Origin of the sequence: Streptomyces anulatus, assembly GCF_000721175.1 — a bacterium.
GTDB lineage: Bacteria > Actinomycetota > Actinomycetes > Streptomycetales > Streptomycetaceae > Streptomyces > Streptomyces anulatus_C.
On sequence record NZ_JOEZ01000002.1, the window covers coordinates 1 to 57,671 of the forward strand.

The window sequence follows — 57,671 nt, forward strand, 5'->3', positions numbered from 1 at the left end:
CCACTTGGCGACGCCGCCACCAGTCCCGAGCCCAAGCCAGCCACTATCGGCGACAGGTCGCCCAGGCATGAAGATCACGATCTACGACTGGAGTACTAGGGGGACGATGCGAGCAGGCGGCACCCCCTGGCGAACCCATGAGTTCTTGGGTGCGAAGTACGCCCCGTCTGCACCTGTGTGCGTGGTACGACCAATGAGCTTGACCCGCCCCCCGAACTGTTCCGTGGAGGAGTCGTGGAGCGACGTCATCAGAGCATGTGAGTTACCTCCCTGGAGCGACCAGGGGAATTCGCGGAAACGAGCTCTTACCGAATCCACGACCGACACCCAGTCCGACTCACTCCCCGGCGTCCCAACTTGCTTCACGATCGCCTGCCATACCAGCCCCCGCGCCGCATCCTCCGGCTGGCTGGGCTCCCCCCGCACCCCCAACACGGCCCGAACCCTATCCGCCTGCAACTGGTTCTGGTTCCGCCCCGCCAAAATGACGGTCGGCGTCCCATGCCCCGGAATGAACGCCCCCGACGTGTCGATCACATGCGTCAGGTCGACCTTCGGGAAGAACTCCTCGATCAGCTTCTTCCCGAACTCCCGCTTCATGAAGGAGTTCGCGGTGATCTGCCCCGTGAAGCCGCCGGTGCGCTCGCCGCCCCCGGCCCGTACCGCCAGCTCGAAGATCCGCTGCGCGAACGGCACCGACAACGCGTACTGCCGGTAGCAAGCGCTGTACGCGGCCTTGTAGTTGGCGTTCTCCTGCTTGTCCTTCACCGTGATGTACGGCGGGTTCGCCACCACCACGTGATACGTGCCGCGCCCCAGCAGGTCCACGTCCCGTGCGTACTCCCCGGCGTCCTCCGTGCGGTAGTAGAACGCCTCCTGCTCCCCCATGAACGTGTCGAGGGTCTCCGTCACGCCCTCCGCGCCCCGCCCGTGCAGCAGCGAGTCCCCCACCGCCACCCGGATCGGCATGTCCGGCGCGCCCCGCAGCTCCCGGACCCCGCACTCCTTCAGTGCCGCGACCAGCAGGCGGAAGCGGGCGATGGAGGCGGCGAAGGGGTTCTTGTCCGCGCCGTGGACCGACTCCAGGGCGCGGCGGATCAGGACCCAGTCCTGCGTGCCCGGCTCCAGCTCCCGCCACTTCTCCAGCACCCGCTTGAACATGCCGAGCAGGAAGTGGCCCGAGCCGCACGCCGGGTCGATGCAGCGCAGGCCCCGCACCCGGCCGTCCGGGTCCTCCTCGCCGTCCCAGCCGGCCGGCTTGTGCTTCCACACCGGGTCGAGGCCGAACTCCTCGATGGCCGGGTCCAGCGTCAGGTCGAGGATGAACTCCTCGACGAAGACGGGGGTCTGGAGCAGGGCGTAGGTCTTGCGGGCGTGTTCGGAGAGGTCCTGGTAGAGGTCGCCGAGGAAACGGGTGTCCAGCTCGGGGTCGGTGAAGTCGTGGCGGACCTCGCCGTCGGCGCCGCGCTCGCGCCAGAACGCCAGCAGCCGGGTCGCCGCCTCGTAGGACGGTGTCACCTCCCACAGCGGGTTGTGGCCGCGCTCGAAGAGGCCGGCCGCGGTCCGGTGCGCACCGGCGAGGGCGTCGAAGGACTCCGTCAGCCAGTCGCGGTCGTTCAGCTCCGGGCTGCGGCGGAAGAAGTCGTCGTGCCGGTCCTGCGCCTCGGCCAGCCGGTCGCCGGGGCCGGAGAGCCACGCGTCGGGGATCAGCCCGTTGTCCTCGCTGAAGCGGACGAAGACGCAGAGCAGGGCGGCGTGGTCAAGCGACGCGGCCCCCGTACGGTCTTCCTCGGACGACACCGGCGGAACCTCTCCATCCCCTGCGAGCTCTGCCGCGGCTTCGCGGCGTACGCGTACTCGGAGTGCGCGTCTCTCCATCCTGCCAGCTCAGAATCGCCGTGCCGCAGCGTTCGGCCTGATCGGCCACCTGCTCCATGAACCAGCCCGTGATCGCGTAGGGATGACGTGTTCGTCAGAGCGCTGCGGTCTGAGCGACATCCGAGGGGCCGGGTGGGCCGCGGCCGCCCCGGGACGCGGCCCGCGACGTGGTACGTACACCTGGCGGGCGTTGCCGGCCGTGGTCTCCGCGCCCAGTGGTGCCTCAGGTCCCCAGTGAGTGAGGGGTTTCGGCCATGACGAGCACAGAGAACAGCTCTGCCGGCTCCGTACTGGCCAAGGCGCCGGGGGCTTGCCATACTCGCCCCACCGACAGGCCGCCGCCACGTCTTGGGCGGGTCCTCACCGGGGGGGGGAGGTCATCCGGTGTTCTTCCACGCTGCCGACCAGCCCGAGCCGCCGGGTATCGAGGACCTCGCCAATCTGGCCCTCCAGATGAGCCTGGGTATCGTTGCCGTCGTCACGCTGCTCATCGGCGTGGTCGCCGCCTTCGGTATCCGTGAGGTCAGGGACGTCCGGAGACTGACCGCTCAGGTCCGCCAGGAGCTGGAACAGTCCGAGAACACCCGCGCGGCGCTCGAGCGCCGCCTGACCGACTTCGAGGCGGACTTCGAGTCGGTGGTGCTCGCCGCTCACCTGTTCCACGAAGGCGAGAACGCCTATCGTGCCGCCGACTACGACCGGTCCATCTCCTACTACGAGCAGGCCCTCACCCTGCAGCCGGAGAACAGCAAGATACACATCCGGCTGGCACGGGCTCTGATCAACAAAGGTCTGAACAGCCGGGCGGAACGAAGCCTGCGTGCCGCTCTGAGGAAGGACGAAGAGAACTCCGACGCCTGGCGGGCGCTCTCCACGGTCAAACGCTACGTGGACATCGACGAGGCCATCCGTCTCATGGAGAAGGCGCTGGAGTGCGACGGCACCTCGCTCGACAACTGGAACTACCTCGGACTGCTCCTTCGGGACGCCGAGCGGTTCGAGGAGTCGCTCAACGCACACGAGCAGGCGTCCCGCCTGTCACCCACGGACGGCATCACCTGCTTCTACAAGGCCCTGATCACGCTCCGTCTCGGCCAGGTGGATTCGGCGAACCATGAGTTCTACCAAGCCCAGCTCCACGCGGAGGCGGCGCGGCGGGTGAACCGGATCAAGCCGATCTGGGCCCATGTGATCCGGTGGTCCTATCTGCACAGCCTCGACGACCGGGCGCACGAGGAGGAGGCGGTGCGACTCGCGGGCACGCTGGCGGATCTCTGCCACGAGCGCCGGAACAGCCTGGCGGTCATCGGTCACATGCTCTTCCATCTCCGGAGCCGGTCCGTCGACCACCGCACCGATGCCTCGATACAGCAGTTCCCCCCGGAGCACGTGGCCGAGGTGATCGGCACGGGCTGACCCGTGAGGGCAGCGGACGACGGAGAGCGGAAGGTGCACGTGCAACTCTCGAAAAGCATCAGAATCGAATTCGCGGGCATGCCCAAGAGCGGGAAAACCACCGTCATGGACGTGATTTCCCACTATCTGCGCAGAGTGGGACTGCCCGTGGCAGAATTTCACGGCGGCGGACGGTACGCCCCCATCGGCAAGAGCGACCTGGGCCGCCTCAACCTCTACCTGGCGTGCGAGGCCGTCAGATACTGCGCCTCCACCCACGCGGAAGGCTCGGCACCTCGCATCCACCTGCTCGACCGGGGACCGGTCGACAGGACACTGTTCACCCGAACACTTCTGTCGATGGGCAGAGTCACCCCGGCGCACGCCGAGACCATCGAGCGGCTCGTCGACATACCCGAACTGCGGGACGAGATAGCGGTGTGTTTCGTGTTCACCACGAGTCCCGGAGTGAGTCTGGCCCGGGAAGCCGCCAACAAGCTGACGGCGGACCAGGGCAGGGTCATGAGTGACACCTTCCTGGCCGGCCTGCGCGGCACGGCTCTGCGGTTCACCGAGGAGCACGACCGCACGAACTGCGCACAGCGGGTGGTGGCCGTGGACACGGAGGCGATGAACGGCAGGGTCACGGAGACGGCGCGTCAGGTGCTCGGGCCCATCACAACGCTGCTCCGGGAGCAGGGAATCCACCTCCCCCCACCTGCGGACGACGGAGGCAGACCATGAAGGCCGAGGCGGCCCTCGTCACGCCCGGCGATCTCGCGTCCCCCATACTGCGCTCCGGGTCGGGACGGCTGGTGCTGGTCAAAGGGGTGTTCGACCTGACCCACTACGGCCACGTCCGGTCGCTGAAGGCAGCGAGGGAGCTCGGTGACTCACTCGCGGTCGCGTTGGCGGGAGACCGTTCGGTGACGCGCAGGAAGGGCACCGGGCGGCCCGTACTCAACATCACCGAGCGAGTGGGGATCATCGCCGCGCTGCGTGTCGTCGACTATGTGACCGTCTACGACGACGTGTCACCCTTCGACCTGTTGGCCACGGTGCGCCCGGATCATTTCTGCGCCACACATTTCACCTTCCTCACCCCGCGCGAGCGGGACGATCTGCAGGCGCTCGGCGTGGAACTCACCCTGCTGCCGCGGCCCCCTGAGAGGTCGACGAGCGACATCATCGGCGACATACTCCAGGCGTACCCGGGCGGGCAGGCACAGGAAGGTCGCAGCAGATGAAGGTAGGCGTCAATTTCCCCGTCACCGGGGCGGCACGGAAGGCCTGCGACGAGTTCAACGCCGGGCTCCTTGCACTGACCGGCAGCAGGGTGTCCTTCGGCATGGACGGCAACTCCTCCCCGCACGTGACGATCGCCATGGGAACGCTGCGCGGCAGCGGAGACCTGGAGGCGCTGATCGCCGCGGTCGGCCGGGCGGTGTCGGGGTTCCCCGGTGGCGGCGGCCCACCGGTCATGGCCTTCGGACCGGTCTACCGGGAGGATCTCACCGGCCACTACGTCTTCGCCGATGTGGCGTTCCCGGAGCAGGTCCGGCAGTGGCGGACGAAGACGCAGAACGACCTGGAGACCTTCTTCGTCGAACCCGCCCGCACCACCGACGTCCCCCACCTGACACTGGGGCACGTCTCGGACGGCGTGGAGAAGGTCGATGCCTTCATCAACGCCGGACGCGTCGCGATCCCGGAATGCGGCCTGCTCTCCGTCGACATCTCCATGAGCGGCCCGAAGGGCATCAAGCAGTCCGTTCTGAAAAACCTGAGCCTTGCCCTCTGAGCTCGCCGGCCTCCTGGACGGCTTACGCCGGGAGAACGGCACCCCCGAGTCCTGCGCGAGGCGGGTGGCCGGAATAGCACGGTCACTGCCCCCGGAGCCGAGGCGCCTCGTCGACGGATGCAACGACTCCATCGCGCTCCTGCACGCGGGCCAGAAGCGGGGTGACGGCGCACCCTATGTCATCCACCCCCGCAGAGTCGCCGTCATCGCCACAGCCCTGCGTCACCGCGAGGACCTGGCGGACCTTCTTCTCGTCGCGCTGCTCCACGACGTGGTGGAGGACTGCGGCGTCACGCCCGAAGAGATCCGCGCCCGTTACGGCCCCCGTGTCTCCCGGGCTGTGAAGCTGCTGACCGCGCCGGGCCACCCCGGGGAGACGTCCGAGGAGCAGAAACTGCGCAAGGAGAACAAGGCCCGGAAAGTCGAGGCGGAAGGGGGCCTGGCGCTGACGGTCCACATGTCGGACATCCTCGACAACGTCGTCTCCTGGCGCAGGCTTGTGCCGGCATCCCCCGCATGGAACAAACTGCCGCGATGGCTCCGGCAGGCCGACGACTGGTACATCCCCCTGGCCGAGAGGCATTTCCCGGCTGCGGCCGCCGAGCTGCGCCGGGAGGTGGACTTTGAACGGGGCCGAGGGATCGTCGACGACCACGGACACCGGTCATGAGGTGCGGCGCTCGGGCAGCTTCCTGGTGCTGGGGGAATCCACGGGACCCGGGCCCCGGATCCTGCGCTTCGAGGGGCGTTCGTGGTTCCGTTTCATGGACCGCCTCTATTCACCCACCCCGGTGCACCGGCTGTCCCCGGACGAAGTACGGGAACTGTGCGAGCTCAGGCTGGCGCGCGCCGGCTCGCTCATCGACGAGCGGCTGTACGCGAAGGTCGTCTCGGACCTGACCGTCACGGCCGCCGCCCGCACCAGCACCCCAAGGACGATCCTCGACCTCGGCACCGGTGACGGACGTGCGGTCCCCTTCTACCGTTCGGTCTTCGCGGACAGCCGCATCTACGGATGCGACATGAGCGCGGCGTCCCTGAGGCGGCACGACAGCGGCGCGCCGGTCGTCCAGATATCGGGCAATGGGCCCCTGCCCTTCGCCGACCGGACCATCGACCTCGCCCTCGCCTCGTTCGTCTTCCACTTCTCCGTCCCCGTGCCGCTGCTCGCGGAGGTGCCGCGGATACTTCGCGTCGGCGGTGTTCTGGTCGCCACCGTCTACGGCCCGCAGGCCTCCTCGCTCGCACGGCTCCTGCGGGCCGCACGCATGGAGTTGGTCGGCATGCGGCAGGTGAGGGACGTACCCGGGCACTTCGTGTTCACGGCGCAGCCGGCCAATCCTGAGGCCAGGAGCGTCAGGGCAGCCTGAGGCTGTCGCGGAGGGCTTTCACGTGGGCCTGGATGTTGCGTTCGACGGCCGGTTCGACGGTCGTGCCGGTCCTGCGCCTCGGCCAGCCGGTCGCCGGGGCCGGAGAGCCACGCGTCGGGGATCAGCCCGTTGTCCTCGCTGAAGCGGACGAAGACGCAGCTTCTGCAGGTCCTTCAGCAGGGCGGCGTGATCAAGCGACGCGGCCCCCCGTACGGTCTTCCTCGGACGACACCGGTGGAACCTCTCCATCCCCGAAAAGCCCGCCGCTTCTTCACGGCGTACGCACACACGGAGTATGCGTTTCCCTGTCCTGCCAGCTATGGGAAGAGCACCGGGAGCCCACAGTCGGCAGCGCAATCCGGCGGCCACCGACGGTCCGCCCAGGTCCTGGTCCACGCAGCCACCAGACCAGTCGCCCCTCATCTCCCATGCCGAGGGCGCCCGTCGGCCCACAGTGCTTGCATCCCAGGCAGTCGGTCACGAGAAACACGTGGTCCAGCCGGTCAGGCCATCAGCCCGGTGCACTCCAGTCGCCCCGAAACATCCCACGTCGGACAGCAAAGTCCTGCTGGAGTACGAGGAACCACGAAGCACCTGCCACGGCCGAGCTGCTGGTGCGACACCTGCCTGGAGCCGCCTGGCTCCGCAGTGTCCGCCTGGGCGGCGGCAAGAAGAGTCGTCTGTCATCTCCAACCGAGTCCCACCGTTCGCCGCCCAGCCCCGGTTCACACCTTGATGATCTCCACGGCGGAGCCGCAGAGGAGTGTCAGGTCCTCGGGATCGGAGGTGAGCACAGTGACCGGCTGGGGCGAGATTCGGGCGATCACGGCAAAGGCTGCGTCGATGGCGTACTTGTGGCCGTGGAGGTGGTGGGTACGGAGCAGGCCGGCGGCCTGGCCCGTGATGTCCTTGGTGACGTCGCGGATGTCGATGCGGGAGAGGACCCACTTGATGCGCGCCGGGTGGATACGCTCGTAGTCGGCCTCCAGGGTGGTCATGGCGCTTGTGGTTACGCGCACGCCCTCTTCCGATGCCGCCTGGACCAATGCCATGACGGTGCGGTCCTTGCGGTAGAGCTTCGAGAGGCCTTCACTGTCGAGCAGCAGGGTTCCGGTCATCAGGCCGCGACTCCGCCGGCCTGCCGGTGATCATGGCGCAGTAGCGCGCGGGCGGCCTCGATCTCCTCCCGCGTGAGCTCGTCGTTGTCGGTTTCGAAGTCTTCGACGATCTCCCGGAGTTTGTCCATGGCGACCCGTTGTTCGAGGGCTTCGGCGACGTAGGCGGAGAAGCTGCCGGGCCCGACGTGAGCGCGCACAGCCTCAGCCAGGTCCTCAGGAAGACTGATCGAGTACTTCTTGCTACTACTCATGCCCTCCATCCTACCTTGAGTAGCAAGAACGGCACCCCCGAGTCCTGCGCGAGGCGGTGGCCGGAAACTCCTGCGGGCCGCACGCATGGAGCTGGTCGGCATGCGGCAGGTGAGGGACGTACCCGGGCACTTCGTGTTCACGGCGCAGCCGGCCAATCCTGAGGCCAGGAGCGTCAGGGCAGCCTGAGTCCGTCGCGGAGGGCTTTCACGTGGGCCTGGATGTTGCGTTCGACGGCCGGTTCGACGGGGGCCGCGGTTGCCTGTCGAGGCGCTTGGCGGCAAGGTCGGCAGAGGCCGTCGGGGAGGGCTTCGGGCGGTCCCGGGGCGCCGCATTCGGTGCACTCCACCAGCAGACGGCGGCCTGGAGTACCGGGCGCGGTCGGGGCCGGGGCCGTGGGCAGGTGGGGCGGGAGTTTGTCGTTGAGGCGGCGGCGTACGAGGCCGGCCGGGGAGTCGACCCGGGCGGGGAGACCGGCGGTCAGGGCGTGGGTGAGGTAGGCGGCGTCCACGCCCCGCGCGAACCATTCGGCGGCCAGTGCCTCCAGTGCCTGGCAGTCCGCTGCGGAGAGGGCGAGGCGGGGCTCGGTCCTGCCGAGCCGGGCCAGGGCGACGTAGGCGGGAGAGGGGCCGTCCGGGGCGGGGTCCGGGGTCCGCTGCTGCGGTACGCAGGGGACGGGTGAAGGGGCGGCCGCTCCGGCCGGTGCGGGGGATGTGCCTGCGGGGGCGGCCGCTTCGGCCGGTGTGCACGGGACCCGGTCCGGCGTGGGCGGCGTCGCTGCCGCTTCCTGGGGGACCCGGTCGCTCTCGGTCGCGAGGTGGGTGGTCCACCATTCGTTGTCGCGTGCCGTGCGGGACCAGAACGTGCGGGTGACCCAGCGGTTCTGGTTGTCGACCTCGATGCGGCACAGCACGCGACGCAGGTGCCCGGCCACCGCCAGGGCGTTGAGGGCCGTGCCGACGGCCATCTGCCCGTACAGCGGGAGGCTCCTGGCCAGCGACTTGATGTCCATGGCCGCACCCTCGGGCAGCCGGTCGACGTATCCGGCGATGTACCGCTCGCGCTCGGGCAGGAGCAGGAAGTCGTCCTGGCGGGGCGGGCGCTGGTCCGGGGCGGAGTTCTTGCCGTAGCCGCGATGGGCCTGGGGCGCGGATGCGGGCGCGTGCAGGGCGACGCTAGTGTTCTCGGTAGCCACGAGATCGGTTCCTTTGACTTCGATCTTGGGGTGAGACCCCGGCCGGTGCTATCAACACCGCGTCGGGGTCGCTCAGTTCCCGCACCGTAAGCAGTCGCGACGCTCCGCCGCAAATCGATCACGATTAGTCATACTTGCTGGCCGTGACGGGGAGGGAAGGTGGGGGAGGTTTTCCCCAACCTTCTTTTACCTACCTGTACAAGAAGGCGCTCGGGTCCCGGAACCCGTGTCCCGACTCCCGGATCCCGAAGCTCAAGCACCGGGCCCGGCGCCCTCCTCGTACCCCCGGACGAGTGAACCGGCCGAGCCCGGAACCCGGCCCCCGGACCCCGGAACCCGAAGCGCGGGACCCGAAGCTCAGGACCCGGGGGCCGGGGCCCGCAGCTCCCTCAGCGACACCCCGTCCAGCACCGCCCACTTCTCGTCCTCCGGGACGGTGACCGCCGTCGCGGCCCTCGATGCTCACGTTCCCCGATCGGGTGGGCACCTGCGGCCGGCTCCAAGGGTACGGGTACGTACCCGTACCCTTGGAGGATGGGAAGGAGCACGATGATGTCCGATGCCAATGTCCGTATCTCTGAAGAGGCCAAGAACCGGCTCGCCGCGATAGCGGCTGCGGAGGGCCTGTCGCTGCGCGCCTATCTGGCGCGTCTGGCCGAGACGCTGCTGACCCCGGCGGAGCGTGCCGAGCGGGCCGAGAAAGCTCGGGCGGCGTTGAAGGACTGGAGCGGCTATGCCCCGACCCCCTCGGAACAGGATGACCTGGACCTCGAGCTCGACCGTCGTCTGGCACGGGTGACCGGCCGGTGAGCGATGCCATGCACATCGTTCTGGACGACACGGCGATGGCTGCGGCCGGGCAGGGCAACGTCCTGGCCTCCCGACTCATTCACCGGGCTCACGCGGAGCCGGGCTGGTTCCTGTACGTCCCGGCGTGTGCACTCGTCGAAGCCGACCGTGCGCGGCCCGGCACGGCCGAGCACCTCGCGTCCCTGCCCGGCATCACCGTCCTGGATCTGGACCTTGCCGCGGCGCTGGCCGTAGCGCGGCAGGAGAGCTGGGCTGCCGCCCACAGCCAATACGCGGCGCAGCCGACCCCGGACCGCCCCGACGGGGCGATCATCGCGACCACTGCGCCAGGCCGGTGGGCCGGAGAGCCGGTCCGCGTCCTGGATCTCACGTCCTGAGCGTGCGCCGGAAGGAGTGCGGCCCCGCCGGAACTGGCGGGGCCGTCGTGCGTCACGGGGCACACGGGTCTCAGGCCCCGGGGGCCGGGGCCCGCAGCTCCCTCAGCGACAGCCCGTCCAGCACCGCCCACTCGCTCACCCGGTCCACGACATCCACCGTCCGGCCGTCCAGCGCCGGGGTCGCCTGCGGGTCCTCCGCCGGGACGAGCAGCCACAGGCCGTGCGGGGCATCCGCCGGACGGCGGGCGGCCTCCTGCAACGTGACCAGCAGCTCCCGGCCTCCGGCCTCCCAGTAGCGTGCGGCCAGTCCGGCCCGGTGGGCCAGGAGGACGGCGCGCGGCCCCGACTGCCCGGCGAGGGCGGTGACGCGGGTAGCGACGCGTTCGGCGGCGAGACGCGTGTAGGAAGCGAGCGCCGCCCCGATGACGCCGGAGACCGCGAACGTGGCGTCGGCCTTCAACAGGGCCTGCCACCGCACCCCCTGCTCCTCGGCCAGCTCCCGCATCGCGGCGAGGAACAGCTCGTCGAGCGCGACCGGTACGACGTCGTACCGGGAGGCCAGCCTCGCCTCCACACCCGGCAGTTCCGCGCCCCTGAGGGTCAGCGCGAGGAAACCGCCCCGCCGGCGGGACGTCTCCAGACGCGCGGCGAGCACCGTGCGCGGGTCGCGGCCCTGCGCCACATCACTCTGCGCGGCGGCGATCAGCGTGCCCGTGCTGGTGAGCGCGGACACCGACACCTCGTGGCGGCTCCCGGGCACCAGCTGGACGCGCGGCAGGAAACGCTTGCGCTCCTGGTCGTATCCGAGCGGGAAACCGGCCTCGGCAAGGGCCTCCTCCAACTCGACATAAGTGGTGTCGGCCAGAACCGCCAGACCCGGGAAACGGGCACGGACCCGGGCCACCAGGTCCGCGGCACTGATACCGACATGGGCGCGCACCCCTGCCGGAGCCTGCGAGATGCGCAGGGCACGGGGAAGGTCCAGGTCCAGCGGGAACAGTTCGAGACGCGGGGAGAAGGCGACTCCCTGCGCCAGGGCGGCGGCGAGCGCCACCAGCCGGGTGTCGGCCAGCGGCGTTATCCCCTCGGGCGGGCTCACCGCACGCAGCTCACGCAGCACGGTCGCCCGCCCTGGCAGCGGATCGCGGGCCGCCACCACGGTCGCGGTCTCACCGAGACGGGCCGCGTACTCCGCCAGCTCCACAGGCGTCGGGTCGTCGGCGCCCGGCTGGTCCTCCAGGGCCACGACGACCCGCCCGGACCGCCGCAGGACGGTGAGCCGGGCCGGGGCCTCGGCGGCGGTGCCGGCGTCCTCGGCGCGCTTGCGGGCCTCCGTCTCGGCAGCCGCCCGCACCACGGCGAGTGCCATGCCCAGGGTGTCGGCGGGGCCGGCGTCACCCGCGCCGTGCCGGGCGCGCAGCTCGGTGGCCAGCTCCTCGGCCGTCATGACCCTGCCCTGCTCGGACAGGATGGTCACCAGCTCGTCGCGGATCCGGCGCAGCCATGGCAGGTCCGCCCACTGCTCGACCGCCGCGAGCTGGTGCTGCGAGACGGTGGGCTGGCTGATGCCCAGCGCCTTCGCGATGGCGGGCTGGGCGGGCCAGGGCTCCAGCCGTTCGGCGCCCGGGAGTTGCAGGGTGGTGCGTACGACGTCGGGGCGCGGCTTGGTACGCCGGTTGCCCTCCGCCGGAGTGAGCCGGGCGGCCAGGGTGTCCACCGACTCCAGCGCCTCTTCGGGAGCGTCCGCCGCGACGGTCGCCCTGGCCCTGGAAGCGGGCTTCTTCCGCAGGTCGTGCGTCCACTGGCGGTGGCGCCGGTTGAGCTCCTTGCGGATCACGTTGCCGGCGCCCCGGGCGCGGGAGATCGTGTGGGGCGGGATGTCCAGCAGGGCCCTCACGGTCGCCGCACCCAGACCCGCGGCGACGGAGACGGCCCGCGGCGACAGCCCGGCGGCCTCCAGCGGCGTGGTCAGACCGGCGGCCGCGGCGGCCTGCTCGCGAGCGTCCTCGACGGCCTCCGCGGTCAGGCCCACCGTGGCCTGCGTGGTGGCCGGGCGCGCCGAGTCCGCCGTACGGAACAGCTGCCGCCACGCCTCCGCCGTCTGGCGCAGGCTGTCGTACCGCTGGTCGACGTCCCGGTGCAGGGCGCGCTCGAAGAAGCGGGTGAGCCCCTCGCTGAGCGCCGGGTCGAACAGTTCGCGGGCGACGTACAGCTCAGCGTCCGTCACGGTGAGCGGGTCGCTCTGGCCGTCACCCCACACCGGCCGTTCACCAGAAGCCATCTCATGGAGCGTCACGGCGGCTGCGTACCACTCGGCGTGATCGTCGTAGCGGGCGCGGCGGCTGCCACCGAGGAACGGGTCGAGATAACCGCGGGTGCCCGCGTGGATGTCCTGGTCGGGGGCTTCGGCCAGGGAGAAGTCGAACAGCATCAGCTGCCAGGAACCGTCGTTGCGCTTGAACAGGCCCAAGTTGTCCGGCTTGATGTCCCGGTGGCGCACCCCCCGGGCGGCCAGACTGTCGAGGGCGTCGAAGAGGTCGTTGCCGAACCGCTCCAACTGGTCGTACCCCAGCGCGCCCTGACCCCGCAGGCGCGACCCGAGACTGACCGGGTCCCGGTCGGCGGGCGAGCGGAACCCGCCCGCGTACTCGATCTCCAGCACCGTGCGGCCCGCCAGCTCACGTGGTTCCGCGAGCAGCTTCGCGATGCGGCCCCCGCCGACCTCCTTGAGCGCCGCGGCCTCCGCGTACAGCCGGGCGTCCTTCTCACGGTCCAGGGCGACCTTGAAGACACGGGGAGAATCCGGCTCCGCCGTTCCGTCGTCCGCCGTGCGTCGCACCAGCAGAGCGCGGGCGGTGGCCCCCGTGCCCAGGACCCGGGTGACCGTCCAGGTGTCGTCCAGGGGCTGGCCCGGCAACACGGTCAGCGGGTCCGCGACCGCGCCGCCCGGCTGCTCGGCCGGTGCGGCATCGGCCTCCGCGGCGTCCAGGAGACGCAGGAAGTCGTCCGGAGAGGCCAGCCGCTCCTGCAGATCGGCGGCGGTGGCCTGGAAGACCACCGCGTCCAGCGCCGCGGAGATGCCGTCGGCGACCGCGTACGGGTGGAGACCGCCCTCGGCGGCCAGCCGGTCCACCAGAGCGCTGCGGCGGTCGGCGGGCGGACGGCCCGTGAGGAGCAGATACGCGAGGCTCCCCACACCGAAGACATCGAGATCGACCGGGTCGGCGAACTCCTGGTCGGTCTCCGGGGCGAGATACACCTGGGCGATGTCCGCGATCAGCCCCGCGTCCAGAGGGGTGTCCCCGAGGGAACGGTGCAACGAGGTCTCGAAGTCACGGGCGGCGGTCTGCCAGTCCGCGATACGGAGCACGGGATCCCGGCCGTCCTCACGTGCCGAGACGTACACCGAACGCGCGGACAGAGCACGGTGGTAGAGGGACCGGTTATGGGCGTAGCGCACCGCCTCGGCGAGCTGCCGCACCAGGTCCAGGCGCACCACCGGGGTGAGCCGGTCACCGTACGCGTCCAGATAGGCGTCCAGGCGCAGATCCGGCTCGCGGTGCCGGAACAGGATCGCCGGGCCGCCCTGGTGCTCCCGGATCTGCACCGCCTGCACGATGCCGCGGTGGTTGACGCCCTGCAGCACCTGGTACTCGCGGCGGGCCGCCCGGTCCACCCTGCGCCGCTGCTGCTCGGACGACGCCTCGCCGGCCAGATAGATGCGTACGCGGCCGCTCTCCTGGGCCAGGCCGTCGTCGCGTACGGCGAGCCGGTCCTCCCAGCCGGGCCCGGCGTCCAGGGCCCGCGGCTCCATCCGCCAGCCGTCACCGAAACGCAGATGAGCCGTCGAGTGGCTGATGCCGATGCGCTTCATCAGCTCTTCGAGCAGCCGGCTGGTCTGCGGGGTGACCCGCCAACTCTCCCGCTCCGGTGGCAGACCCAGCAGATCGTCCCAGATCCTCGGCAGCCCGCCGGCGCCGTCGTTGCGTCCGAAGACAGCAGTGCGCTGGAACTCGTCGAGCTCACTCACCAGGTCCGGGTCGTGCAGGAAGACCGCCGGCTTGATGTAGGGAATCCGCCTCGGGTCCTCCTTCATGGCCCGGGCGGCGCGCTCGAGACGGCCCTTGAGCTCCTTGGCCTTGAGATCGGTGAGATGCAGCGGGTTCTTCAGGGTCCGCACCCGGTCCGCGTGGAACTGCCAGGTGTCCCCGTGGTTCACCACCCGCCCCGGGTGGCCCTTCAGCTCCAGCAGATACAGACCGCCCGGCACGGCGATCAGCAGGTCGCTCTCGTTGACCCGGCCGGAGTCACCGGTGAACTGGAACGTCGCCCACGCCCGGTACGGCTCGGCCCGGGGCATCAACTGCCGCACATGGTCCAGCCCTTCCTGCTCCCACCGGAATCCCGAACGGCGTGGCTGGTACCAGTGCTCACGGCGCGGAGGAGGACCGGGCTTCGGGGCGGACGGCCGCTCGGCTGGCGTCACCGGAAGCCTCCTGGATCTGGTCGGCGCGGGCAGGACAGGAGCAGTGCGAGAAGGGCACGGTCGTCGATGGTGCGTGCCTGTCGGGGTACCCCCGCCACCACACGACCGCCACACCTGCCCTGGTCAGCACCCGGGGCATCTTAGTCGCCGGCCATCTCTCCCGAGCGACTGTTCGTCCTGCGCGGCTTGACAGGCGGCAAGGGCAGCATCCGGCGGAGAAACAACGAAATCCCGCCCGATCAATGTGATCGGACGGGATTCGTGAACCGCTTACGGGCTGGCCCGTGAACGGCATTTGTTGTTGTGGACCTGTGGGGATTTGAACCCCAGACCCCCTCGATGCGAACGAGGTGCGCTACCAGACTGCGCCACAGGCCCTTGCAACGAGTGAAACTCTAGCACCCCCACAGGGGTGCTTGGAAATCCGTTCCTCCGCTGGTCAACGGTGTCGGGTCTCCAGGCCCTCGATGGCTCACTCATTGGCCGCACGCGGCCGGTCCTCGTCGTCGTACTGGTCGAAGAGCGGGGTCCGGCCCCGGTCGCGGTTGCGGCGGGACTGGTGCGTGCGCTGGCGCGGGGCCGGGTCGACCGCGGGGGTCGTCGGGTGCGAGGTGCCCGTCTGGGTGGGCTCGGCGGTGCTGGAGCGGGCCGCGCTCCAGGTCTCCGGGTCGTTGACCTCCACACCGCCCGTGGCCCGGGGGGCGACGGGCGCGGTGACGTAGGTGGGCAGCGGTACGGGGACGGGCTCCCAGCTGTCGCCCTGGACGCCGCCGCGTTCGCGCTGCTGGTCCACCCACTCCGCGTGGTCCGTCTGCTCGACGAGGGCGCGCCGGCCGGCCTCCTGGGGGGAGACCGTGGGCGTGGGCTCCGGCTCCGGGTGGTGGGCTTCGGAGTCGTCGTCGGGCTCGGCGGGGGCGGGGGCGGCGGGCTGGTGCCTGCGGGGGCGGTTCTCGCGCAGCCGCTGCGCCGCGGCCTCGGCCCGGCGGCGGTCCATCGTGAAGGCGAACCGCCGGCGTTCCTGGGCGCGCAGATGCACGATGTACGTGCTCAGCAGCACGGCCGGCACGGCGGGCGCCCACAGGAAGCCGAGGCCGCCGACCGCGGCGACGACCGCGCCGAGGGTGAAGGCCAGGAAGAGGACGACCGTGGTCCGCCTGCGCCGCGCCAGGACCTGGGAACGCTGGGCCCGCCGGGCCCGCTCGGCGTCGGCACCGCCGGAGCGGGGGTGCCGCTGGGTGGGGGGCACGTGTTCCGCGGGGCGCTCTCCGGACCGGCGTTCGTGCGGCTGACGGTCCGGCGGCTGATGCCCCGACCGACGGTCGTGCTCCGGGCGGTCGGAGGCGTGGTGGCCCGGGGCGCGCTCGCGCGCGTGCGCCGGGTCGCTCAGCCTGGCTTCCGTGTGCGCCGGAGGCGCGGCGAAGGCCCGGACGTCCACGGATTCCATACGGTCCGTTTCCCGGTCCGGGTCGACCTCGGGCCCCGCCTCCTCGGCGATGCGCTCCCGCAACTCCTTGGCGTACCGGCGCTCCATCGCCGCCCGTCCGGACAGCAGCCGGATGGCGGTGCTGAAGCGTTCCGTCGGACGGGCCTCGTTGAGCTCGTCCTGCCTGCGGAGCCACATCGGCACCAAGTAGGCGGCCCAGGCCCCGACGATGACTGCGTAGATGAGGCCGCTGCTGCTCACGCTCACACCGTAGAGGGGTTTGCACGGAAGGATCCGCCAATTGGCCCGGTGTGTCGCACGATCCGGCTGATATCACGGACTTTTTTTGCGATTGTTCGGATCAACAGCCGCCGATAGCCCGACCCATTGCGGTCGCCGGCGATCAAATTCGAACACTTATTTTATTTCGCCGGAGGGGGGTCGGAGCTCCGGGGCGTCGCGGGGCGCGACCGGCGCCAGCGCCGGAGCATCCCCTCGGGCACTTCCTCGGCGGTGAGGGCGAAGATCAGGTGGTCGCGCCAGGCGCCGTCGATGTGGAGATAGCGCGGGCGCACGCCCTCCGAACGGAACCCGAGTTTCTCCACCACCCTGCGGCTGGGCGCGTTCTCCGGGCGAATACAGACCTCGACGCGGTGCAGGCCCACCGTCCGGAAGCAGTGGTCCACGGCGAGTGCCACGGCCGTCGGCATGACCCCGCGCCCGGCGACGCCCTGGTCGACCCAGTAGCCGATGTGGCCGGAGCACATCGAGCCCCAGGTGATCCCCGCGACCGTGAGCTGGCCGACCAGCCTGCCCTCGTACTCGATGGCGAACGGCAGCATCCGCCCCGCGTTCGCCTCGGCGCGAAGGTGACGGACCATCTGCCGGTACGTGGGGCGCTGCGCCATCGGACCGCCGGGGGCGGGCGGTGGGACGGTGGCCTCCCAGGGGCGCAGCCATTCGCGGTTGCGCCGGTTGACCTCGCGCCACATCCGGTGGTCACGCATCTTCATCGGGCGCAGGACGATCTCGCCGTCGGTCAGCGTCACCGGCCAGGTCGCGATGTTCAGCTCGGGCTCCCCGGTCGGGGGTGGTCGCCGCCGCGGAGCTGGTCGACGGCGTGCACCAGGAGCCGGCCGAGGACCGCGAGCCCGTCCTTCACCCCTCCGGTGGAGCCGGGGAGGTTGACGATCAGGGTGCGGGAGGCCACGCCCGCGAGGCCCCGGGAGAGGGCGGCCGTCGGGACCTTGGCGAGGCCCTCGGCCCGGATCGCCTCCGGGATGCCGGGGATCTCGTGGTCGAGGACGCGGCGGGTGGCCTCCGGGGTGGCGTCGGTGGGCGAGATGCCCGTACCGCCGGTGGTGACGATCACGTCGTACCCGACGGCGACGCCCGCGCGCAGGGCCGCCTCGACCGGATCGCCGTCGGGGACGACCTGCGGGCCGTCGACCGTGAAGCCGAGGCCGGCCAGCGCTTCGGCGATCAGCGGGCCGCCCCTGTCCGCGTACACCCCGGCGGACGCCCGGTTGGAGGCGGTGACGACGAGGGCGCGGTACGGGAAGGGGGGCGGGGCGCCGGTGGGCCCGGGCGGCTGCTGACCATGGCCGGGGGTTCCGGGCTCGGATGCCCGCCCCTCGTGGCCGGACGCGTCCGGCTCGGGCGGCGTCACGTGTCCGTTCCCTCCGGCGCGGTGCGCCGGTAGTCGCCGGACTTGCCGCCCGACTTCGCCTCGACCCGTACGTCGGTGATGACCGCGCTCTTGTCGACCGCCTTGATCATGTCGACGACGGTCAGGGCCGCCACCGACACCGCGGTCAGGGCCTCCATCTCGACGCCGGTGCGGTCCGTCGTCTTCACGGTGGCCGTGATCTCCACCGCGTCGTCGGCCACGCTCAGGTCGACCGACACACCGGAGACGGCCAGCGGATGGCAGAGCGGGATCAGCTCCGGGGTGCGCTTGGCCCCCATGATCCCGGCGATCCGGGCGGTGGCGAGGGCATCGCCCTTGGGGACTCCCCCGCCACGCAGCAGCTCGATCACGCGCGGCGAGACGAGCACCCGGCCGCCGGCGCGGGCGACGCGGGTGGTGACGTCCTTCTCCGACACGTCGACCATGCGGGCCGCGCCCGCCTCGTCGATGTGCGTCAGCCTGTTCTGCGTACTCAACTCACTCCGCCTAGCGGTAGGGCCGCCGATGGGCCTCGGGAAACCGGAGGGGGTCCCCCGGAAGGCACGGCGGCAGATACCGTACCGCCACCGGGCGGCGGTCAGCCGAGCAGGATCACGTCCGTCTCCGTGCCGGGCTCGACCGATGTGACGTCCTCGGGCACCACGATCAGCGCGTCCGCCTGCGCGAGCGCGGCGATCAGATGCGATCCGGAACCGCCGACCGGAGTGACCGTGCCCGCCTCCGCGTCGTAGCGGCCGCGCAGGAACTGGCGGCGGCCGGCCGGCGAGGTGAGCGCCGTGTCCGCACTCAGCTCGGCGCGGGCCGTGGGGCGGTGCACGTCGGTGAGGCCCATCAGGGCACGGATGGCGGGGCGGACGAACAACTCGAAGGAGACGTAGGCGGAGACCGGGTTGCCCGGCAGGGCCAGCAGCGGGGTGTGGTCGGGGCCGATGGAGCCGAATCCCTGGGGCTTGCCCGGCTGCATGGCGAGCTTGCGGAACTCGATCCCGCTGCCCGGCTCGTCCTCGTCGCCGACGGAGGACAGCGCCTCCTTGACGACGTCGTACGCGCCGACGCTGACGCCGCCCGTGGTCACGACGATGTCCGCGCGGATCAACTGGTCCTCGATCGTGGCGCGCAGCGTCTCCGCGTCGTCGGCGACCGCGCCGACCCGGTAGGCGATGGCTCCGGCGTCCCGGGCGGCGGCCGTCAGCGCGAAGCTGTTGGAGTCGTAGATCTGGCCGCCCGTCAGCGTCTCGCCGGGCTGGACCAGTTCGCTGCCGGTGGACAGGACGACCACGCGGGGGCGGGGCCGTACGACCACGGTCGAGCAGCCGATCGCCGCGAGCAGCCCGATCTGCGGCGGTCCGACGACCGACCCGGCGGCCAGGGCCAGATCGCCCGGCTTGACGTCGCTGCCGCGCTCGCGCACATGGGCGCCGGCCACGACGGGCCGGTGCACCCTGACCTCGCCGGTGGCACCCTCGGGCGCGTCGCTGTGGGCACGCATGGCGGCGGCCGGGCCCTCGCCCGTACCGCCGTCCGTCCACTCGACCGGGACCACGGCCTCCGCCCCGGCGGGCAGCGGTGCGCCCGTCATGATGCGGGCGGCCTGTCCCGGTCCCACGACCTGGTCGTCGGCGAGCCCCGCACTGCCCGCGGCGACGTCGCCGATGACGGTGAGGACCGCGGGGAACTCCTCGCCGGCGCCCTCGACATCGGCGATCCGGACCGCGTATCCGTCCATGGAGCTGTTGTCGAACGGCGGCAGGGCCACCTCCACGAAGACGTCCTTGACGAGGACGCAGCCCTGGGCGTCCGGCAGCTGCAGCTCGATGGGCTCCAACGGCCGCACCGCGGCGAGGATGTCGTCCAGGTGCTCGTCCACCGACCAGATCGTGCTGCTCACGGGGTTACATCTCCTCAGCGACGTACTTGCGCAGCCAGGTCCGGAACTCCGGCCCCAGGTCTTCACGTTCGCACGCCAGTCTGACAATGGCGCGCAGGTAGTCGCTGCGGTCGCCGGTGTCATAGCGGCGGCCCTTGAAGACGACGCCGTGGACGGGGCCGCCGATCTTCTCGTCCGCGGCGAGCAGCTGGAGCGCGTCGGTGAGCTGGATCTCGCCGCCGCGGCCCGGCTCGGTGTGTCGCAGTATGTCGAAGACCGCGGGGTCCAGGACGTACCGGCCGATGATGGCGAGGTTGCTGGGTGCGTCGGCCGGGTCCGGCTTCTCGACCAGGTCGGTGATGCGGACCACGTCGCCGTCGACGGTGGCGTCCGCGGCGGCGCAGCCGTAGAGGTGGACCTGCGAGGGGTCGACCTCCATCAGCGCGATGACGCTGCCGCCCTCACGCTCCTGGACCTCGACCATCCGGGCCAGCAGCGCGTCGCGCGGGTCGATCAGATCGTCGCCGAGGAGCACCGCGAAGGGCTGGTCGCCCACGTGCGGGGCGGCGCACAGGACGGCGTGTCCGAGGCCGCGGGGGTCGCCCTGGCGCACGTAGTGCATGGTGGCGAGGTCGCTGGACTCCTGGACCTTGGCGAGGCGTTCGGCGTCGCCCTTGCGGGTGAGCGCGGACTCCAGCTCGTAGTTGCGGTCGAAGTGGTCCTCAAGGGGACGCTTGTTACGGCCGGTGATCATCAGCACGTCGGAGAGGCCCGCTGCCACGGCCTCCTCGACGACATACTGGATGGCCGGCTTGTCGACGACAGGCAGCATCTCCTTCGGAGTGGCCTTCGTGGCGGGCAGGAACCGGGTGCCGAGACCTGCTGCCGGGATGACGGCCTTGCTGATCCTGGAGGGCGACTGAGTCATGTGCAGACCTTAACGGCTGCACACGGACGGAAGCTGATATTCCGGTTAACTTCGTCCTTAAATATGCCCATACGAGAATCGTGCGAGTCACCCTTGAACACCGACAAGTCCGAAATGGCGTCCGCGAAGAGCTCCCTGCGGCGCGAACTGCTCGCCGCGCGGGCCCTCCTGACGAAGGAGGACGCCGTGCGGGCCGCCACGGTTCTCGCCGAGGCCGCCCTGCACCTGCCCGAACTGGCGGACGCCCGTACGGTCGCCGCGTACGTCTCCGTGGGGCGTGAACCGGGCACCCGAGCCCTCCTGGAAGCACTGCGCGGGCGCGGCGTACGGGTGCTGCTGCCGGTACTCCTGACCGACAACGACCTGGACTGGGCGGTCTACGAGGGCCCGGAGCACCTGCTGCCGGCCGGGCGGGGGCTCCTTGAGCCGGACGGCCCACCCCTCGGCCCCGCCGCCGTCCTGGACGCCGACACGGTGCTGCTGCCCGGCCTGGCGGTGGACGGGGCCGGGATGCGGCTGGGGCGGGGCGGCGGCAGCTACGACCGGGTACTGGCCCGGCTGACGGCCGCCGGGGCGCATCCGTCGCTCGTCGTGCTCCTGTACGACGACGAGGTGGTCGCGCGGGTCCCCTCGGAACCGCACGACCACCCCGTGGACGCCGTGGTCACGCCGGCCGGAGCGCGGCGCTTCGTGAGCTCTCCGTAGCCCTACGGTTTCAGCGTCAGCGTGTCGACGGTGGAGGCGTCGACCGCGTCCTTCCCGAAGGACCAGTCGAGCAGTTCACCGTCCACCCACTTGCCGGTCTGGTCGGTGTAGTGCGCGTTGAACGCGTGCCCGGAGGCCCCGCTGAGGTTGATCCAGCGGGACTTGTCCCAGTCCCCCACGTTGACGACCATGCGCATCGACGGCACCCAGACGACCTCGTAGCCGCTCGCCGCGTTCCAGCCGGTGGCGTTGACCGCCGCCTCGCCGCCGCCGAGGTTCCAGGGGCCGCGGTTGAGCGCCCGCTGGAGCAGGCCGGGGCCTTCGGTGCCGAGCGTCTGGTTCTTCAGCGTCAGCCGGTGCAGCCGGCCCCAGCTCCAGGTGGAGATGTTCTTGCCGAGCTTGGCGGTCAGCTCCCAGCGCGCGTCCTCCATCGCCCGGGCGAAGAGGTCGTCCCGGCTCTCCAGGGCGTCCTCGCGGCCGCGGGCGGGGGCCTTCCACCACTCGTTGTCCTGGTCGTCCACGATGTCGCGGACCACCTGGAACCAGCGGTCGCCACCGTCCGGCTGCGCGGTGTCGCCGTCGCGCTGACCGCACTCGCGGACGAGCTTCTTCTGCTGGTCGACGGGGCCGCTGTTCTTGGCCGGCCGTACGTTGATGCAGTCGCCCTCGACCCGCATCTCCTTGGGCAGCTTGTTGCCGAAGGCGAGCTTCAGGATGTTGCGCCAGACTCCGTTGAAGTACGCGGCGGCGGCCGAGTCGGGTTCCTGGGTGTAGTCCCAGCCCTCCAGCAGCTTCTGGGCCTCGCGGACGCTCGGGTCGGAGATGTTGATCTTCTTCAGCTCGGGCACCAGCAGCGCGGCGATCTCGCTGAAGTTGTCCATCTGCATCTTCTGCATGTCATCGGTCGAGACCTTCTCGCCACCCTTGATCTTCTGGGCGAGGAGGTCGTTGATCCGCTGGCTGCGGGCGCCGTAGCCCCAGTCCTTGGTCAGGAGGTGGGGGTACTTCTTCTCGTCGATGACGGCCTGGTTGGCGGTGACGATGTAGCCGCGGTCCGGGTTGTACTCGTAGGGCAGCTCATCGAAGGGGATGTAGCCCTTCCACGCGTACTTCGGGTCCCAGCCCGGGGCGGGCGCCGTTCCGTCGTAGCCCTCGGAGCGGACCGGGATCTTGCCGGGTGCCTGGTAGCCGATGTTGCCCTTTGTGTCGGCGTAGATGAGGTTCTGCGAGGGGACCTCGAAGTTCTCGGCGGCCGCCCGGAAGGTGGTGAAGTCCTTGGCCCGGTTGAGGGCGAAGACGGCGTCCATGGACTTGCCGGGCTCCAGCGCGGTCCACTTCAGCGCCACCGCGTAGCCGTCGGCCCGGTCGGGCGCGGCGTTGCTGACGGGGGCCTTCTGGCCGACCTTGTCCAGCTCCTTGCTGCGGTCGGAGACCAGGGGCCCGTTGTTCGTCTCGCGGACGGTGATCGTCCGGTCCTTGCCGCCGGCGACCTTGATGGTCTCCTCACGGGTCTTGAAGGACTTGGTTCCACCGTCGTACAGGTAGCCGTCGCCGGAGACCTTCTCCAGGAAGAGGTCGGTGACGTCGGCGCCCAGGTTGGTGAGGCCCCAGGCGATGTCCTGGTTGTGGCCGATGATCACACCGGGCATGCCGGCGAACGTGTAGCCGGCCGTGTCGTACTGGCAGGTCTTGGAGAGCTCCCGGCAGTGCAGGCCCATCTGGTACCAGAGGGAGGGCAGCATCGGCGCGAGGTGCGGGTCGTTCGCGAGCAGCGCCTTGCCGGACGTCGTGTGCTTGCCGTCGACGACCCAGGAGTTCGACCCGATGCCGTTGCCGTTCGGGCCGAGCAGCGCCGGGATCTCGTCGAGGGTGTCGGAGAGCGCGGAGAGCTGGGTGTTCAGGCCCTCGGTGGCGCCCTCGGGGGTCGGGGAGCCGACGTTGTCCGACGGGGTCGCCTCGGGGTCGAACTTCCCGGTGACCGGGGAGATCGCGCCCTGCTCGACGATCGGCCTGTGCTGCTTGTACGGGTAGCCGGGGTACAGGTCCCCGATCTGGTCCTGGTCGAGGCGGCTGGTCAGCAGCGACCGGTCGATCTCGTCCTGCATGTTGCCGCGCAGGTCCCAGGCCATCGCCTTCAGCCAGGCCACCGAGTCGACCGGGGTCCACTCGCCGGGCTTGTAGTCGTTGGTCAGCCCCAGCGCCGCGTACTCGACCGAGATGTCCCGGCCTTCCTTGCCCTTCAGATACGCGTTGACGCCCTCCGCGTACGACTGGAGGTTCTTCTTGGTGCCCTCGTCGAGGACCTCGTCGTACTCCTTCTGCGCCACCTGCCGCCAGCCGAGCGTGCGCAGGAAGGAATCGGTCTCCACCTGCCCGGAACCGAACATCTCGGAGAGCCGGCCGGACGTCATGTGCCGCCGGACGTCCATCTCCCAGAAGCGGTCCTGGGCCTGGACGAAGCCCTGGGCGCGGAAGAGGTCGGCGTCGGAGTCCGCGTAGATCTGCGGAATTCCGTAGGAGTCACGTTTGACCTCGACGTCGCCGGCAAGGCCGTCGAGAGTCATCGACCCGGTGGTCTGCGGGTACGAGGCCCGCACGGTGGACACGGACCAGTACGCCCCGTACCCGACACCCGCGACGAGCGCCAGCACAAGCACGAACACGATCAGGCGGGCGCGTCGCCCCTTCTTCCTCCCGGGCTTCTTCGCGTCGGAAGGGCCGGAAGAGGCGGTTGTGTTGGCGGGCATCGCTGTCCTTCGAGGGGCAGGGTGGTCCTGGGAGTGCAGGAGCAACCATAGGCGCAGCGGAGAAGCCACTCGGACGCGGTATAGGGATGCAGCCATTTGCGTCTTCCTCGTACGAACATTCGAGGCCGTCAAGGAATCGTTAACGATTAGGTAAGGTAACGAAGTAACTGGCTGCCGGAGGACGATCCGGCAGGCGCACGCAGGGAAGGAACGGACCCTGACTGTCCACGCGCTCAACGAACTCCTGCTCGTCTGCTCGCTCGTCCTGCTCGTCGCCGTGGTGGCGGTACGGATCTCCTCGCGCAGCGGGCTCCCCAGCCTGCTCCTGTATCTCGGCATCGGGATCACTCTGGGCCAGGACGGCATCTTCGACGTCGAGTTCGACAACGCCGAGCTGACGCAGGTGATCGGCTACGCCGCCCTCGTCGTCATCCTGGCCGAGGGCGGACTCGGGGCGAAGTGGAAAGAGGTCCGCCCGGTCCTGCCCGCGGCCGCGGTGATCTCGACCGTCGGCGTCGGCATCAGCGTGGGCGTCACCGCCTCGGCCGCGCACTATCTCGTCGGCCTCGACTGGCGCCAGGCGCTCATCATCGGAGCGGTCGTCTCCTCGACCGACGCGGCGGCCGTCTTCTCCGTCCTGCGCAGAGTGCCTCTGCCGCCCCGGATCACCGGCGTCCTGGAGGCCGAGTCCGGCTTCAACGACGCTCCCGTCGTCATCATGGTCGTCGCGCTCTCCGCGGTCGGCCCGGTCGAGCACTGGTACCTCCTGGTCGCCGAGATCGCCATGGAGCTGGCCATCGGGGCCGCGATCGGCATCGCGGTGGGCTGGCTGGGGTCCCTGGGGCTGCGGCACGTGGCGCTGCCCGCCTCCGGCCTCTACCCGATCGCCGTGATGGCCATCGCCGTCTCCGCGTACGCGGCGGGCGCCCTGGCCCACGGCAGCGGGTTCCTCGCCGTCTACCTGGCCGCGATGATCCTCGGCAACTCCAAGCTGCCGCACTGGCCCGCCACCCGGGGCTTCGCGGACGGGCTCGGCTGGCTGGCCCAGATCGGCATGTTCGTGCTGCTCGGCCTGCTGGTCTCCCCGCACGACCTGGTGGACGACTTCTGGCCCGCCGTCGTCGTGGGCCTGGTGCTGACCACAGTGGCGCGACCACTGTCGGTCTTCCTGAGCCTCGCCCCGTTCCGGATGCCGGCCCGCGAGAAGGTCCTCATGTCCTGGGCCGGACTGCGTGGTGCGGTGCCCATCGTCCTGGCGACCATTCCGATGGTGTCCGGGGTGGCGGGCAGTACGAGAATCTTCAACATCGTCTTCGTCCTGGTCATCGTCTACACCCTGATCCAGGGCCCGACGCTGCCCTGGGTCGCGAACAAGCTGAACATCGCCGACGACCCGGCCGAGGCCGACGACCTGGGCGTCGAGTCGGCCCCGCTGGAGCGGCTGCGCGGGCACCTGCTGTCGGTCGCCATCCCCGCGAAGTCGAGAATGCACGGCGTGGAGGTCGGCGAGCTCCGGCTCCCGGCCGGCGCCGCGGTCACGCTGGTGGTCCGGGAGGACAAAAGCTTCGTGCCGTCCCCGGCGACGGTGCTGCGGCGCGGGGACGAGCTGCTCGTGGTGGCCACCGATCCGGTGCGCGACCGGGCGGAGGAACGGCTGCGGGCGGTCGGCGAGGGCGGCAAGCTGGCCGGCTGGCTGGGCACGGGCGGGCCGCCCGCCGCCGGCACGCCCGGCGCGGTGGGCCCCCATGGCGGGTCCGCCATCCCTCAGGCGATGAAGCTGGCCAAGAAGCTCGGCGGTGCCGGTGCCGGTGCCGGTGCCGGTGCCAACGGAAGCGGCGCGAAGACCCGCCCTTGAGTCCTGCGGCGGCTGGAGCCCTTGAGCACCCTCCGTGCTCTCTCAAGGCGAAAACACAGGTGACCAGCGAAGAATGCGTCGCAGATCACAGGCCGACGTGGAAGTCATAGGTGCAATCACAGGCACACAGGGCTTCTTACCTGTAGCATGAAGGCAAACCTGATCGACCAACTCTGTCTGAAGCAGAGCTGGCGCGACCGTATGGCGGTCGTGGTGTCTCTTCGCCCGGCGTTTCTTCGCCGCTTGCAGCGAGTCGCCCGGCATCTACCGCAGTTCCGCGCAAGAGGACAGCTCTCGGCCGCTTCCGTCCGGCTTGCCCCACAAGGGCGCCGGGAAGCAGGGCTACCAGGCGGCAGAAAGGCAAGGACCGTGGCGACCACGGTCTCCGACCGCCCCGGATACGGGCAACTGCTGCGCACCCCCGGTGCGTGGACCTTCCTCCTCCCGGGCTTCGCCGCACGGCAGCCCTTCGCGATGCTCACCATCGGCATCGTCCTCCTCGTGCAAGCCACCACCGGCTCGTACGGCAGCGCGGGCGCCGTCGCGGCGGTCTCCGGCGTCTCCATGGCGCTGTTCGCCCCGCAGAGCGGCAAGCTCGCCGACCGCTTCGGCCAGCGTGCCGTGCTGCTGCCCGGGGTCCTCCTCCACGCCGTCTCCGTGAGCGCCCTGACCGTGCTGGCGCTGGCGGACGCACCCCTGTGGGTGCTGTTCGTCGCCGCCGTGCCGACCGGTGCGTCGATCCCGCAGATCGGCCCCATGGTGCGGGCCCGCTGGGCGGCGATGCTGGGTGCGACCCCCGACCGGCCCGCCTCTCCGCTGATGTCCACCGCGGCCGCGTTCGAGTCGGTGACGGACGAGTTCACGTTCGTCCTGGGCCCGGTGATCGCCACCGCACTGTGCACCGGCGTGCACCCGGCGGCCGGCCTGATCGCGGAAGCGGCCCTGACCCTGGTCGGCGGCCTGCTCTTCGCCGCGCAGCGCGCCACCCAGCCCGCCCCACGCAACGCCGCCACCGCGGCCGAACCGCACGCCTCGGCGCTCTCCGTACCGGGTGTGCGCGTCCTGGCCATCACCTTCCTGGGCATCGGCGCGGTCTTCGGCGGGATGCAGGTCTCGCTGACCGCGTTCTCCGAGGAGATCGGCCACCCCGGCGTGAACGGCGTGCTCTACGGGATCTTCGCCGCGGGCAACATGCTGGCCGGCATCGCCTGCGGCGCCATCGCCTGGAAGAGCAGCCCGCGCCGCCGGCTGATCGTCGGGTACGTGGCACTGACCCTGACCGCGTCCGGCCTGTGGGCCGTGCACTCGGTGCCGCTGCTGGCCGGGCTCGGCCTGCTGGTCGGTCTCTGCATCGCCCCGGCGCTGATCAGCGGCTACACCCTGGTCGAGTCGCTGGTGCCCGCCGGCGCCCGCACCGAGGCCTTCACCTGGCTGACGGGCGCCGTGGCGCTCGGACAGGCGGCGGCCGTGACCGTGGCGGGGCAACTCGCCGACGCCCACGGTGCGAGCACCGGATTCCTGGTGCCGCTGGCCGGGACCGCGCTGGCTCTGGTGACCCTGCTGTCCCTGCGCTCACGGCTGGCTCCCCGGTCCCCGGGGCGCACCGTGGCACGTGGGATCGGTCACCGCGAGCCGGTCACGGTGGACTGATCCGACGGAATACGTCAGTATGGAGCGTCGTTAGCACTCATTGAGTGAGAGTGCCAGGAGGAGCAAGTGCCGACCTATCAGTACCAGTGCACCGAGTGCGGCGAGGGCCTCGAGGCGGTGCAGAAGTTCACCGATGACGCCCTGACCGTGTGCCCGAGCTGCGACGGACGCCTCAAGAAGGTGTTCTCCGCGGTCGGCATCGTCTTCAAGGGTTCCGGTTTCTACCGGAACGACAGCCGCGGCTCGTCGTCGAGCAGCACGCCGGCGTCGGCGACCTCGAAGTCGTCCGACTCCGCGTCGACCTCGTCGTCGGGTTCGGACACGAAGGCGAGCGCGTCGTCGTCCTCCTCGTCCGCCTCCTCCTCGTCGCCGGCCTCCACGCCGGCCTCGTCGAGCGGTACGTCGGCCGCCTGAGCCCGCGTACGCCCCACCCGCTTTTCCACCCGGACCCCGCCGAGGCCACTCGGCGGGGTCCGGGTGTCCGCCCCGGGAAACGCTCCTGCGGATACGGTGACCGCATGGCGAACGCACATACGGAAACGGGCTCCGGTACGGGTACCGAGGGTTCCGCGGAGATCGGTGTCATCGGCGGCTCGGGCTTCTACTCCTTCCTGGAGGACGTCACCGAGGTCTCCGTGGACACCCCTTACGGGAAGCCGAGCGACTCGGTCCACCTCGGCGAGCTCGGGGGCCGGCGGGTGGCCTTCCTGCCCCGCCACGGACGCGGCCACCACCTGCCGCCGCACCGCATCAACTACCGGGCCAACCTGTGGGCGCTGCGCTCCGTCGGGGTCCGGCAGGTGCTCGGGCCGTGCGCGGTGGGCGGGCTGCGGCCGGAGTTCGGGCCGGGGACCCTGCTCGTCCCCGACCAGCTGGTGGACCGCACCAAGACCCGCGTACAGACCTATTACGACGGTGAGCCCTGGGCCGACGGGACCGTGCCGAACGTCGTCCACCTGGGCTTCTCCGACCCGTACTGCCCCGAGGGGCGCAAGGCGGCGCTCGCCGCGGCTCGCGGACGTGACTGGGAGCCGGTGGACGGCGGCACCCTGGTGGTGGTCGAGGGGCCCCGCTTCTCGACCCGCGCGGAGTCGCGCTGGCACGCGGCGATGGGCTGGTCGGTCGTGGGCATGACGGGGCACCCCGAAGCCGTCCTCGCCCGGGAGCTGGGCCTCTGCTACACCACGATGACCCTGGTGACCGACCTGGACGCGGGGGCCGAGGCGGGCGAGGGCGTCTCGCACGAGGAGGTCCTCCAGGTGTTCGCGGCCAACGTGGACCGGCTGCGCTCGGTGCTGTTCGACGCGGTGGCCGGGCTGCCGGAGACCGAGAGCCGCAACTGCACCTGCGCCCACGCGCTGGACGGGATCGACACCGGGATCGCGCTGCCGCAGTAGGGGGCGCGCCGCTGCTTCGGGCGGGCGGGCGTCGCCGGAACGGGTGACGGAGTTTTCCCCAGCCCGGGTGCTGTCCACAGGCGTCGGCGGGATCTGCGCGGACGGTGGAAAGTGAGGGGAGTTCGGCCGGATCAACCGGGCCGGGCTCCCCTTTCCCTTGCGCTCGTCCGCCCGATTCCAGGTGGTGCCATGTCCACGTCCGCGTCCCCGCCCACGTCCATGTCCCGGCCTCCGTATGACAGGCCCCCGGCGCCGGTGCCCGCGCCGTGCGGGGTGGGGCCGTTCGCGCCCCTGCGCGTGCGGGGCGGTGCCGCGGACCGGCTGCGTCGGATACTGCGCCGGCAGCGGCGCGCGGCGGCTGCGGGGCTCGCGCTGGCGGGCGCCGCGCTGGCCACCACCGGCCTGAGCAGCGCCGACGGAGGGGGCGGCGCACCGGACCCTCCGCCGGGGGCCGGCCGGCCGTCCCAGCGGCTGGTCTCCGCGCCGGTCCGGATCGCGGACCCGGAGACGGTACGGCTGCTGCGGCCGGGGGACCGGGTCGATGTGATCGCGATCGGTGATGCGGGCGGCGACGACGCGCACGTGGTGGCACGGGGGGTGCGCGTGGCGAAGGTGCCGCGGACAGCCGCAGGACCCGGCGGCCTCGCGGCGGGCGGTATCGGCGAAGCGGGAGCCGGGGCGCTGGTGGTGTTGTCCGTGGAGCGGCCGACGGCCACGGCGCTGCTCGGCGCGGGCGCTGCGGGGCGGCTGGCCGTGGCGGTGTCCGATGCGAACTGACGCCCTCTCACGTCACCCGGGGCACACCCGGCACCCAGGGGCCGGGCTCGGGCGGCGGTGCCGGCGGGGCTGCCGCGGGTCCGCGCGCGGACCGGTAGCCCTCCGGGCGACCGCTCAGATGTGGTGGGGCGGCTTCTCGTCCAGGAAGCGCGCGAGGTCGGCTGCGCTGCCGCCGCTGAGAGGCCGCTCGCCCCACCCCTGGTCCGTGTCGTCCGCGGACTTGCGGTCCAGCGGATCGTCGAAGACCAGAACCGGCTTGGGCTTCGGTTCCTGTGGCGGCTGCTCGTGCGGCTGCTGCTGCTTCGCATCTCGCGGGCGGGGGGCGGGGGCGGCGCTCATGTCTCCAGGTTACGGCGGCCCACCACGAGGTGTGCGCCGCCGTGGGGCCGGGTGGCGGGCGTCAGCGGTCCTTCGGGTCGATGAGCCACAGGCCGAGCACGACGAGGAACGACAGAAAGAGCAAGCCGGCCCCCGACCATGCCGTGCCGGTGTTCCCTTCCATCCATTCGTCGAGCAGGACCGTCAGCCCCCAGAGCCGGACCATGACGACGGTCACGGCCAGGGTGAGCCGGGCGGTCAGTTTCGCGGAGCGCTCGGGGTTCTGGTCGGTGCCCGCTCCGGGCCCGGGGCCGGTGTGCCGGACGCGGGGTCCCCTTATCCGCCGGTGGGGCGGATCTGCGGATACCGCTCGTGGACGGGCCGGTTCAGCCCGGGGCCGGCGCTGCCGGGGTGGTAGGTGGGGTAGTGGCCGCCCGGGGGCGGCAGCGGCTGCTCGGGGTTCGGGGTGTCGTTCGTGCCCGCCTGCCCGGGTCGCGCACCGCTTCCTGATCGCCGGTACGTTCGAGCCGCATCGGCCCGTGCTCTCCCACGGGCCCCGATCCCGACCCGAGGAGCCGCACGATGACCTCCGTGGACCCCCTGGACCCCTTGGACCCCCTGGACCCCGTCGACTCCGCCGCCGAGGCGCGGGCCCCCGGGCGCCCTCCCCTGCTGGACGCCCTGACCGATGTGGCCGGCATCCGTGTCGGCCACGCCGAGGTCGCCGGTGCGGGTGCGTTGAGCGGCACGACCGTCGTCCTGGCGCCCGAGGGCGGGGCCGTCGCCGCCGTGGACGTACGGGGCGGCGGGCCGGGTACGCGGGAGACGGACGCGCTGGACCCGCGCAATCTGGTGCAGCGGGTCGACGCCGTCGTCCTCACGGGCGGCAGTGCGTACGGGCTCGACGCCGCGTCCGGCGTGATGGCCTGGCTGGAGGAGCAGGGCCGGGGTGTCCGGGTCGGCGCCGGGCCCACCCAGGTGGTCCCGGTCGTTCCGGCCGCCGCCCTCTTCGACCTGGGCCGGGGCAGCGACTGGCGGGCCCGCCCCGATGCGTCGACCGGCCGCGCCGCGGTCGAGGCCGCAGCCGCCACAGGGGCCGGGGAGCCCGTCACCGAGGGCGGCGTGGGCGCGGGCACCGGTGCGGTGGCCGGGCAGCTCAAGGGCGGCATCGGCACGGCGAGCACCCGCCTCGCCTCCGGGGTCACGGTGGCCGCCCTCGTCGCGGTGAACGCGGCGGGCTCGGTGGTCGATCCCCGGACCGGGGTGCTGTTCGGGGAGTACGGGGCCGGGGAGCCGCCGGCGCACCCTCCGGCCGAGGTCCACGCGGCGGCGGAGCGGCGTCTCGCCCGGGAGCGGGAGGCGGTGGAGGCGGCCGGGGGCGGGGCCCCGCCGTTCAACACGACGATCGCGGTCGTCGCCACGGACGCGGACCTGACCCGGGCACAGGCCCAGAAGCTGGCGGGCACCGCACACGACGGCCTGGCCCGCGCGGTGCGCCCGGTCCATCTGCTGACCGACGGGGACACCGTGTTCACGCTGGCCACCGGACAGGTGCGGGTACCTCCGGGGGACCCGGTCGCCGTCAACGACATCCTGGCGGCGGGCGCCGACGTCCTGGCGCGGGCGATCGTGAAGGCGGTGCGCGCGGCCCGGAGCACCGAGGGACCGGGCGGCAGGCTTCTTTCGTACACGGAGTTGTACGGCGGCCAGGGACTGCCGAGCCCCTCGGGGGTGATCCGCACGGCAGACCCCAGGGGGCGCGCGGTGTGAGCGAGGGGCGCGCGAGCGGCCGACTCGTCGTCTGCGCGAGGGAGTTCATCCCAACCGCCCGAAATGCACCGGGAACAAGCGGGGAACTTTCTGCGTGCGCCCTACGTTTTTACCAACCCCGGTCACGATGTCGGACCCAGGGACTACGTTAAGCACGCATCACGTAACACGCGGCGACGGCCTGGAGACACCACCTTGAGCGATCCGTACGAGACAACCGAGCACCACCTCGACCGACTCCTGCGACGCGCCCTCAACTCCTTCGACCTTCCTGACAGTACGGTCGACCGCCTCGGCACGGCGCTCGCCCACAGCAGTTCACTGCACTCGTCGCACCACAGTTCCGTGCTGCACCGCGAGACCTACCGTCACACGTATCTCCTCGCCGACGGCTCCGCCCTGACCCTGTGGGAGCTGGTGCACAGCGGAGGCCGCGACCTGCGGACCCCGCGCCGGCACGAGCTGTACGACGAGGAGGGCGACGCCCGCATCGCCGCGTCCCGGCTGGCCGGGAGCTTCTCCGACTCCCCCGCATTCGGCGACGAGGGGGTGCAGGAGGCGCAGAGCGACCTGGAGATGCTGACGGTCCTGATGTCCGTCCCTCCGGCACCGCTCCCCCGGACGTACGCGCCCGACAATTCCGCGGACCACGCCCGCCGGGTGCTGCGCCGTGCGGAGAACGCCGACCGGCCCGGCGAGCAGAAGACGGTGCTGCTCCGGTCCGCCTTCGCCCACCACATCACCCAGATCTTCGGGCGGCAGTGCCACGTCGACGGCCGGGCGGCCGGATTCACGCTCTACGAGCACGCGTTCCTGCTGCTGGACGGCAGCGAGACGAGCCTGTGGGAGGTCGAGCACACGGCGACACCCGACGGCCGCCACATGTGCGAGGTGTACGAGGACGAGCACACCGCCCGCGCGGCGATGGAGAGCCGCACCCGGATCTGCTGACCCAGCTGACCCGAAGCGCGGATCCACCGCCCGCGCGGGTCAGTTCGCGTCGCCCTCCACGTGGGCGCGCGGCCGGGCGGGCAGTGCGAACATCACCAGGAAGATCACCGAGAGCACCCCGGCCACCCACCACAGCGACTGCTGGAACGCGTCGACGAAGGCCGGGCCGACCGCTTCGGGGGCCAGTCGGTCACCGATCGCGCCGAAGAAGACGACGGACACCAGGCCGAGGCCGAGTGCCGTCCCCATCTGCTGCACGGTGTTGATCAGGCCGGATGCCGAACCGGCGTGCTCCTTGGGCACTTCGGAGAGCACCGCGTCGGTCAGCGGAGCCACGATCAGCCCCATGCCCGCGCCCATGACCACCAGCGGGACGGCCATCTGCCACGACGTGATGCCCATGCCGTACTGCTCGCTCTCCCAGAGGTAGATCAGCAGTCCGGCGATCATGAGAAGCGCACCGGCCTGGAGGACCTTGCGGCCGAAGCGGGGCACCAGCTTCTGCACGGAGATCCCGGCGGCCACCGAGACGGCGGCGGAGAACGGGATGCCCGTCGTGCCGGCGCGCAGCACGCTCCAGCCGAGGCCCATCTGCATGTAGAGGGTCCAGACCAGGAAGAAGATGCCGAGGCCGACGCCGAAGGTCAGCTGCACGGCGATGCCGGCGGCGAAGCTCTTCACCCGGAACAGGGACAGTTCGATCAGCGGCGAGCCGTCGGCCAGCGCCTTCTGCCGCTGGTACAGGACCAGCGCCCCGAAGACGAACAGGCTGCCCACCATCGACAGATGGCCCCAGAGCGGCCAGCCCAGCTCGTGTCCCCGGGTGAGCGGGTAGATGAGCATCAGCATCGCCAGGGTGATCAGGGCGACGCCGACGAGGTCGAGACGGACCGTCTTGGGGGCCTTGGACTCGGTGATGAACTTCGCACCGAGGAGCAGACCGGCGACGCCGACGGGCAGGTTGATCAGGAAGATCGGCCGCCAGCCGAGCCCGAAGAGATCCCACTCGGTGAGCAGCGCGCCCAGCAGCGGGCCGGAGACCGCGCCCAGACCGACGATCGCGCCGAAGAGTCCGAAGACCTTGCCGCGCTCGTGCGCGGGGAAGGTGGCGTGCACGATCGACAGGACCTGCGGCACCATCAGGGCGGCCGTGGCGCCCTGGAGGACGCGCGCCGCGACCAGTGTCTCGGGGCTGCCCGCGAAGCCGCACAGGGCGGAGGCGAGTGTGAATCCGCCGATGCCGATGAGGAAGAGCCGCTTGCGCCCGTAGATGTCGCCGAGCCGGCCGCCCGTGATCAGCCCGGCCGCGAACGCGAGGGCGTAACCGGCGGTGATCCACTGGATCGCGGAGACCGATGCCCCGGTCTCGCGCTTGATGCTGGGGATCGCGATGTTGACGATAGTGACGTCGACCAGGTCCATGAAGGCCGCGGTCATCACGATGGCGAGCGCGAACCAGCGACGCCGGTCGGCCGGGACGGGTGGTGGGGGCGATACCGGTGTCGTGGCCGGTACGGGGGTCGTGGGCGGTACGGGGGTCGTGGCCGGTACGGGGGTCGTGGGCGGTACGGGGGTCGTGGGCGGTGCGAGGTGCGACGCCGTGGGCGGCGGGGGTGCGGAAGAAGGCATGGGGAGAACCTAGGCAGTCATTAGGTCAGATCATGACCTGATGGTCCGGCATCCTGAGGCCATGTCCGACACCCCCGCACGACTGCTGAAGCTGCTGTCGTTCCTCCAGACCCCGCGCGAGTGGCCGGGCGGTGAGCTGGCCGAGCGGCTCGATGTCAGTCCACGCACGATCCGCCGCGATGTCGACCGGCTGCGCGACCTGGGCTACCCGGTCGAGGCCTCACGCGGCTCGGTGGGCGGATACCGCCTGGTCGCGGGCGCCGCCATGCCTCCCCTCCTGCTGGACGACGAGGAGGCGGTGGCCATCGCGGTGGGGCTGCGGGCCGGGGCGGGGCACGCGATCGAGGGCGTCGACGAGGCCTCCGTACGGGCGCTGGCCAAGCTGGAGCAGGTGCTCCCTTCGCGGCTGCGGCACCGGGTCTCCGCGCTCCAGAACGCCACGGTGCCGCTGACCCGGGGCGACGGCGCCACCATCGACCCGCGGACCCTGACGACGCTGGCTTCGGCCTCCACCGGCCGGGAGCGGCTGAGGTTCGCGTACCGCAGCGGCGACGGCACCCGGACGAAGCGGCAGGTCGAGCCGTACCGGCTGGTGAGCACCGGGCAGCGCTGGTACCTGGTGGCGTACGACGTCGACCGGGAGGACTGGCGTACGTTCCGGGTGGACCGGGTCGGAGAGCCGTACGCGACGGGGGCCCGCTTCGCGCCGAGGCCGCTGCCCGTCGACGGTGTGGGGGGCGACGCGAGGAGCGGCGGCGGGGACGCGGCGAGGTTCTTGGCGCGCTCGATGAGGCGGATGCAGCCGGAACTGCGCCTCGATGTGTGGTTCGGGGCGCCGGCGGAGTTCGTGGCGGCGCGGCTGCCCGCGCATCTCGGGGCGCCTGAGCCGGACGGGGAGGGCGGCTGCCGGCTGCGGTCCTCGTGTACCGACTCGCCCGAGTGGGTGGCGCTGCGGCTGGCGTTGGTGGACTGCGAGTTCTCCGTGCGGGGGCCGTCGCAGCTGGTGGCGCACCTGGAGAGTCTCGGGGCCCGGCTGTCCCGCGCCGCCCTGCCCCTGGGGCAGGGCCACCCGGCGGCTGCCCCGCACCAGGGACCGGAGCAGGGGCCGGAACAGGGATGAGCCCCGACGCCGGGGGGGGTGGGCGCCGGGGCTCAGCTCAGGGACCGGTGAAAACCGGTCGGGTGACCGGAACGACCCGGTCGGTCAGCCGGTGCGAACCGGCTTGATGGGGAGATTACGGGTTATTGGCTCACGCCGCAGCGTCAAAGCCCGTGTCGTGAGCCATTCGCTTCAATTCGAGCAGTGCGTGCTTCTCTATCTGGCGGATCCGCTCCCTCGTGAGGCCGTGCTGCTTGCCCACTTCGGTCAGGGTCCGCTCGCGCCCGTCCTCGATGCCGTACCGCATCTTGATGATGGAGGCGGTCCTGTTGTCGAGCTTGCCGATCAGGTCCTCCAGCTCCTCGCTGCGGAGCAGGGACATCACCGACTGCTCGGGCGAGACGGCGGAGGTGTCCTCCAGGAGGTCGCCGAACTGGGTGTCGCCGTCGTCGTCCACGGACATGTTGAGGCTGACCGGGTCGCGGGCCCAGTCCAGGACGTTGCCCACACGCTCGGCGTTGGAGTCGAGCTCGGCGGCGATCTCCGTGTGCTCCGGGTCGCGCCCGTGCTCGCGGTTGAACTCGCGCTGGACCCGGCGGATCCGGCCGAGCTCCTCCACCAGGTGGACGGGGAGCCGGATCGTGCGGGACTGGTCGGCGATGGACCGGGTGATGGCCTGTCGGATCCACCAGGTCGCGTACGTGGAGAACTTGAAGCCCTTGGCGTAGTCGAACTTCTCGACCGCGCGCACCAGGCCCGCGTTGCCCTCCTGGATCAGGTCGAGCAGGGGGAGCCCCGCGCGCGGGTAGCGGCGGGCCACGGCGACGACGAGCCGGAGGTTGGAACGGATGAATATGTCCTTGGCGCGCTCGCCCTCGGCGACCAGCGCTTCCAGCTCCTCACGCTTCGCGTCACCGGCGTCGCTCTCCACCTCGCCGTCGAGGATCTGCTGGGCGAAGACGCCCGCCTCGATGGTCTGGGAGAGGTCGACTTCCTTGGCGGCGTCGAGCAGCGGTGTGCGGGCGATCTCGTCCAGGTACATGCCGACCAGGTCGCGATCGGCGATTTCCCCGCCTCCGGCGCGAACACTGCTTGCCCGGCCGGTCCCACCGGAGGTGGTGGACGTACGTCGGGCGACGGCACGGGTTGCCATGCGTGCTCCCTTGCTGAGTAGGTCGCGACACCTTTCGGGTGCCCTGCATCCGATGGAAACAACGACTGGAATCCGGACAGAATTCCCATGACGCATATTCACTTTCGTGATCATGCAGTACCCTGTCCGCCGCCGATTGCTGGATGCCGCTTCCGGATTCCGCCGGACGCGCAGGTCAGAGCCGTTGCCGGGGCGGCCCGGTCGCTTTCCGGCTCTCCGCCCGGGTACCCGGAATCAGCGCGCCCATGAGACGGCGCTCACACACGCGCCCTCCTCTCCCCCACCTGGCCGCCCCGGCACCCAGAGGGCCGTGCTTACGCCGTGGAAGACGTGCCGGGTGGCGTTCGGGTTGCTCGGGGTGTCCGCGTCGTACCGGACCGAAGACTCCGGGCCTGGGGGCATCCGGACCGGAGCCCAGGGCAATGCGCGTGGGGCTGGGCCGCCTGCGCGGCGAGCGCCGCGGTCACCGCCGCCCGCGCGCCCCGTGAGGCGGCTCCGGTTCCGGTGTCGGCCGCGGGCGCTCCGGACGCCGGGGAGCTGTTCGCCGGGGCGGCGGCGCACCGTGGCGACCACACCGTCAGGTTCACCGACTCGGCTCTGGACGTGGGCGACGCTCGCCTTCTTCTCCGCCCGGCGCGCTGAACCCGCCGGTGTTCCGACCGGACCGCCGGCGGTCCGGGACGCCCTTGCGGCGCCCTCAGCCGAACTGCACCGAGCGCTTCGCCAGCCCCATCCAGAACCCGTCGATGACGCTCCGCCCTCGGTCCAGCTCGTCCTCGGCCGCGCCCAGCGTCACGAACAGCGGCGCGAAGTGCTCGGTGCGCGGGTGGGCCAGCTTTCCGGCCGGGGACGTGTGCTCGAAGTCGATCAGCGCGTCGACGTCCTGGGCCCGCAGCGCGCGGTCGCCCCAGTCGTCGAACTCCGCCGACCAGCCGGGAACCCCGCCGCCCTGGTGCCGCAGGGCGGCCAGGTTGTGCGTGAAGAAGCCGCTGCCGACGATGAGCACGCCCTCGTCGCGCAGCGGGGCGAGTCTGCGCCCGATGTCCATCAGCTTCTGCGGGTCGAGGGTCGGCAGGGAGATCTGGAGCACGGGGACGTCGGCGTCCGGGAACATCTCCACCAGCGGTACGTACGCCCCGTGGTCCAGGCCGCGGTCCGGGATGTCCTGGACCGGCGTACCGGCGCCGCGCAGCAGCTTGCGGACGCTGTCGGCGAGCCCCGGCGCGCCGGGGGCCCCGTACCGCACCGCGTAATAGTGCTCGGGGAAGCCCCAGAAGTCGTACACGAGCGGCACGGTCGCGGTGGCTCCCAGCGCGAGCGGCGCCTCCTCCCAGTGGGCGGAGACCATCAGGATCGCGCGGGGGCGGGGCAGGCCCGCGGACCAGGCGGCGAGTTCGCCGGGCCAGACGGGATCGTCCGCCAGCGGCGGTGCGCCGTGCGAGAGGTAGAGAGCGGGCATCCGCTCCACGGTGGCTGTCATGGCACTCCCCATCCACTGGACGCGGACCCAGCGCGGCGGGCGCCGCGCTGGGCGCACCGGGCAAGGATCCGGTCACGAGTTCGTCCGAGCAGGAGTTCCCCGAGGTCATCCGGGGGATCGTTGTTCAGGGGCCCTGCGGAATTCCTTCGGATCCCCGGCGGGGACTCCCCGGGCAGGCTTCTTGAAACTTCAAGCTCCTACCCTTGGAGACCTTAGCCCTATCTAGTTAAACTTTCAAGAAAAGGTCGTACAGTGGAGTCCATGACCACGGCATCCACCAGCGCGCCGCGCTGGCTCACCGACGAGGAGCAGCACGCCTGGCGCGCCTATCTGCATGCCACCACGCTGCTGGAGGATCACCTCGACCGCCAGTTGCAGCGCGATGCCGGTATGCCGCACATCTATTACGGGCTGCTCGTCCAGCTCTCCCAGGCCCCCCGCCGCCGGATGCGGATGACGGAGCTGGCCCGGAACGCGAAGATCACCCGTTCCCGGCTCTCGCATGCCATCGCCCGGCTGGAGAAGAACGGCTGGGTGCGCCGCGAGGACTGCCCCTCGGACAAGCGCGGCCAGAACGCGGTGCTCACCGAGGACGGGCACGCGATGCTCCGCCGCTCGGCGCCGGGCCACGTCGAGGCCGTACGGCAGGCGATGTTCGACCGGCTCACGCCCGAGCAGGTGAGCAGCCTCGGGGAGATCATGCGGGTGCTCGCCACCGGTCTGGAGCCGGAGGGCACGGACGCGGACCTGCCCTGGCTCCGCTGAGCTGTCGCCGAGCGGAACCAGGGCAGGGGAACGACCGGGGGCGAGGAAGGGACCGCCGTCGTCAGTGGGCGACGACCGGGATCCTGAACTCCTCCTCGGCGTCCGCGTCGGACGCGCCGTCCGCTTCGCCGCCCGAGCCCGATCCGGGGCGGCCGGTGTTGATGAGGGCGATCGCGATGGCGGCCGCGGCGACGAGGATGCCGACCGCCCACCAGATCGCGGCGGCGAAACCGCTGACCATGGCCTGAAGCTTCAGGAGCTCCGGGTCCGTGGCGCGGGCCGCGTGATCGGCGACGTACTCGGTGGTGGCGCCGGCGGCGATGGTGTTCAGCAGAGCGGTGCCGATGGCGCCGCCGACCTGCTGCGAGGTGTTGACCATCGCGGAGGCCACTCCCGCGTCACGCGGCTCGATGCCGTGCGTGGCCAGTGACATCGCCGGCATGAACGCCGTACCCATGCCGAGGCCGAGCAGCAGCATGCCGGGCAGGATGACGGACGCGTAGCTGGTGTTCAGGTCCAGCTGGGTCAGGAGCAGCATGCCGACCGCGGCGACCAGGAAGCCGGGGCCCATCAGCAGGCGCGGCGGGACCCGGGTCATCAGCCGGGTGCCGATCTGGGTGGAGCCGGTGATCATGCCCACGATCATGGGCATGAACGCGAAGCCGGTCCTGACCGGGGAGTAGCCCTTCACGACCTGGAGGTAGTAGGTCAGGAAGAGGAACAGCCCGAACATCGCGATGACGGCGAGACCCAGCGAGAGGTAGACCCCGCCCCGGTTGCGCTCGGTGAGGACGCGCAGCGGCAGCAGCGGCGACTTCACGCGGGCCTCGGTCACGACGAAGGCCAGCAGCAGTACGACGGCGGCGATGAACATCGAGACGGTCAGCGCGTCCGACCAGCCGGCGGACTCGGCGCGGGTGAAGCCGTACACCAGGGCGACCAGGCCGAGCGTGGAGAGCACGACGCCGGGGATGTCCAGCGGTGCGCGGTTGCGGGTGCCGGACGGCTCGCGGATGACGAAGTACGCGCCCGCGGCGGCGACGACGGCGAACGGGATGTTGACGAAGAACGTCCAGCGCCAGTTCAGGTACTCGGTGAGGAAGCCGCCGAGGATCAGCCCGACCGCGCCACCGCCACCGGCGATGGCGCCGTAGATGCCGAACGCCTTGGCGCGCTCCTTGGCGTCGGTGAACATCACGGCGAGCAGGGAGAGGGCGGCCGGGGCGAGCAGGGCGCCGAAGACACCCTGGAGTGCCCGGGAGCCGAACATCATCGCCTCGTTCTGGGCGGCACCGCCGAGCGCGGAGGCCAGCGCGAAGCCGATCAGACCGACGACGAAGGTGCGCTTGCGTCCCCAGAGGTCGGCGATCCGGCCACCGAAGAGGAGGAGCCCGCCGAAGGCGAGGGCGTAGGCGGTGATGACCCACTGCTTGTTGCCTTCGGATATGCCGAGGTCGGTCTGGGCGGAGGGCAGTGCGATGTTCACGATGGTCGCGTCGAGGACGACCATCAGCTGGGCCAGCGCGATGAAGGCCAGCGCTTTCCAGCGGCTCGGATCGGGAAGGGCGGTGTCAGCCGTTCTTGACATGGGTGCAGCCACCTAAGGACGTGCGAGGGCGCCGAGGCGTCGCGAAGTGGGCGTCGACGGTACGTGCTTGCGGTACGCGCGACGGGGTGAAGGTGCAGGTGAAGGCGGAGTGGGCCGGTGAGGCCGGGGACTCTGAGGTCAGGACAGGGCCGGAAGGTTCAGGTAGGGGCGGCCGTCAGGGACGCCGCAGGTCCTCCAAGGTCGCCGGCGATCCGGGCAGTTCGGAGCGGGCCGGGGTCTCCAGCCCGTCCAGGAACAACTGCAGATGGCGGTGGGTGAACCGGTCGATGCCCTGACAGGCGATACCGGGGAGCGGCCGGGTGAGCTGGGAGAGGGCGACGAGTACGTCACCGACGGCGATGTCGGTACGCAGCCGCCCCGCGGACATGGCGCGCGCCACGAGCCCTTCGACGGCCTCTTCGAGGCGTCGGCGCTCGGCGAGCAGTTCGGGGTGGTCCTTGTCGAAGACGCCGGAGAGCATCGGGCACAGGGCGCCGATCCGCTCGTCGGCGGCCGCGTGCACGAAGCGGCTGAGCGCCGCGAACGGGTCGGACTCCGCGGCGACGGCCTCTTCGGCCCGGAGGGTGGTACGGGAGGTGACCGCGAGGACGACCTCGTGCGTGAGGGCGGCCCGGTCGGGGAAGTTCCGGTAGAGCGTGGCGTTGCCGACGCCCGCCCGGCGCGCGACGTCGTCCAGCGCCACGTCCGGCCCGAACTCGACGAACAGCTCACGTGCGGCCGCGATGATCCGCTCGCGGTTGCGCAGCGCGTCGGCCCGCGGACGGGCGGCGCGGCACTGCGCCGCCGGTGCGGTGCTCCCGGCAGCGTTCACGGCGGTGCTCCCAGCGGTATGCGCTGTGGCGTTCTCGGCGACGGTCTCCACGACGACGTTTCCCCCTTCCCTCTGCACGGTCCCTCTGCGTAGCGGTCCGGCCCCCACGCGCAACCGGGGACCATCTCCCCGTTTAGCGGGGACACGTATGCAAACGGGGAGAGGATCCCCACTTATTTCCCGCCCCGCTGTGACCTGAGTCACTTCACTTCTGCGGGAAAACCCTCCGATCGGCGCACCCAGCGAGCGGCCCCGGACCGCCCGGCACAGGCTGATCGCCAGAGCGCAGTCAGGGGTCGGCCGACTGCCGCGGACCCCGAAGGCGCCCCTATGCAGCAGCCCCGCCACCGGATACGCAGACACCGCCGCCCGGCCGCCCTGGCCGGAGCGACCGCGCTGGTCATAGCGGCCATGGCTTCGGCCAGCACCACCCTTCCCACCGCCGGCCGCGCCTCGGCGGGTCCGGCGGCCACCTCCCAGGACTCCGTGCTCGCCCCGTGCCGGATCTCCGCCACCATGGGCGTACAGATGTCCGAGGGTCTGCCGACCCCGCCCGGCTACGCCCGGTCGACCGGCGAGGTCAGGGCGCTCAACCTGATGATCGACTTCCCGGACGCGGAAGGCACGGAACCCGCGACGGACCGGTACGCGGAGTTCTTCCCGCAGACCTCCGACTGGTTCAGGGCCAGCTCCTACGGCCGGCTCGTCTACCGGCCCGAGGCCCCCGTCAAGGACTGGCTGCGGATGCCGATGTCCTTCACGGAGTACGGGATAGAGCGCGGCTCACCGTTCGAGCCGGGCTACCGTCAGCTGGTGAAGGACATCGTCGCGGCCGCCGACCCCCGGGTCGACTTCTCCGCGTACGACCTGGTCAACGTCCTGGTCAGCCCGAACGCCGGCCCCTCCGCGCTGGACACCGTGCTCTCGGTGACCTTCTCCGGCAACGACGAGGCCCCGGAGGCGGACGGCGTCCCGCTCTCCAACACCTCGTTCGTCTACAGCCGCCAGGACGACGGGTCGGGGTCGTACGCCGAGACCGGCTACCGCGTCCTGCCGCACGAGAACGGCCATGTCTTCGGGCTGCCCGACCTCTACACGATGGAGGGCGGCGGCTCGGTGGGGCACTGGGACATCATGTCCGAGGACTGGGGCGCCAACAACGACTTCCTCGCCTGGCACAAGTGGAAGCTCGGCTGGCTCGACAACGAGCAGATCAGCTGCGCCTCGCAGCCCGGTGTCAGCGAGCACACGCTCGGCCCGCTGGCCACCGAGGGCGGCACCAAGCTCGCCTTCGTCCCGCTGAGCGCCCAGTCCGGCTACGCCGTGGAGGTGCGCACGGCGGCGGGCAACGACGAGGCGGTCTGCCGGCCCGGGGTGCTGATCTACAAGGTCAGCTCCGACGTGGACACCGGGCAGGGCCCGGTGTCCGTCGCCGACGCCACCGAGGACAGCGGCGGCTGCACCCGGCGCCCCAACGTGCACGCGGAACTGTCCGACGCCCCGTTCCGCCCCGGCCAGACGTTCACCGACCGGGCCAACGGCGTACGGATATCCGTGCTGGACGAGGACGACGACGGGAACTACCGGATACGGGTCACACGCCCGTGAGAGGTGCCGTCGCCGCCCGCACGGAGGCCCGGGTCACGCTCCCGTGTGGGGCGCGGCGGCCTCCACCAGGGCCCGGAGCCGGTGCTTGAGGAGCTTCCCGGTGGCGTTGCGCGGGAGCGGCTCGTCGGTGAACAGCACCTGCGTGGGCACCTTGAAGGCGGCGAGCTTCCCGCCGACGTGTTCGCGCAGGGCCCCGGCGGTGACCCCGGCCCCGGTGCGCGGCCGGACGACGGCCGCCACCTCCTCCCCCAGCACCGGGTGCGGGATGCCGAGGACGGCGGCGTCGGCCACGTCGGGGTGGTCGTGCAGGACGCCCTCGACCTCGGCGCAGTACACGTTCTCGCCGCCCCGGATCACCACGTCCTTGAGCCGGTCGACGACAGAGATCCGCCCCTCGCGGCGTACGGCGAGGTCCCCCGTACGGAACCAGCCGCCGGCCCCGAAGGCCTCCTCGGTCGCCACGGCGTCGCGCCAGTAGCCGCGGAACAGCGACTGGCCGCGCAGCCACAGCTCTCCCGGCTCCCCGTCGGGCAGCTCCTCCCCCAAGGGCCCGGCGATGCGCACTTCCGTGACCGGAGTGGGCCGGCCCGCGCCGCCGGGTTCCGCCCGGTACTCGTCCCCGAAGTGCGCGAGGACCCCGCCGCTGGTCTCGGTGAGGCCGTAGCCGTTGCGGGGCTCGACACGCTTGCCGTACCGGGCGGAGAGGCGGGCGACCAGGGCGGGCGGGGCGGCGGCTCCCCCGGTGCTGAACAGGGTGAGGCTCTCCAGCCCGTCCCCCGCCCGCTCCGCGGCCTCCAGCAGCTGGAGCCCGGTGGCGGGGACCCCGGCGAAGTGCGTGACGCGGTGCGTACGGATCAGCCGCAGCGCCTCGCCCGCGTCCCACTTGTGCATCAGGACGAGGGTGCCGCCGGCCGCCATCGCACCGTAGAAGCCGGTGAACGCGGCGACGTGGAAGAACGGGAACGTCATCAGGGAGACCGGTGCGGGCCCCTGCCCCGGGATGACGCCACGCGCCAGCGCGGAGGCCGCCGCGTGGTAGCGGGGATTGAGCGCGGCCCCGGCCTGGGCGAGGTGGGTGGCCACCGCGCCCTTGGGCCGGCCGGTGGTGCCGGAGGTGTAGAGGATCGTGGCGTCGTCCTCGGGCCGCGGCTCCACGTCGGGCGGCGCGGCCAGCGGGTCGGGCGCGGGGAAATCCTCGTACCGCTCGACGCGCGGTCCTGATTCGTTCACCTCGCCGTGGTCCCCGTGGAAGAGGACGACGCGCGTCCCGGTCCGCCGGGCCCAGCCGGCGACCCGCCCCAGCCGCTCCCCGTCCACGAGGAGCACTCCGGGCTCGCAGTCCTCCAGGGCGTGGACGAACTCGTCCTCGGTCCACCAGGCGTTGAGCGGTACGGCGACGAGACCGGCCAGCTGGGCGGCCCAGAAGGCGATCTGCCACTCGGGATGGTTCCGCATCGCGATCACGGCCCGGTCGCCGGGGCGCAGCCCGTACCCCTCCCGCAGACGTACGGCGAGGGCGGAGGCGGCGGCGAAGAACTCGGCGTAGGAGTACCGCTGTTCGCCGGCGATCAGGAACGGCGTGTCCCGGTAGGCCCAGGTGGTCTCCACGAACTCCCGGAGTGTCCGGGGCCCGTCGGCGTACTCCGGCGTCCCCCGCTCGCCGACGACCACGGCGAAGGGCGCGCCGGGCGCGGTGAGGGAGGCCTCGACGCGCGCGGCGCGCCGGGCGAGCTCGGCGGATGCGGCTGCTCCGGGGTCCGGTGGCGGGACGGTGTGCGGCACGGGCGGCCTCTCTCGCGCTGGCGGTGACGCTGACTGCTACGCGAGACGCTATGCGGGCGGGGCCGGAGCGCCAAGGCCGCCGCCGCCCGCGGGTCGTCCGACCGCCGTGTCCGCCGGGTCCCCGACCGTACGCCCCCGGTCCCCCGGCGGCGGCTCGGCCTGCCGTCCCCGGCGCATGAGGACGACCGACCAGACGCCGATCACCGCCGCGAACAGGGTGGAGCCGACGGTGATGACCGCGAATCCCTGGCGGGAAGCGTGGGCTGCGCTGCCCACGAAGCTGGCGAACAGCGAGCCGAACAGGGACACCGCGATGGCCTCGCTGCCGAGCCGGACGGTGTTGATCCACCCGGCTCCCATGCCCGCCTCCTTCTCCGGCACCTGGGCCAGGGCCTCGCCGTCCACCAGGCCGGCCCGCAGGCCGAATCCGACGCCGACGATCACCATCGGCAGCGCCATCCACACCAGTCCGGGCTCGGCGGCCACCCCCGTCAGCACCAGCCCCACGACCAGCAGGGCGATGCTCCAGGTCATGATCCTGTCCGCGGGTGTTCCCCGGGCCGCCAGCCGCCCGGCGATCAGCGGCGCGACCAGCACGGGCACGGTCAGGAACATCAGGAACGCACCGCTCGCCCCCGGCGAGAAGCCGAAGGCGCCCTGGAGGAAGACCGGGAGGTACGCGACCGCGTTGGTGAAGGTGAAGGAAGCCACCGCCACCACCAGCGTGATGCCGGAGAAGCGCCGGCTCCGCAGGGTGCGCAGGCTCAGCAGCGGGCTCGGCGTGGTGGACTCGTGCCAGGCGAACAGCCCGTAGCAGACCGTCCCCACCACCGTGCAGAGCAGGAAGGGCGGTGACGCCCAGCCTGTCGCCGAACCGAGTGCCAGCCCGCCGAGCACCAGAGTGGTCGCCGCGCAGAAGAGCACGGCTCCCGCCACGTCGATCCGGGCCTCCTGCCTCCTCTCGTGGTCGGCGGCCCGGCGGATCAGCGGCATGCCGGCGCAGGCGAGGACCAGGCAGACCAGTTGGAATCCGTAGACGAGCCGCCAGCCCGCGGCCTCGGTCAGCAGGCCGCACAGCGTGGGGCCGAAGGCCAGGGACAGCCCCGCGACCGACCCCAGCAGGGCGAACGCACGGGTCCGGCGTTCGCCCCGGAAATTCGACGACACCACCGCCGAGCCCACCGAGAAGACGGCCCCCGCCCCGGCCCCGGCCACCAGCCGGGCCGCGTCCAGGGTCAGGTAGTCCGTCGCGACCAGACTGATCGCGGAACCGGCGCCGAAGGTCACGAGCCCGGTCAGCAGGGCCCGCCACCGCCCGATGATGTCCGCGACGGAACCCCAGACCAGGGTCGAGCAGGCGAAGGTCAGGTTGTACCCGTTGAGGACCCACTGCTCACCGGTCGGGGAGCTGCCCAGATCGTCCGCGATGTCGCCCAGCGACACGGCCGTTCCGGACACCGACAGGGGAACGGTGAAGTGGCGAGCAGGATGACCGGCATCACCAGGCGTGCGCCGGGCACCGTGCCGCCCGGCCGCGCGGCGGCGGACGTCATCGCGTTCCACTGCCCGTCCCCGCCGCGGCCCGCCCCGGCGGGCGGGTCCGGCACTCGTCGAGGAAGTCCACGATGTGCCCGAACACGTCCAGCGCCGCGTTGCGGCCGATGAACGCGTCGAGGTGGCCGTAGCCCGGCACCTCCACGTAGCGGACGTCCAGCTCCGGGTGGCGGCGCTTCAGGACGTCGTGGCAGAGCTCGTTGGAGTCGTACCAGAAGCGGTTGTCGCTGCCGGACAGCAGCATCAGCGGCGCGTCGAACGTGCCCGCGTGGTCGAGGGCGTTCTTCGGCAACGCGTCGTACCGGCCGTCGGAGTCGTTGTACCGCATCATCGTGTGGGCCAGTTCGATGCTCCGCAGATGCGGCAGGATCCACATCGGCACCGTGCCGTACAGATCGGCCAGCCGGCGGTGGGGCTGCGCAGGATCCGGATCAGGAAGTCCAGTTCGGGCACCGGCTCGGCCGCGTGCCGCCGGAGCAGGTCGTCACGCCAGTCTCGCCAGTTGGCCACCCGTACGTTCATCCCGGCCAGCTTCATGTCCTTGACCAGCTCCGGCAGGGTCTCCGCACGGCCGGTCAGGTTGTAGTTCTGACCCCAGGCCCGGGGGTCGAACACCACCGCGGCCGCCAGCTTGCTGCCCCGGTCGACCGGTGCCAGGTTCATGAACTTGAAGGCCGGGACCGCTCGGTAGCGGGAGAACGTGCCGATCAGACCGGTACGAGCGGCCGGTCCGCCCAGGGGAGCACCTCCTCGACCAGGGCGTCGGCCAGCCCGGTGATCGAGTCGATGCACGGCTCGTGCCGGCGGTCCTGGCGCCCCGGGTACTGGACCGTGAGGACGTCGATGCCGGGCCCGAGCTCCCGGGAGAGCGGAAGGTAGAACGACGCGGATCCGCCGGCGTGCGGCAGACACAGCAGCCTCACGCGCGCGTCGGCGGCCGGGTTGTACCGGCGGATCCACGGGCTGCTCTCGGTGTTCGGGGCCACGTTCGTACCTTTCGGGTCACTCAGGCGGCGGCCGGGAACCCGAACCGCACGGAGGTCAGCTCTTCCGACAGCTCCCAGAGCCGGCGGCCCGTCGCGGCGTCGGCGGCCCTCGGGGCCAGCTCGACCTGCTTCGGCGCACCGCGCAGCTCGCCCATGCCGTCGGGGCCGATGAACTGCCCGCCCTCGACGTTCGGGGCGGTCGCCGCGTAGAGCGAGGGAAGCGCGCCCTGCTCCGGGGACTGGGCCAGCGGGAGGAGCAGCCGGCCGAACAGGAACTTCACCATGGCGACGGGCGCGCTCGTCTGCAGGTTGGTGGAGGTGTAGCCGGGGTGGGCGAGCAGACTGCGCACCGGACTGCCGGCGGCGGTCAGCCGCTGGTGCAGCTGCCAGCCGAAGACGGCGTTGGCCAGCTTCGACTGGTCGTAGTACCCCATCGGCGAGTACTTCTGCTCACCGGAGATGTCGTCGAAGAAGATGCTCGCCTTGCGGTGGTTGGGTGAACTCACCGTGACCACGCGGGGGTCGCTCCCCGCCGCCAGCAGGTCGAGCAGCAGGCCGGTGAGCGCGAAGTGGCCCAGGTGGTTGGCCGCGAACTGCACCTCGTTGCCCTGCGGGCTGAGCGTCCGGGGCGGCGCCATCAGCCCGGCGTTGTTGATCAGCACGTCCAGGCTCGTGCGGTCGGCGTGCAGCCGGTCGGAGAACGCCCGGACGGAGTCCAGGTCCGCGAGGTCGACCTGCCTGACCTCGAGTTCGGCGCCCGGATGCGCGGCCGTGATCTCAGCGGCCGCCCGGCGCCCCTTGACCTCGTCCCGCACAGCGAGGATCACGTGCGCACCCCTGCTCGCGAGTGCCCGGGTCGTCGCCAGGCCGAGGCCGCTGTTGGCCCCGGTGACGACGAACACACGCTTGCTCTGGTCGGGAATCTGGTCAGCGGTCCAGCGCTGCTTCTCACTCATGCGGCACAAGCTGCCTCATGTGGCATTCGGTGTCAAGCCGCGCCTTGATGTCACCGGGGGCATGGGATGTAGACTGGCAGGGTGACTACCCGAGCCGGAGTGAGCCTGGCCGAACGCAAGCGTCAACTCGTCTCGGACGAGCTGACCGGAGCGGCGCTGAGGCTGCTCGCCCAGAAGGGGTTCGACGCGGTCACGATCGACGAGATCGTGGCGGCGGCCGGCGTGTCCAAGCGGACCTTCTTCCGGTACTTCGCGTCCAAGGAGGACGTGGTCATCCAGTTCCTGGCCGAAATGGGCACCGACATGCGCGCGGAACTGGCGGCCCGCCCCGCCCAGGAGCCCCCCTCGGTCGCACTCCGCCACACCATCTGGGTCTCCATCGACGCCTGCGCCGGCCACGCCGACCAGGCGCTCCGCGTGGTCCAGCTGATCCTGGGCACCCCCTCGCTGCTCGCCCGGTTCCTGGAGCGCCAGGCACAGTGGCGCGACGAACTCGCGGAGGAAGTGGCCGACCGGCTGGGCCTGGCCCCCAGGACCGACCTCTACCCCCAACTGGCCGCCGGAATGGCCCTGGCCGCCTTCGGCACCGTGCTCCAGCGGTGGAGCGACAGCGACGGCGCGGAGGACCCCGCGACCCTGACCGACCGAGCCTTCGCGATCATCGCACCGGCCCTCGACGCCGACGCGTAGAAACACCCCCGCCGTCACGGGAGGCCCCGGACCCCGGATACGGGCCGGGCACCACCCGCTACACTGGCCGCGGCGACCTGGCCTCACGGTCCGGTCACCGCGCACTGCCGGCAGAACCGTCCGGATCGTCGCGTCCCCAGGGACCGGCTTCCCGGCACACCTTCCGGCAGATCCCGGCCTTCGGGCCTTCGTCTTCGTGGGGCTTGCCGAAAACCCTAAAAGCCCAGTTCAGAGGCCTAGCGCAGAGGCGACTGAAAACGCTACGCCGTCCTTTCCGGAACGCAGAGCAGATCGCCGCAGGTCAGAGCCCCGAAGATCTCACACCGCGCCTCATGCTGAATTCGTGGAGACCAGGGCTGCGGTGGGGCGCTCACGGTCCCTCGGACGGACGCGCAGGACCTCTCACTCCCCAGGGCTCGAATGACTCCATTCGCCGCCCCCAGCCGACCACGCTGAGACCTGTCCACTCGATCCGGCGCTGGAGCCAGCGGTCCTTGCGAGCACGCTCCGGTCCGCCGAGTGCGCTCCAGTCGTCGTGTCTCGCTCCTGGAGCATCAAGCCCTTCTGCCTCGAGTGCGGCCTGCACCGAAGGTGCCTCCGTCCGCGAGGAGCGCGTCGGCCCCGTGCACAGTCAGGATCATTACCGGAGCGGCATGCGGTTACAGGCGGCGGGTACACCGCAGCACGGACGCCTCCGTCAAGCAGTGGGCGATTAGGGTGATCTGGTGCGGCAGCCGCCGCACGGGGCGGTGACGGGGTTGCCTGGCCGGGCCTGGGCGAGGGCCACCAACGTGCGCTGGTGGGGCCCACCCAGGCGGCCGGCGTATGGCTCGTTCAGCACGACTGACCGTACGAGTAGATCGCTACCGACGAGCCGCTCTGCGGCCGGAGGTAGTGACAGGCTGTATCAGGGACATTCCGGGAAGCTGGCCAGCTCCTGCCCCCGCGGCATCTTCAGACGACCACCGCGCCGCCTCAGGCACCGTGTCGCGGGAGCTCATGATCTCTGCCGCAGCGCGAAGTGATCGCACCGTTCTCTCTGGTGATCCTGTGCAATAGGAACAGCTCCCGCGCGTCGCACTCCGTGCACACTTCAGCCCGTGCGATGGGCCACAAGGCCAATGGTTCGGCGGATGACGGGCCCTGCACATAGATGCGGTTCGGGTCGAGGGTGCCTGGATATGGGCGCTCGAAAGTCTCCCAGTCGGGGTGGCTGCCCCGCAGCCGCCGCCCGATCAGCGTAAACCCGCCATTGCCGGTGTACGCACACGTGTCGACCAGGTCCCAGTGGAGGCCAGATAGCCATCCCACTGATTCCAGAGTCGCCACGACTACCGGCTCCAGAGCTTGAACCTCCCGCTCCAGCTCATGTTCCGGCTGGACCCTACTCGCGTGGCTGGAGTCGTTTCTCATCCCGCGTAGTTGATTGAGCAGACTGAACACCCCATCGGGGTCCAGGGCCCCCTCCAGCTCCGGGAGTTCGGGGATGGGCCCATCCTTGACCAGGTCTGAAATCTGGCTCTGCCACGTCCAGAAAGTTGCTCCACCACCCTTCTTAAAGGGACCGCGCAGAGCGTCCTCGAAGCTCTGCCGACGGTGGATCCGAACCGCGAGAGCGAGTACACCGACACAGCGCGCCACGCTCTCCGCGAGTTTGAGCAAGGCATCCTTGCGTTGGGCGAGTGTCGTGGCGATGCGGTACTGCCGGGCCAGCGCTGCCATGTGGTACGGGTAGCTCCACTCGGCCCGCCACACCGGGTCTCCGAGCGGCTGGACAAGCTCGCCGATGATGCGAGCCTCGTAGGCCGAAGCCTTCGCAGTGCGGCGCATCTCATCAAGGCCGGCCTGCGGGTCACGGAACACATTCGGCAGGATCCTGGAGGTGGTGCGGGCAAGGGCTTCCTTGCCCGCGTCGAGATCAAGCAAGAGCGAGTTGAACTCGGCGTCCTTGATCAGCTCGACGGGCACCTGCGAGTTCATGGACACGCGGGCGTGCAATCCTCCCTCTTCCCCTGCACGAGTCCGCAACCACTCGCACAGAGCGCGCCCGCTGTTGCCGAGGGGACGCAGCACGGTCAACCGCGTCACGGCATCCCCGAAGTCGGCTGGCAGCAAACGCCAGTTGCCTGCCAGCCCCACCACATCGCCACCAGTGCAGACGGCCAGAGCCTGCGCCGTCTCGGGAGCCTCCGACAGATCCGCCGCCGTGGCGGCAATCTGAAGGTCGCTTCCGCTCAGCAGGGGCATGCCCTCCGTAGCCCCCTGGCTAAGCCATCGGCGTACGCGCCGCGCCACCGTGGCTAGCGGCCCAAAGCCAGTACCGGGCCCACCGATTATGAAAGGAGCCTGCGGCAGCGCACACCCGATCTTGATGCTGCGCATGTCAGGTCGCGCGTCGGGAGGCTCAGGAGCTATCTCACGCTGTACGAATTCCTCTACGTCCTGCCCGAGGGGTACCCGCACCGTGTGGGCCAGCTCAGGATCCGGAAGCGTGCGCCCCCGCGAATCCACCTGGACCTCGCCTCCCGCGTCCGATACGGCCACGGCCTTGCGTACGCGGTCCCACAGTGAGCGCGGGAGCTCAGTCGACAGTCCAGCATTCTTCAGTGCGGTCGAGAACGCACCCTCGAACGCAGCCCATGTGGGCCAGGTCTCACCGGTCAGCTCACGCAGGGCACGCAGCAAGGCTGGCGCCTGGTCGAAACGCGTCATCATTCTCGATGACTCGACGTCAGCGACGACGTCGGCGCTCACTGCGAAGTGCTGCCGCAGAGGCCATTCAATCGTGACCTCTTGATAGACGAGGTCATCGGCATCGAGCAGCAACGCTGCACCCTCGGTGTCGACTCCCCGGTCCCCTTCTGACGTAACGCCGCATGCCACCTCGTACCGCTCCACGATCTCGCGGATATGTTGGTCCGTCAGGTAGTGGCGCTTCCTGTCCAGCGGCCTGCGCAGCGTCGCGGAGTGCCTGCGTGCGTCCAGTGCGACGACCTTCCCTTGGAGCTGGGTCGATTTGCGGTTGGACAGCAGCCATACGTACATCGGGATGCTGATGTTCCACAACAGGTGTGTGGGCAGGGCAACCACGCCCTCCAACAGATCGTTGTCCACCAGCCACCGGCGGATCTCCGAATCGCCGGAGCCCGCTCCTCCACTCTGCAGGGACGAACCGGTGAACACGATGGCGGCTCGGGCACCGCCCATGTCCGTGGGCCGCATATGGGCGACGAGATGTTGGACGAAGAGCAAGGAGCTGTCGCTGATACGAGGCAGCCCTGCGCCGAAACGCCCTTCAAATCCCAGCTCTGCCGCCTCGCGGGCCACTTCATCGTGCTGCCGCTTCCATGCCAGGCCGTTCGGAGGGGCCGCCAGCAGATAGTCGAATGTCTCCCCTCGGTGCCGGTCGTCTGACAGGACGTCGCCGTGCAAGATGCCTGTGGGATCCGCGCCTCTCATCATCCGTAGGGAGCGGGCTGTCGCGTAGGTTTCCGGATTGATCTCCTGACCGGAGACCAACGGCACGGCGGAATTTCCCACCTCACGCAGGAAGCCTTCGACGGCAGAGAACATGCCGCCGGTACCGCAGCACGGGTCGTAGACGGTGATCGAGGGCCCTGGCGCAATCAGCGCTGACGCGTCCGGGCCGAGCAGCAACCTGGCGGTCAACGCACTCACGTCCTGCGGACTCGTGTGCTCGGCTGCGCTCTCCGGCGACGCTTCGGTAAAGCGCCGAACGAGTTCCTCGTACTCCCGCCCCATCTCCTGGTCGGAAACGGTGGCGGGGCTCAGATCCAGCTCAGCAAACCGCGTCACCACCTGTCGCAGCACCCGCGCATTCGCCAGATGTCGCACGGTGTACGGAAATTCGAATGAGTCCAGTACATCCACGACCTCGGCGGGAAATCCCTGCACAAACCGGTCCACTGCCTCAGCCAGGACCAGCTCGGCATCAGGTGACGTCTCATCGTCGACCGCCAGAAGCAGTCCGGCAAGGCCGCCTGAGGCGTCTGGGAAGCTGGCGTGCTCACCCGATCCCGTCGGCGTTCCGTCCAAGCCTGTGGCCGTGGGGCAACTCTCATCCTCGGCCAAAGGTCCCTGTGTAGAGCCGATTCCTACACTGCCCGCCTCATCGGTCAACGAGTCACCCATACTCTCACCCGCGTCCGCGTCCTGTGGTTCACCGGAGGTGACGGCAGCGACCAGGCCGCAGACTCCGATCGCCGTGCGTGATGGATGGCGGGCTACTCGGTCGAACGCCCGGCGGAACGTGGGCAGCACAGAGAAGAGGGCCGGCCTGATGGTGGCCGGGCCTCTTCTTCTGCTCGTCGGATTACCGAGAGGAGCGGTCCACCAGCCAAGCAAGAGCGGCCCGCCCACGGAGCTGATCTGCGGTGGGGCTAGGCCGTCGGGCCCCAGCAACAAGCCATCACGACGAGCTACTGACCAATCGGAGGGCTGGCCGGTCTTCCTCGGCACCGAGCATGCGCCGCACCTGGGCTGCGCTCCAGGCCAACTCGTGAGCCAGTTCCGTCATTGTCAGCCCGTGGTCGCAGGCGAGGGTGAAGGCGTGGGACAGCAACGCGGGCTGTTCGCCGGGATAGCCGGCCAGGGGGTCCGGAGCGAAGCCGGGTTGCCCTTGCAGACCGTTCAGCCGCTGGTAGGCGCGGCTGGCCGAGGAGTCCGACAAGAGCCCAAGTTCTCGGCAGCGGTACAGCAGGGAGTGCACCGAAACCCCCCAGCCGTCGCGGAGCTGCGAGAGCTTGTGCAGGTCCGCCCGCGAGGGCAGCTCGGGCAGGATCGATTCGCGGGGGGTGAGGAACTCTGCTGCGAAAGTGTCGGCCTCGCGTTCCTGCGTGATGTCCCCCGGATTGGTGTCGCTATGCAAGATCAGGTGGCCCAGCTCGTGGGCCGCGCTGAAACGGTGCCGGTAGACGTCGTCGGTACGGTTTGGCGTCAACACGATCAACGGGCGCGGGAGGTGTGACGTAGAGAAGGCGTCGACGGAGCGAAGGTCTTCGTCGCGCTGCGGGGTGACCACCACGATGCCGCGTGCTTCCAGGCGCCGGACTAGGTGAGCGATGGGCCCGGTGCCCAGCCCCCACGCGACTCGCAGGGCACGGGCCGCGGAGGCTGGATCGCTGGGCAGATCGGTGCCCGGGTGCACCTCGCCGCCAGCGAAGCCGGGGAGATCGACCACGGGGAGCTGGACACGCTTTTCCAGTGCGTAGGTCAGCTCCCAGACCTGTTCGGTGAACGCAACGGCCTTGGCCCGCTGGTAGGCCCGGGTACTGCGCAGGCTGCGGAAGTGCGCAGCTGAGGGGTCCAGCCGCGCATGCGGGCGCCCCGCCAGGAAGTACGCCAGCGGCACATCCAAAATCTCGGCCAGGGACGGCAGCAGATCGGGGCGCGGCCGGTTGGTGCCCATCTCGTACTGGCTCACTGCGGCCGGAGTCACCCCCAGCTCGTCGGCCAGCTGCCTCTTCGTCATCCCGGTGAGGCTGCGTGCCTGGGCCAACCGGGCGGGGTCGAAGACCTCGTGCACGGCAGCCGGGGATAGCTGTCCCCGTTCGGTGCGGCCCTTGACAGCGCCGCGGCTGCCCGGGGCGGTGAACAGCGGTGGTTGGGTGTTCTTACTCATCGCCGTTTTCTATGTCGGAAATGGTCGGTTCCTGTTCGGCCGACGGACTCTTGGCGAGCTCGGAGCGGGGCGTGACGCCCAGGCCAGGCAGGTCGCCTCCGCTGAAGCCCTGCGCGCGAGGCACGGCAGTACCTGCATCGCGCAGGTCATCGCGGGAGTGGCTGGAGTCCTGCTCCGCGGTGGCGATGCTCATGTCGAGCGGCTCCGGGTCCCACACCATGGTGCCGTCGTCCTCCAGCGACGTCGGCGTACCCCACCAGGCGGCAAGGACCTTGTCGCTGTCGGCGTTGGCAGCGTACGCGACGTAGATCACCGTCAATTGCTCCGCCGAGGCCGCCGCGGCAGCCTCGGCCACCGAGGGGTACGCCACTGGCTCGGTGGCTGCGGAATCCTTGTCGAACAACGTCAACGGAGGCTGCGCAGGGCCCACGCCGTTGTCGCGGGAGACCTGGTGAGGAATCTTCGTGCTCAGTTTCGCGCGGGAGATCGGTTCCTTCAGCGAGTCTGCGTGCCGAAAGGGGATCAGCACTCGCCCGTTGACAACCGCCAGGCTGTACGACGCCCCTTTGGGCTTGCGGGCCTCATAGCCGGGGAGTTCAGCCAGCTCGAACTGCTTGACGACCTGTCCGTAGCGCGTGGCCCACATGCTGCCGTAGGCGCGCTTGTCCGCGGCTCCCGCTTTCCGGGCCGCTACCTGCACCTCGTAAGCAGTTTGTTGACCACGTGCCAGACCCTTGACCACATGCCGTATCACCTCCGCAGCGTCATCACCGAACTGATCATCGGCCCACTGCGACGGCGTGAATTCACCAGCCATGATCCCCCCAGGGAGCTAGCCACTTACCGAATGAGCAACAAGATAGCACCATGACTTAACTTCTGGTCATCAATTGCCCGGCGGGCGTGGCGGTACCTGCTGAATGCACGCCGTCCGACGGCGCGGCGGCCCCGTAGGCCGGCCTTGGGGACCAACGGGACCGTGGTTAGCGGTAGCGGGCCTTCCGCTTGGGGTCCGTTGGTTCTGACACTGCGGGGCGCCGGGAGTGAACCGGGCGCTAGTTACGACCGCCCGGAGCGTATCCCTGCAGGAAAGCGGGCGCGACCATGCGCTGCCGTTCCAGCAGCTGAGGAAGCTCGCGGGCGAGGTCCGGGTGGCTCTTGGCCCAGTCCGGAGCGTGAGCCACGAACTCACGGCTGTTGAAGACGCTGTAGCGGTTGATGTCCGCGACACGCAGCTGCGAGGCGTCCTGGGGGTCACGGGAGATGATCACGGCGAGGCTGCTGCCCAGCGGCAAAGTCAGGCGCCGGAAGTTTTGGAATCCGATCCCGACGCCGTGGTCGAAGAAGCCGGGCGGCACGCCCTCCGGCGGAGGGCCCACCACGCCGGAGAAGCAGACGGGGTTGTCGCCCACCAGGAGCCCGCCTTTACGGGGGCGATAGCAGGACCAGTGCATGTCGCTGGACAGCAGAGTGGAGACCAGGTGGTTCCACTGATCCTTGTAGTACGCGTCGTCGTCGTGGCGGAGCCGCCACGGATCGATCACGCGCATGGATATGGACCTCATCATGCTCGTCTGGACCTCTTCGTCGGACAGCCCGCTGTCCTCGACCCCGCTCGCCTTGCCCGTTACGTGCATCAGGAAGCGGCTGCGCTGCCACTGGAGGGCCAAGAGCCAAGCCAGGGTACTGCGGGCGTGGGCGGGTACAGCGCGCTCCCGTCCCTGTACCAGCTCCCTGACGACGGTGGCGGCCTCGTTCTCGATCTTCTCCATGGCCGACTCCATCGACACGTGGTCGGGTTCGTGTCCCGGCCGGTAGATCGAGTGGCCGAAGTTGCGGTGGCCCAGGTCGCGGACGGCCGAGCCGAATCGCCGCTGGCTCATCACCTGGTGAGCGATCAGTTTGCCCTTGGGGTCAGCGAAGTGATGGAGCAGGAACTGGGGAATGAAGTGATGCTTCTTGGCGTGCTGCGGCATGGGGCGACTGTAGTGAGGTCGGACATGTCGCCGCCCGGCAATACCGGCCCTCGGGGCCAGCGGACGGCTCGTGGCTGGTTCGCGAGAGAGACGGAAATCGGACGGGGTTCTTCCGCTATCCACTGTTCCGTTGGTCCCCGAGACCGTGATCCGCGGGCCACGCAGATCGAACGCTTCAAGAAGCAGTACGCCAAACCGAAGGGACGGGTCGCCAAGCGAGACGAGTGGGTCGCGTTGGCGCCGACGACGCCAAGCGGTGGCCCGCCGCTGGCACTCCTCCGAGGGGCCGGCGGGCAGAAGGCGTCCATGACGGCGCTCTGCCGCTCAGATCCCACCGCTTCACGTTTCCCCAGGTCAAGCAATGAAGCACTGCTGGAGCGCTAGAGGCTGTCTCCTTGAAGTGGCGGTGAGCTGGTGTCACCGGCACGGGAGTGAAGCAGCTCGTGGGTGCACCACGAGAACGACCAGCACGCGGAAGCACGACTCTGCGGCAGCACCGAGTCTCGTCCGGCCAGTTACTGTCGATCAGCCGTGTTTCGACCCATCGAAGTTATGGTTGAGGCCGTGGCATCCCGCGAGGCACTTATCGCAGCTGAGCCTCACTCCCGGCCGAAAATTCGGCCCAAGAGCAGCACGCAGCTCGGTAGATGTGCCGAGCGACAGGCTGCCGAAGCGCACATCGGAAGATGCGCCATGACTTCAGTCGTGCCATGCCCCGTTCAACGGGCGACCGGGATGGGGCCAGCGCTCGGTTGATCGTCTGCTGTGTCGGAGACAGTCGTCCGCCGGGCGGCCGTCTGAGCCCGGTGGTGACCCAGGGGCTGGCACCCTGGTAGGCACGGTCAGCCAGTGCGGGGACGCCTTGGCGTTCGCAGATCCGGATGATTCGGTGGGTGCGGGCCGCGGTGAGGTCGTGGCACCTGCCCGCCAAGACCGGGGAGATCCACAGCACCTGCCCGAACAGGTCGGTCACGACCTGCACGTTCACGCCGTGGCGGCGGTGCTTGTGCGAGTAGTCGGCCCGGCCGTCGCCCACGAGGTCGCACTCGGCGAGGGTCACGTCGAGCAGGACGTACTCCGGTTCGTGCTCGCGCAGGACCTTGAGCAGGCCAGGCGCCTGGGCAGCCAGGAGGTCGATCACCGCGGCGGTATAGGCGTGGGTGGTGCCTACCGAG

At 70.6% G+C, this 57,671-nt stretch carries 48 protein-coding genes, 1 tRNA gene and 2 pseudogenes (1 of these 51 running past the window's edge); 20 read left to right on the top strand and 31 right to left on the bottom strand.

The genetic code is table 11. The features are described 5' to 3' along the window. Window positions 1-81 precede the first annotated feature (81 nt). On the bottom strand, window positions 82-1,800 hold the full coding sequence (pglX, locus tag IG90_RS0101725) for a BREX-2 system adenine-specific DNA-methyltransferase PglX (protein ID WP_051870759.1): 1,719 nt from the start codon (window positions 1,798-1,800) through the stop codon (window positions 82-84). Between the two features lie 462 nt (window positions 1,801-2,262). Here pglX and IG90_RS0101730 point away from each other — a divergent pair, with 462 nt between their 5' ends. The 6 genes from IG90_RS0101730 (at window position 2,263) to IG90_RS0101755 (ending at window position 6,444) form a co-directional block, all read left to right on the top strand. Beyond that, window positions 2,263-3,294, top strand: a complete 1,032-nt coding sequence (locus IG90_RS0101730; RefSeq protein ID WP_030576314.1) for a tetratricopeptide repeat protein — start codon at window positions 2,263-2,265, stop codon at window positions 3,292-3,294. Between the two features lie 105 nt (window positions 3,295-3,399). Continuing rightward, window positions 3,400-4,017 (top strand): hypothetical protein, encoded by a 618-nt coding sequence (locus IG90_RS0101735; RefSeq protein WP_030576317.1) that lies wholly within the window; start codon window positions 3,400-3,402, stop codon window positions 4,015-4,017. Beyond that, complete coding sequence (locus IG90_RS0101740) at window positions 4,014-4,520, top strand: adenylyltransferase/cytidyltransferase family protein (RefSeq protein ID WP_051859903.1); 507 nt, start codon at window positions 4,014-4,016, stop codon at window positions 4,518-4,520. Before IG90_RS0101735 ends, IG90_RS0101740 begins: the two co-directional genes overlap by 4 nt. After that, window positions 4,517-5,074, top strand: coding sequence for a hypothetical protein (locus IG90_RS0101745; protein ID WP_030576322.1), 558 nt, complete (start codon window positions 4,517-4,519; stop codon window positions 5,072-5,074). The genes IG90_RS0101740 and IG90_RS0101745 overlap by 4 nt, the downstream gene beginning before the upstream one ends. Then, window positions 5,064-5,744, top strand: a complete 681-nt coding sequence (locus IG90_RS0101750; RefSeq protein ID WP_078585140.1) for an HD domain-containing protein — start codon at window positions 5,064-5,066, stop codon at window positions 5,742-5,744. Before IG90_RS0101745 ends, IG90_RS0101750 begins: the two co-directional genes overlap by 11 nt. 94 nt (window positions 5,745-5,838) lie before the next feature. Next, window positions 5,839-6,444 (top strand): class I SAM-dependent methyltransferase, encoded by a 606-nt coding sequence (locus IG90_RS0101755; RefSeq protein ID WP_157847095.1) that lies wholly within the window; start codon window positions 5,839-5,841, stop codon window positions 6,442-6,444. 725 nt (window positions 6,445-7,169) lie between these two features. Here the strand turns inward: IG90_RS0101755 and IG90_RS0101760 are convergent. From IG90_RS0101760 to IG90_RS0101775, 3 genes are all read right to left on the bottom strand, one after another. Continuing rightward, window positions 7,170-7,562, bottom strand: a complete 393-nt coding sequence (locus IG90_RS0101760) for a PIN domain-containing protein (protein WP_030576333.1) — start codon at window positions 7,560-7,562, stop codon at window positions 7,170-7,172. Then, window positions 7,562-7,813 (bottom strand): hypothetical protein, encoded by a 252-nt coding sequence (locus IG90_RS0101765; protein WP_030576335.1) that lies wholly within the window; start codon window positions 7,811-7,813, stop codon window positions 7,562-7,564. Before IG90_RS0101765 ends, IG90_RS0101760 begins: the two co-directional genes overlap by 1 nt. Before the next feature lie 173 nt (window positions 7,814-7,986). Then, window positions 7,987-9,006, bottom strand: a complete 1,020-nt coding sequence (locus IG90_RS0101775) for a hypothetical protein (protein ID WP_030576338.1) — start codon at window positions 9,004-9,006, stop codon at window positions 7,987-7,989. 552 nt (window positions 9,007-9,558) lie between these two features. On the opposite strand from IG90_RS0101775, the gene IG90_RS0101780 reads away from it, so the two are divergent. Both IG90_RS0101780 and IG90_RS0101785 read left to right on the top strand, forming a co-directional pair. After that, the gene (locus tag IG90_RS0101780) at window positions 9,559-9,816 is read left to right on the top strand and encodes a hypothetical protein (RefSeq protein ID WP_030576341.1); all 258 of its coding nucleotides are present in this window, start codon (window positions 9,559-9,561) and stop codon (window positions 9,814-9,816) included. A gap of 8 nt (window positions 9,817-9,824) precedes the next feature. Beyond that, complete coding sequence (locus tag IG90_RS0101785) at window positions 9,825-10,193, top strand: PIN domain-containing protein (RefSeq protein ID WP_033893552.1); 369 nt, start codon at window positions 9,825-9,827, stop codon at window positions 10,191-10,193. A gap of 70 nt (window positions 10,194-10,263) precedes the next feature. Here IG90_RS0101785 and pglW read toward each other — a convergent pair whose 3' ends face one another. The 8 genes from pglW to galU form a co-directional block, all read right to left on the bottom strand. Continuing rightward, window positions 10,264-14,679 carry a BREX system serine/threonine kinase PglW gene (gene pglW / locus IG90_RS0101790; protein ID WP_030576347.1) on the bottom strand — a complete coding sequence of 1,472 codons (4,416 nt, stop codon included), beginning with the start codon at window positions 14,677-14,679 and terminating at the stop codon, window positions 10,264-10,266. A gap of 304 nt (window positions 14,680-14,983) precedes the next feature. After that, window positions 14,984-15,057 (bottom strand) — tRNA-Ala (locus IG90_RS0101795). Window positions 15,058-15,151: 94 nt separating this feature from the next. Next, window positions 15,152-16,363, bottom strand: coding sequence for a divisome protein SepX/GlpR (sepX, locus tag IG90_RS0101800; RefSeq protein WP_030576349.1), 1,212 nt, complete (start codon window positions 16,361-16,363; stop codon window positions 15,152-15,154). A 161-nt stretch (window positions 16,364-16,524) separates the two neighbouring features. Beyond that, window positions 16,525-17,151 (bottom strand): GNAT family N-acetyltransferase, encoded by a 627-nt coding sequence (locus IG90_RS0101805; RefSeq protein ID WP_030576351.1) that lies wholly within the window; start codon window positions 17,149-17,151, stop codon window positions 16,525-16,527. Between the two features lie 17 nt (window positions 17,152-17,168). Continuing rightward, window positions 17,169-17,771 carry a MogA/MoaB family molybdenum cofactor biosynthesis protein gene (locus IG90_RS0101810; protein ID WP_078585142.1) on the bottom strand — a complete coding sequence of 201 codons (603 nt, stop codon included), beginning with the start codon at window positions 17,769-17,771 and terminating at the stop codon, window positions 17,169-17,171. Continuing rightward, window positions 17,768-18,268 carry a cyclic pyranopterin monophosphate synthase MoaC gene (gene moaC / locus IG90_RS0101815; RefSeq protein WP_030576356.1) on the bottom strand — a complete coding sequence of 167 codons (501 nt, stop codon included), beginning with the start codon at window positions 18,266-18,268 and terminating at the stop codon, window positions 17,768-17,770. Before moaC ends, IG90_RS0101810 begins: the two co-directional genes overlap by 4 nt. 101 nt (window positions 18,269-18,369) lie before the next feature. Next, the gene (gene glp / locus IG90_RS0101820) at window positions 18,370-19,680 is read right to left on the bottom strand and encodes a molybdotransferase-like divisome protein Glp (RefSeq protein WP_030576360.1); all 1,311 of its coding nucleotides are present in this window, start codon (window positions 19,678-19,680) and stop codon (window positions 18,370-18,372) included. Window positions 19,681-19,684: 4 nt separating this feature from the next. Then, window positions 19,685-20,587, bottom strand: coding sequence for a UTP--glucose-1-phosphate uridylyltransferase GalU (galU, locus tag IG90_RS0101825; protein WP_030576363.1), 903 nt, complete (start codon window positions 20,585-20,587; stop codon window positions 19,685-19,687). 114 nt (window positions 20,588-20,701) lie between these two features. On the opposite strand from galU, the gene IG90_RS0101830 reads away from it, so the two are divergent. Beyond that, window positions 20,702-21,292: a 5-formyltetrahydrofolate cyclo-ligase gene (locus IG90_RS0101830; RefSeq protein ID WP_030576366.1), complete on the top strand. Its 591-nt coding sequence runs from the start codon at window positions 20,702-20,704 to the stop codon at window positions 21,290-21,292. Between the two features lie 2 nt (window positions 21,293-21,294). On the opposite strand, the gene IG90_RS0101835 is transcribed toward IG90_RS0101830, so the two are convergent. Then, the gene (locus IG90_RS0101835; RefSeq protein ID WP_030576369.1) at window positions 21,295-24,039 is read right to left on the bottom strand and encodes a penicillin acylase family protein; all 2,745 of its coding nucleotides are present in this window, start codon (window positions 24,037-24,039) and stop codon (window positions 21,295-21,297) included. A 277-nt stretch (window positions 24,040-24,316) separates the two neighbouring features. Here IG90_RS0101835 and IG90_RS0101840 point away from each other — a divergent pair, with 277 nt between their 5' ends. From IG90_RS0101840 to IG90_RS0101860, 5 genes are all read left to right on the top strand, one after another. After that, the gene (locus IG90_RS0101840) at window positions 24,317-25,894 is read left to right on the top strand and encodes a potassium/proton antiporter (RefSeq protein ID WP_030576373.1); all 1,578 of its coding nucleotides are present in this window, start codon (window positions 24,317-24,319) and stop codon (window positions 25,892-25,894) included. A 369-nt stretch (window positions 25,895-26,263) separates the two neighbouring features. Beyond that, window positions 26,264-27,544 (top strand): MFS transporter, encoded by a 1,281-nt coding sequence (locus IG90_RS0101845; protein WP_030576376.1) that lies wholly within the window; start codon window positions 26,264-26,266, stop codon window positions 27,542-27,544. A 66-nt stretch (window positions 27,545-27,610) separates the two neighbouring features. Next, window positions 27,611-27,958 (top strand): FmdB family zinc ribbon protein, encoded by a 348-nt coding sequence (locus IG90_RS41305; RefSeq protein WP_030576380.1) that lies wholly within the window; start codon window positions 27,611-27,613, stop codon window positions 27,956-27,958. Between the two features lie 104 nt (window positions 27,959-28,062). After that, on the top strand, window positions 28,063-28,941 hold the full coding sequence (locus tag IG90_RS0101855) for an S-methyl-5'-thioadenosine phosphorylase (RefSeq protein WP_030576383.1): 879 nt from the start codon (window positions 28,063-28,065) through the stop codon (window positions 28,939-28,941). A 189-nt stretch (window positions 28,942-29,130) separates the two neighbouring features. Continuing rightward, entirely contained in the window at window positions 29,131-29,718 is a 588-nt protein-coding gene (locus IG90_RS0101860) for a hypothetical protein (protein WP_033893516.1), read from the top strand. 114 nt (window positions 29,719-29,832) lie between these two features. Here IG90_RS0101860 and IG90_RS0101865 read toward each other — a convergent pair whose 3' ends face one another. Together IG90_RS0101865 and IG90_RS39005 are read right to left on the bottom strand one after the other, a co-directional pair. Continuing rightward, complete coding sequence (locus IG90_RS0101865) at window positions 29,833-30,057, bottom strand: hypothetical protein (RefSeq protein ID WP_030576388.1); 225 nt, start codon at window positions 30,055-30,057, stop codon at window positions 29,833-29,835. A 61-nt stretch (window positions 30,058-30,118) separates the two neighbouring features. Further along, window positions 30,119-30,483, bottom strand: a pseudogene (locus IG90_RS39005) (hypothetical protein). Window positions 30,484-30,618: 135 nt separating this feature from the next. Here IG90_RS39005 and IG90_RS0101875 point away from each other — a divergent pair. Beyond that, window positions 30,619-31,806, top strand: a complete 1,188-nt coding sequence (locus IG90_RS0101875) for a P1 family peptidase (protein WP_233435873.1) — start codon at window positions 30,619-30,621, stop codon at window positions 31,804-31,806. Between the two features lie 195 nt (window positions 31,807-32,001). Then, window positions 32,002-32,757 (top strand): DUF6227 family protein, encoded by a 756-nt coding sequence (locus IG90_RS0101880; protein WP_030576394.1) that lies wholly within the window; start codon window positions 32,002-32,004, stop codon window positions 32,755-32,757. A gap of 39 nt (window positions 32,758-32,796) precedes the next feature. Here IG90_RS0101880 and IG90_RS0101885 read toward each other — a convergent pair whose 3' ends face one another. Beyond that, complete coding sequence (locus tag IG90_RS0101885) at window positions 32,797-34,386, bottom strand: MFS transporter (protein ID WP_030576398.1); 1,590 nt, start codon at window positions 34,384-34,386, stop codon at window positions 32,797-32,799. Window positions 34,387-34,447: 61 nt separating this feature from the next. Between IG90_RS0101885 and IG90_RS0101890 the strand changes: the two genes are divergently transcribed. Beyond that, window positions 34,448-35,506: a helix-turn-helix transcriptional regulator gene (locus IG90_RS0101890; protein ID WP_033893556.1), complete on the top strand. Its 1,059-nt coding sequence runs from the start codon at window positions 34,448-34,450 to the stop codon at window positions 35,504-35,506. 130 nt (window positions 35,507-35,636) lie between these two features. On the opposite strand, the gene IG90_RS0101895 is transcribed toward IG90_RS0101890, so the two are convergent. Continuing rightward, window positions 35,637-36,638 (bottom strand): sigma-70 family RNA polymerase sigma factor, encoded by a 1,002-nt coding sequence (locus IG90_RS0101895; RefSeq protein WP_030576404.1) that lies wholly within the window; start codon window positions 36,636-36,638, stop codon window positions 35,637-35,639. A gap of 697 nt (window positions 36,639-37,335) precedes the next feature. Further along, on the bottom strand, window positions 37,336-38,118 hold the full coding sequence (locus IG90_RS0101905) for a dioxygenase family protein (RefSeq protein ID WP_030576407.1): 783 nt from the start codon (window positions 38,116-38,118) through the stop codon (window positions 37,336-37,338). 252 nt (window positions 38,119-38,370) lie between these two features. Here IG90_RS0101905 and IG90_RS0101910 point away from each other — a divergent pair, with 252 nt between their 5' ends. Then, entirely contained in the window at window positions 38,371-38,883 is a 513-nt protein-coding gene (locus tag IG90_RS0101910; protein WP_030576409.1) for a MarR family winged helix-turn-helix transcriptional regulator, read from the top strand. Between the two features lie 61 nt (window positions 38,884-38,944). Here IG90_RS0101910 and IG90_RS0101915 read toward each other — a convergent pair whose 3' ends face one another. Then, entirely contained in the window at window positions 38,945-40,471 is a 1,527-nt protein-coding gene (locus IG90_RS0101915) for an MFS transporter (protein ID WP_030576411.1), read from the bottom strand. A 175-nt stretch (window positions 40,472-40,646) separates the two neighbouring features. After that, window positions 40,647-41,303, bottom strand: coding sequence for a TetR/AcrR family transcriptional regulator (locus IG90_RS0101920; RefSeq protein WP_030576414.1), 657 nt, complete (start codon window positions 41,301-41,303; stop codon window positions 40,647-40,649). A 330-nt stretch (window positions 41,304-41,633) separates the two neighbouring features. Between IG90_RS0101920 and IG90_RS0101925 the strand changes: the two genes are divergently transcribed. Next, complete coding sequence (locus IG90_RS0101925; protein ID WP_030576417.1) at window positions 41,634-42,911, top strand: M6 family metalloprotease domain-containing protein; 1,278 nt, start codon at window positions 41,634-41,636, stop codon at window positions 42,909-42,911. A 33-nt stretch (window positions 42,912-42,944) separates the two neighbouring features. On the opposite strand, the gene IG90_RS0101930 is transcribed toward IG90_RS0101925, so the two are convergent. The 6 genes and pseudogenes from IG90_RS0101930 to IG90_RS0101955 all read right to left on the bottom strand — a co-directional run bounded on the left by IG90_RS0101930 (window position 42,945) and on the right by IG90_RS0101955 (window position 48,189). Then, window positions 42,945-44,693, bottom strand: coding sequence for a class I adenylate-forming enzyme family protein (locus IG90_RS0101930; RefSeq protein ID WP_078585144.1), 1,749 nt, complete (start codon window positions 44,691-44,693; stop codon window positions 42,945-42,947). A gap of 48 nt (window positions 44,694-44,741) precedes the next feature. Next, window positions 44,742-46,256, bottom strand: a complete 1,515-nt coding sequence (locus IG90_RS39010; protein WP_078585145.1) for an MFS transporter — start codon at window positions 46,254-46,256, stop codon at window positions 44,742-44,744. Next, entirely contained in the window at window positions 46,243-46,623 is a 381-nt protein-coding gene (locus IG90_RS39015) for an alpha/beta hydrolase family protein (RefSeq protein WP_206434021.1), read from the bottom strand. The genes IG90_RS39010 and IG90_RS39015 overlap by 14 nt, the downstream gene beginning before the upstream one ends. Next, window positions 46,575-46,910 (bottom strand): hypothetical protein, encoded by a 336-nt coding sequence (locus IG90_RS0101945; RefSeq protein ID WP_030576426.1) that lies wholly within the window; start codon window positions 46,908-46,910, stop codon window positions 46,575-46,577. The genes IG90_RS39015 and IG90_RS0101945 overlap by 49 nt, the downstream gene beginning before the upstream one ends. 56 nt (window positions 46,911-46,966) lie before the next feature. Then, window positions 46,967-47,233, bottom strand: a pseudogene (locus IG90_RS0101950) (thioesterase II family protein); the annotation flags it as partial. Window positions 47,234-47,253: 20 nt separating this feature from the next. Continuing rightward, window positions 47,254-48,189, bottom strand: coding sequence for an oxidoreductase (locus IG90_RS0101955; RefSeq protein WP_030576433.1), 936 nt, complete (start codon window positions 48,187-48,189; stop codon window positions 47,254-47,256). 81 nt (window positions 48,190-48,270) lie between these two features. Between IG90_RS0101955 and IG90_RS0101960 the strand changes: the two genes are divergently transcribed. Beyond that, window positions 48,271-48,879 carry an acyl-CoA-like ligand-binding transcription factor gene (locus IG90_RS0101960; RefSeq protein ID WP_063739463.1) on the top strand — a complete coding sequence of 203 codons (609 nt, stop codon included), beginning with the start codon at window positions 48,271-48,273 and terminating at the stop codon, window positions 48,877-48,879. A gap of 975 nt (window positions 48,880-49,854) precedes the next feature. Here IG90_RS0101960 and IG90_RS0101965 read toward each other — a convergent pair. The 5 genes from IG90_RS0101965 to IG90_RS0101985 all read right to left on the bottom strand — a co-directional run. Further along, window positions 49,855-52,971, bottom strand: a complete 3,117-nt coding sequence (locus IG90_RS0101965) for an N-6 DNA methylase (RefSeq protein WP_051859907.1) — start codon at window positions 52,969-52,971, stop codon at window positions 49,855-49,857. Window positions 52,972-53,308: 337 nt separating this feature from the next. Beyond that, complete coding sequence (locus IG90_RS0101970; protein ID WP_206434022.1) at window positions 53,309-54,520, bottom strand: helix-turn-helix domain-containing protein; 1,212 nt, start codon at window positions 54,518-54,520, stop codon at window positions 53,309-53,311. Next, window positions 54,513-55,337, bottom strand: coding sequence for a hypothetical protein (locus tag IG90_RS0101975; protein ID WP_030576444.1), 825 nt, complete (start codon window positions 55,335-55,337; stop codon window positions 54,513-54,515). Before IG90_RS0101975 ends, IG90_RS0101970 begins: the two co-directional genes overlap by 8 nt. Before the next feature lie 238 nt (window positions 55,338-55,575). Further along, window positions 55,576-56,496: a DUF4238 domain-containing protein gene (locus IG90_RS0101980; protein WP_030576447.1), complete on the bottom strand. Its 921-nt coding sequence runs from the start codon at window positions 56,494-56,496 to the stop codon at window positions 55,576-55,578. A gap of 583 nt (window positions 56,497-57,079) precedes the next feature. Further along, window positions 57,080-57,671, bottom strand: partial view of a transposase family protein gene (locus IG90_RS0101985; protein ID WP_411572606.1) — the 3' portion only. The gene runs 182 nt beyond the window's last position; the window shows 592 of its 774 coding nt (coding positions 183-774); its start codon lies off the right edge, out of view; its stop codon occupies window positions 57,080-57,082.

Coding starts and splice junctions, on each gene's coding strand:
- IG90_RS0101925 (WP_030576417.1), top strand. CDS start 41,634: ATGCAGCAGCCCCGCCACCGGATACGCAGACACCGCCGCCCGGCCGCC.
- IG90_RS0101980 (WP_030576447.1), bottom strand. CDS start 56,496: ATGCCGCAGCACGCCAAGAAGCATCACTTCATTCCCCAGTTCCTGCTC.
- IG90_RS0101740 (WP_051859903.1), top strand. CDS start 4,014: ATGAAGGCCGAGGCGGCCCTCGTCACGCCCGGCGATCTCGCGTCCCCC.
- IG90_RS0101780 (WP_030576341.1), top strand. CDS start 9,559: ATGTCCGATGCCAATGTCCGTATCTCTGAAGAGGCCAAGAACCGGCTC.
- IG90_RS0101760 (WP_030576333.1), bottom strand. CDS start 7,562: ATGACCGGAACCCTGCTGCTCGACAGTGAAGGCCTCTCGAAGCTCTAC.
- IG90_RS0101875 (WP_233435873.1), top strand. CDS start 30,619: ATGACCTCCGTGGACCCCCTGGACCCCTTGGACCCCCTGGACCCCGTC.
- IG90_RS0101855 (WP_030576383.1), top strand. CDS start 28,063: ATGGCGAACGCACATACGGAAACGGGCTCCGGTACGGGTACCGAGGGT.
- IG90_RS0101905 (WP_030576407.1), bottom strand. CDS start 38,118: ATGACAGCCACCGTGGAGCGGATGCCCGCTCTCTACCTCTCGCACGGC.
- IG90_RS0101735 (WP_030576317.1), top strand. CDS start 3,400: ATGGACGTGATTTCCCACTATCTGCGCAGAGTGGGACTGCCCGTGGCA.
- IG90_RS0101830 (WP_030576366.1), top strand. CDS start 20,702: ATGGCGTCCGCGAAGAGCTCCCTGCGGCGCGAACTGCTCGCCGCGCGG.
- IG90_RS0101955 (WP_030576433.1), bottom strand. CDS start 48,189: ATGAGTGAGAAGCAGCGCTGGACCGCTGACCAGATTCCCGACCAGAGC.
- IG90_RS0101885 (WP_030576398.1), bottom strand. CDS start 34,386: ATGCCTTCTTCCGCACCCCCGCCGCCCACGGCGTCGCACCTCGCACCG.
- IG90_RS0101975 (WP_030576444.1), bottom strand. CDS start 55,337: ATGGCTGGTGAATTCACGCCGTCGCAGTGGGCCGATGATCAGTTCGGT.
- IG90_RS0101945 (WP_030576426.1), bottom strand. CDS start 46,910: ATGAACCTGGCACCGGTCGACCGGGGCAGCAAGCTGGCGGCCGCGGTG.
- IG90_RS0101755 (WP_157847095.1), top strand. CDS start 5,839: ATGGACCGCCTCTATTCACCCACCCCGGTGCACCGGCTGTCCCCGGAC.
- IG90_RS0101865 (WP_030576388.1), bottom strand. CDS start 30,057: ATGAGCGCCGCCCCCGCCCCCCGCCCGCGAGATGCGAAGCAGCAGCAG.
- IG90_RS0101835 (WP_030576369.1), bottom strand. CDS start 24,039: ATGCCCGCCAACACAACCGCCTCTTCCGGCCCTTCCGACGCGAAGAAG.
- IG90_RS39015 (WP_206434021.1), bottom strand. CDS start 46,623: ATGTGGATCCTGCCGCATCTGCGGAGCATCGAACTGGCCCACACGATG.
- galU (WP_030576363.1), bottom strand. CDS start 20,587: ATGACTCAGTCGCCCTCCAGGATCAGCAAGGCCGTCATCCCGGCAGCA.
- IG90_RS0101890 (WP_033893556.1), top strand. CDS start 34,448: ATGTCCGACACCCCCGCACGACTGCTGAAGCTGCTGTCGTTCCTCCAG.
- IG90_RS0101745 (WP_030576322.1), top strand. CDS start 4,517: ATGAAGGTAGGCGTCAATTTCCCCGTCACCGGGGCGGCACGGAAGGCC.
- IG90_RS0101970 (WP_206434022.1), bottom strand. CDS start 54,520: ATGAGTAAGAACACCCAACCACCGCTGTTCACCGCCCCGGGCAGCCGC.
- IG90_RS0101895 (WP_030576404.1), bottom strand. CDS start 36,638: ATGGCAACCCGTGCCGTCGCCCGACGTACGTCCACCACCTCCGGTGGG.
- IG90_RS0101915 (WP_030576411.1), bottom strand. CDS start 40,471: ATGTCAAGAACGGCTGACACCGCCCTTCCCGATCCGAGCCGCTGGAAA.
- IG90_RS0101765 (WP_030576335.1), bottom strand. CDS start 7,813: ATGAGTAGTAGCAAGAAGTACTCGATCAGTCTTCCTGAGGACCTGGCT.
- IG90_RS0101785 (WP_033893552.1), top strand. CDS start 9,825: ATGCACATCGTTCTGGACGACACGGCGATGGCTGCGGCCGGGCAGGGC.
- IG90_RS0101860 (WP_033893516.1), top strand. CDS start 29,131: ATGTCCACGTCCGCGTCCCCGCCCACGTCCATGTCCCGGCCTCCGTAT.